General features: G+C 66.7%; 53 protein-coding genes (1 of these 53 cut by a window edge). 14 read left to right on the top strand and 39 right to left on the bottom strand.

All coding sequences use genetic code 11. The features are described 5' to 3' along the window. The 9 genes from leuS to RM531_RS03965 form a co-directional block, all read right to left on the bottom strand. Positions 1-1,962, bottom strand: partial view of a leucine--tRNA ligase gene (gene leuS / locus RM531_RS04005; protein WP_311657490.1) — the 5' portion only. The gene continues 489 nt to the left of window position 1, outside the view; 1,962 of the gene's 2,451 nt are visible here — the first part of the coding sequence; it begins with the start codon at positions 1,960-1,962; its stop codon lies beyond the left edge, outside the window. Positions 1,963-2,068: 106 nt separating this feature from the next. Continuing rightward, complete coding sequence (gene lnt, locus RM531_RS04000) at positions 2,069-3,541, bottom strand: apolipoprotein N-acyltransferase (RefSeq protein ID WP_311657489.1); 1,473 nt, start codon at positions 3,539-3,541, stop codon at positions 2,069-2,071. 38 nt (positions 3,542-3,579) lie between these two features. Then, entirely contained in the window at positions 3,580-4,434 is an 855-nt protein-coding gene (locus RM531_RS03995) for a CorC family transporter (protein ID WP_311653975.1), read from the bottom strand. Next, positions 4,431-4,904 carry an rRNA maturation RNase YbeY gene (gene ybeY / locus RM531_RS03990; protein WP_311657488.1) on the bottom strand — a complete coding sequence of 158 codons (474 nt, stop codon included), beginning with the start codon at positions 4,902-4,904 and terminating at the stop codon, positions 4,431-4,433. The genes RM531_RS03995 and ybeY overlap by 4 nt, the downstream gene beginning before the upstream one ends. Continuing rightward, positions 4,901-5,881, bottom strand: coding sequence for a PhoH family protein (locus RM531_RS03985; RefSeq protein WP_311653973.1), 981 nt, complete (start codon positions 5,879-5,881; stop codon positions 4,901-4,903). Before RM531_RS03985 ends, ybeY begins: the two co-directional genes overlap by 4 nt. A 21-nt stretch (positions 5,882-5,902) precedes the next feature. Further along, entirely contained in the window at positions 5,903-7,270 is a 1,368-nt protein-coding gene (gene miaB, locus RM531_RS03980) for a tRNA (N6-isopentenyl adenosine(37)-C2)-methylthiotransferase MiaB (RefSeq protein WP_311657487.1), read from the bottom strand. 174 nt (positions 7,271-7,444) lie between these two features. After that, positions 7,445-8,425, bottom strand: coding sequence for an NADPH:quinone oxidoreductase family protein (locus RM531_RS03975; protein ID WP_311657485.1), 981 nt, complete (start codon positions 8,423-8,425; stop codon positions 7,445-7,447). Between the two features lie 102 nt (positions 8,426-8,527). Beyond that, complete coding sequence (gene ssb / locus RM531_RS03970) at positions 8,528-9,016, bottom strand: single-stranded DNA-binding protein (protein WP_311657484.1); 489 nt, start codon at positions 9,014-9,016, stop codon at positions 8,528-8,530. A gap of 54 nt (positions 9,017-9,070) precedes the next feature. Continuing rightward, complete coding sequence (locus tag RM531_RS03965) at positions 9,071-10,258, bottom strand: MFS transporter (protein ID WP_311657483.1); 1,188 nt, start codon at positions 10,256-10,258, stop codon at positions 9,071-9,073. Between the two features lie 176 nt (positions 10,259-10,434). On the opposite strand from RM531_RS03965, the gene uvrA reads away from it, so the two are divergent. Genes uvrA through RM531_RS03950 form a run of 3 tightly spaced genes read left to right on the top strand, consistent with a single transcriptional unit; the run spans position 10,435 to position 13,905 of the window. Continuing rightward, positions 10,435-13,278 carry an excinuclease ABC subunit UvrA gene (gene uvrA / locus RM531_RS03960; RefSeq protein ID WP_311657481.1) on the top strand — a complete coding sequence of 948 codons (2,844 nt, stop codon included), beginning with the start codon at positions 10,435-10,437 and terminating at the stop codon, positions 13,276-13,278. 52 nt (positions 13,279-13,330) lie between these two features. After that, positions 13,331-13,567, top strand: coding sequence for a DUF433 domain-containing protein (locus tag RM531_RS03955; protein WP_311657480.1), 237 nt, complete (start codon positions 13,331-13,333; stop codon positions 13,565-13,567). Beyond that, complete coding sequence (locus RM531_RS03950; RefSeq protein ID WP_311657479.1) at positions 13,564-13,905, top strand: DUF5615 family PIN-like protein; 342 nt, start codon at positions 13,564-13,566, stop codon at positions 13,903-13,905. The genes RM531_RS03955 and RM531_RS03950 overlap by 4 nt, the downstream gene beginning before the upstream one ends. 2 nt (positions 13,906-13,907) lie before the next feature. On the opposite strand, the gene pgeF is transcribed toward RM531_RS03950, so the two are convergent. Further along, positions 13,908-14,645: a peptidoglycan editing factor PgeF gene (gene pgeF / locus RM531_RS03945; protein WP_311657478.1), complete on the bottom strand. Its 738-nt coding sequence runs from the start codon at positions 14,643-14,645 to the stop codon at positions 13,908-13,910. Next, entirely contained in the window at positions 14,642-15,622 is a 981-nt protein-coding gene (gene rluD, locus RM531_RS03940; RefSeq protein WP_311657477.1) for a 23S rRNA pseudouridine(1911/1915/1917) synthase RluD, read from the bottom strand. Before rluD ends, pgeF begins: the two co-directional genes overlap by 4 nt. A gap of 63 nt (positions 15,623-15,685) precedes the next feature. Between rluD and RM531_RS03935 the strand changes: the two genes are divergently transcribed. After that, positions 15,686-16,633, top strand: coding sequence for an outer membrane protein assembly factor BamD (locus tag RM531_RS03935; protein WP_311657476.1), 948 nt, complete (start codon positions 15,686-15,688; stop codon positions 16,631-16,633). Here RM531_RS03935 and RM531_RS03930 read toward each other — a convergent pair. The 4 genes from RM531_RS03930 to bamJ all read right to left on the bottom strand — a co-directional run bounded on the left by RM531_RS03930 (position 16,618) and on the right by bamJ (position 21,363). Next, positions 16,618-18,234 carry an NAD+ synthase gene (locus RM531_RS03930; protein ID WP_311657474.1) on the bottom strand — a complete coding sequence of 539 codons (1,617 nt, stop codon included), beginning with the start codon at positions 18,232-18,234 and terminating at the stop codon, positions 16,618-16,620. The two genes, RM531_RS03935 and RM531_RS03930, sit on opposite strands and share 16 nt — an antisense overlap. 61 nt (positions 18,235-18,295) lie before the next feature. After that, positions 18,296-19,165: a succinate--CoA ligase subunit alpha gene (sucD, locus tag RM531_RS03925; protein ID WP_311657472.1), complete on the bottom strand. Its 870-nt coding sequence runs from the start codon at positions 19,163-19,165 to the stop codon at positions 18,296-18,298. Between the two features lie 86 nt (positions 19,166-19,251). Continuing rightward, positions 19,252-20,418 (bottom strand): ADP-forming succinate--CoA ligase subunit beta, encoded by a 1,167-nt coding sequence (gene sucC / locus RM531_RS03920; RefSeq protein ID WP_311657470.1) that lies wholly within the window; start codon positions 20,416-20,418, stop codon positions 19,252-19,254. Positions 20,419-20,589: 171 nt separating this feature from the next. Continuing rightward, complete coding sequence (bamJ, locus tag RM531_RS03915) at positions 20,590-21,363, bottom strand: BamJ family beta-barrel-assembly machinery protein (protein ID WP_311657469.1); 774 nt, start codon at positions 21,361-21,363, stop codon at positions 20,590-20,592. A gap of 115 nt (positions 21,364-21,478) precedes the next feature. Here bamJ and RM531_RS03910 point away from each other — a divergent pair, with 115 nt between their 5' ends. Further along, positions 21,479-21,940, top strand: a complete 462-nt coding sequence (locus tag RM531_RS03910) for a DUF4864 domain-containing protein (RefSeq protein WP_311657467.1) — start codon at positions 21,479-21,481, stop codon at positions 21,938-21,940. Here RM531_RS03910 and RM531_RS03905 read toward each other — a convergent pair. Together RM531_RS03905 and RM531_RS03900 are read right to left on the bottom strand one after the other, a co-directional pair. Continuing rightward, the gene (locus RM531_RS03905) at positions 21,937-23,211 is read right to left on the bottom strand and encodes an MFS transporter (RefSeq protein WP_311657465.1); all 1,275 of its coding nucleotides are present in this window, start codon (positions 23,209-23,211) and stop codon (positions 21,937-21,939) included. The genes RM531_RS03910 and RM531_RS03905 overlap by 4 nt on opposite strands. Before the next feature lie 53 nt (positions 23,212-23,264). Continuing rightward, positions 23,265-24,473 carry an argininosuccinate synthase gene (locus RM531_RS03900; protein WP_311657464.1) on the bottom strand — a complete coding sequence of 403 codons (1,209 nt, stop codon included), beginning with the start codon at positions 24,471-24,473 and terminating at the stop codon, positions 23,265-23,267. Positions 24,474-24,534: 61 nt separating this feature from the next. On the opposite strand from RM531_RS03900, the gene rnt reads away from it, so the two are divergent. The 4 genes from rnt to RM531_RS03880 all read left to right on the top strand — a co-directional run bounded on the left by rnt (position 24,535) and on the right by RM531_RS03880 (position 27,716). Further along, the gene (gene rnt / locus RM531_RS03895; RefSeq protein ID WP_311657463.1) at positions 24,535-25,191 is read left to right on the top strand and encodes a ribonuclease T; all 657 of its coding nucleotides are present in this window, start codon (positions 24,535-24,537) and stop codon (positions 25,189-25,191) included. A gap of 17 nt (positions 25,192-25,208) precedes the next feature. Then, a complete protein-coding gene (locus RM531_RS03890) occupies positions 25,209-26,048 on the top strand; it encodes a mechanosensitive ion channel family protein (protein WP_311657462.1) in 840 nt (279 codons plus the stop codon). Positions 26,049-26,203: 155 nt separating this feature from the next. Then, positions 26,204-26,992 carry a GNAT family N-acetyltransferase gene (locus RM531_RS03885; protein ID WP_311657460.1) on the top strand — a complete coding sequence of 263 codons (789 nt, stop codon included), beginning with the start codon at positions 26,204-26,206 and terminating at the stop codon, positions 26,990-26,992. Further along, positions 26,931-27,716, top strand: coding sequence for a lysophospholipid acyltransferase family protein (locus RM531_RS03880; protein WP_311657458.1), 786 nt, complete (start codon positions 26,931-26,933; stop codon positions 27,714-27,716). The genes RM531_RS03885 and RM531_RS03880 overlap by 62 nt, the downstream gene beginning before the upstream one ends. Before the next feature lie 6 nt (positions 27,717-27,722). Here the strand turns inward: RM531_RS03880 and RM531_RS03875 are convergent, their stop codons facing one another. From RM531_RS03875 to RM531_RS03860, 4 genes are all read right to left on the bottom strand, one after another. Next, complete coding sequence (locus tag RM531_RS03875) at positions 27,723-28,667, bottom strand: OmpA family protein (protein ID WP_311657456.1); 945 nt, start codon at positions 28,665-28,667, stop codon at positions 27,723-27,725. Then, positions 28,664-29,083 carry a DUF4398 domain-containing protein gene (locus RM531_RS03870; protein WP_311657455.1) on the bottom strand — a complete coding sequence of 140 codons (420 nt, stop codon included), beginning with the start codon at positions 29,081-29,083 and terminating at the stop codon, positions 28,664-28,666. The genes RM531_RS03875 and RM531_RS03870 overlap by 4 nt, the downstream gene beginning before the upstream one ends. Positions 29,084-29,170: 87 nt before the next feature. Continuing rightward, positions 29,171-29,875, bottom strand: coding sequence for an N-acetylmuramate alpha-1-phosphate uridylyltransferase MurU (gene murU / locus RM531_RS03865; protein WP_311657823.1), 705 nt, complete (start codon positions 29,873-29,875; stop codon positions 29,171-29,173). Then, positions 29,865-30,869 (bottom strand): aminoglycoside phosphotransferase family protein, encoded by a 1,005-nt coding sequence (locus RM531_RS03860; RefSeq protein ID WP_311657454.1) that lies wholly within the window; start codon positions 30,867-30,869, stop codon positions 29,865-29,867. Before RM531_RS03860 ends, murU begins: the two co-directional genes overlap by 11 nt. 116 nt (positions 30,870-30,985) lie before the next feature. Between RM531_RS03860 and RM531_RS03855 the strand changes: the two genes are divergently transcribed. The 4 genes from RM531_RS03855 to rsmA are packed head-to-tail and all read left to right on the top strand — an operon-like array spanning position 30,986 to position 36,306. Continuing rightward, a complete protein-coding gene (locus RM531_RS03855) occupies positions 30,986-33,193 on the top strand; it encodes an LPS-assembly protein LptD (RefSeq protein ID WP_311657452.1) in 2,208 nt (735 codons plus the stop codon). Beyond that, entirely contained in the window at positions 33,190-34,515 is a 1,326-nt protein-coding gene (locus RM531_RS03850; protein WP_311657450.1) for a peptidylprolyl isomerase, read from the top strand. Before RM531_RS03855 ends, RM531_RS03850 begins: the two co-directional genes overlap by 4 nt. 35 nt (positions 34,516-34,550) lie before the next feature. After that, entirely contained in the window at positions 34,551-35,543 is a 993-nt protein-coding gene (gene pdxA, locus RM531_RS03845; protein ID WP_311657449.1) for a 4-hydroxythreonine-4-phosphate dehydrogenase PdxA, read from the top strand. Continuing rightward, positions 35,530-36,306, top strand: coding sequence for a 16S rRNA (adenine(1518)-N(6)/adenine(1519)-N(6))-dimethyltransferase RsmA (gene rsmA / locus RM531_RS03840; RefSeq protein WP_311657447.1), 777 nt, complete (start codon positions 35,530-35,532; stop codon positions 36,304-36,306). The genes pdxA and rsmA overlap by 14 nt, the downstream gene beginning before the upstream one ends. Before the next feature lies 1 nt (position 36,307). On the opposite strand, the gene RM531_RS03835 is transcribed toward rsmA, so the two are convergent. From RM531_RS03835 to RM531_RS03780, 12 genes are read right to left on the bottom strand one after another with little or no spacing between them, the layout of a single operon-like run. Further along, a complete protein-coding gene (locus tag RM531_RS03835) occupies positions 36,308-38,821 on the bottom strand; it encodes a diguanylate cyclase domain-containing protein (RefSeq protein ID WP_311657445.1) in 2,514 nt (837 codons plus the stop codon). 46 nt (positions 38,822-38,867) lie between these two features. Continuing rightward, on the bottom strand, positions 38,868-39,113 hold the full coding sequence (locus tag RM531_RS03830) for a DUF3613 domain-containing protein (protein WP_311657444.1): 246 nt from the start codon (positions 39,111-39,113) through the stop codon (positions 38,868-38,870). Between the two features lie 55 nt (positions 39,114-39,168). Then, complete coding sequence (locus tag RM531_RS03825; protein WP_311657443.1) at positions 39,169-39,969, bottom strand: tetratricopeptide repeat protein; 801 nt, start codon at positions 39,967-39,969, stop codon at positions 39,169-39,171. Next, positions 39,969-40,904, bottom strand: coding sequence for a type II secretion system F family protein (locus RM531_RS03820; RefSeq protein WP_311657442.1), 936 nt, complete (start codon positions 40,902-40,904; stop codon positions 39,969-39,971). Before RM531_RS03820 ends, RM531_RS03825 begins: the two co-directional genes overlap by 1 nt. Then, positions 40,901-41,833 carry a type II secretion system F family protein gene (locus tag RM531_RS03815; RefSeq protein WP_311657440.1) on the bottom strand — a complete coding sequence of 311 codons (933 nt, stop codon included), beginning with the start codon at positions 41,831-41,833 and terminating at the stop codon, positions 40,901-40,903. Before RM531_RS03815 ends, RM531_RS03820 begins: the two co-directional genes overlap by 4 nt. Continuing rightward, a complete protein-coding gene (locus RM531_RS03810; RefSeq protein ID WP_311657438.1) occupies positions 41,830-43,035 on the bottom strand; it encodes a TadA family conjugal transfer-associated ATPase in 1,206 nt (401 codons plus the stop codon). Before RM531_RS03810 ends, RM531_RS03815 begins: the two co-directional genes overlap by 4 nt. A 12-nt stretch (positions 43,036-43,047) precedes the next feature. Continuing rightward, complete coding sequence (locus tag RM531_RS03805) at positions 43,048-44,229, bottom strand: CpaE/TadZ family protein (protein ID WP_311657436.1); 1,182 nt, start codon at positions 44,227-44,229, stop codon at positions 43,048-43,050. Between the two features lie 14 nt (positions 44,230-44,243). Continuing rightward, positions 44,244-45,419 carry a type II and III secretion system protein family protein gene (locus tag RM531_RS03800; RefSeq protein WP_311657435.1) on the bottom strand — a complete coding sequence of 392 codons (1,176 nt, stop codon included), beginning with the start codon at positions 45,417-45,419 and terminating at the stop codon, positions 44,244-44,246. A gap of 55 nt (positions 45,420-45,474) precedes the next feature. After that, on the bottom strand, positions 45,475-46,476 hold the full coding sequence (gene cpaB / locus RM531_RS03795) for a Flp pilus assembly protein CpaB (RefSeq protein WP_311657434.1): 1,002 nt from the start codon (positions 46,474-46,476) through the stop codon (positions 45,475-45,477). Positions 46,477-46,531: 55 nt separating this feature from the next. After that, positions 46,532-47,086: a TadE/TadG family type IV pilus assembly protein gene (locus RM531_RS03790; RefSeq protein WP_311657821.1), complete on the bottom strand. Its 555-nt coding sequence runs from the start codon at positions 47,084-47,086 to the stop codon at positions 46,532-46,534. Further along, the gene (locus RM531_RS03785) at positions 47,058-47,483 is read right to left on the bottom strand and encodes a TadE/TadG family type IV pilus assembly protein (protein ID WP_311657433.1); all 426 of its coding nucleotides are present in this window, start codon (positions 47,481-47,483) and stop codon (positions 47,058-47,060) included. Before RM531_RS03785 ends, RM531_RS03790 begins: the two co-directional genes overlap by 29 nt. 60 nt (positions 47,484-47,543) lie before the next feature. Beyond that, positions 47,544-47,753: a Flp family type IVb pilin gene (locus tag RM531_RS03780; protein WP_311657431.1), complete on the bottom strand. Its 210-nt coding sequence runs from the start codon at positions 47,751-47,753 to the stop codon at positions 47,544-47,546. Positions 47,754-48,060: 307 nt separating this feature from the next. On the opposite strand from RM531_RS03780, the gene RM531_RS03775 reads away from it, so the two are divergent. After that, a complete protein-coding gene (locus tag RM531_RS03775; RefSeq protein WP_311657429.1) occupies positions 48,061-48,900 on the top strand; it encodes a symmetrical bis(5'-nucleosyl)-tetraphosphatase in 840 nt (279 codons plus the stop codon). A gap of 146 nt (positions 48,901-49,046) precedes the next feature. Here RM531_RS03775 and mazF read toward each other — a convergent pair whose 3' ends face one another. The 6 genes from mazF to RM531_RS03745 form a co-directional block, all read right to left on the bottom strand. Then, complete coding sequence (gene mazF, locus RM531_RS03770; protein ID WP_311657427.1) at positions 49,047-49,382, bottom strand: endoribonuclease MazF; 336 nt, start codon at positions 49,380-49,382, stop codon at positions 49,047-49,049. A gap of 2 nt (positions 49,383-49,384) precedes the next feature. After that, positions 49,385-49,627, bottom strand: a complete 243-nt coding sequence (locus tag RM531_RS03765; protein ID WP_311657425.1) for an AbrB/MazE/SpoVT family DNA-binding domain-containing protein — start codon at positions 49,625-49,627, stop codon at positions 49,385-49,387. Between the two features lie 312 nt (positions 49,628-49,939). Continuing rightward, positions 49,940-52,333 carry an efflux RND transporter permease subunit gene (locus RM531_RS03760; protein ID WP_311657423.1) on the bottom strand — a complete coding sequence of 798 codons (2,394 nt, stop codon included), beginning with the start codon at positions 52,331-52,333 and terminating at the stop codon, positions 49,940-49,942. Positions 52,334-52,365: 32 nt separating this feature from the next. After that, positions 52,366-53,532 (bottom strand): WD40/YVTN/BNR-like repeat-containing protein, encoded by a 1,167-nt coding sequence (locus RM531_RS03755; protein WP_311657421.1) that lies wholly within the window; start codon positions 53,530-53,532, stop codon positions 52,366-52,368. Positions 53,533-53,587: 55 nt separating this feature from the next. Beyond that, positions 53,588-56,293 (bottom strand): DUF1302 domain-containing protein, encoded by a 2,706-nt coding sequence (locus RM531_RS03750; protein ID WP_311657420.1) that lies wholly within the window; start codon positions 56,291-56,293, stop codon positions 53,588-53,590. A gap of 351 nt (positions 56,294-56,644) precedes the next feature. Further along, a partial coding sequence (locus RM531_RS03745; protein ID WP_311657418.1) for a DUF1329 domain-containing protein occupies positions 56,645-57,061 on the bottom strand: 417 nt, incomplete at its 5' end.

Genomic DNA, 57,061 nt, shown 5'->3' with positions numbered 1-57,061 from the left:
ACCCTCGTCCAGAGCATCCGGATCCGCCAGCGGCGCCGGGCCGGTGGCGGCATGGTCGGCCACCAGCCGCCACAACCGCTTGAGGAAACGGAACGCGCCCTCGACGCCCGCATCCGACCATTCCAGCGACTGCTCCGGCGGCGCCGCGAACATCATGAACAGGCGCACGGTATCGGCGCCGTAGTGATCGATCATCGCCTGGGGGTCGACCGTGTTGCCCTTGGACTTGGACATCTTGGCCCCGTCCTTGAGCACCATGCCCTGGGTCAGCAGCCGGGCGAAGGGCTCGTCCGGGGCCGACAGACCCTCGTCACGCAGCAGCTTCTGGAAGAAGCGGGCGTAGAGCAGATGCAGGATGGCGTGCTCCACCCCGCCGATGTACTGATCCACCGGCAGCCAGTAGTTGGCCCGCTGGTCCAGCATGGACTGATCATTGTCCGGGCCGGTGTAGCGAGCGAAGTACCAGGAGGATTCGACGAAGGTATCGAAGGTATCGGTTTCGCGCCGCGCCGGGTTGCCGCATTGCGGACAGGCGACCTCGACGAAATCGGCCCGTCCGGGCAGCGGTGAACCGGCACCCTCGCGGGTGACATCCTCCGGCAGGCGCACGGGCAGATCGGCTTCGGGCACCGGCACCGCGCCGCAGGCCTCGCAGTGAATCACCGGAATCGGGCAGCCCCAGTAGCGCTGGCGGGAGATACCCCAGTCACGCAGGCGGTACTGAATACGGCGCCGGCCGCGGCCGTCCGCCGCCAGCCGGTCGGCGATCGCGGCGAAGGCCTCGTCGAAGCCCAGGCCGGTGAACTCGCCCGAATCGACCAGGCTGCCGTGTTCGGTAAAGGCTTCCTCGCTGACATCCGGCGCCACGCCTTCGGCGGTGGCAATCACCGGCTTGATCGGCAGGCCGTAGGCACGGGCGAAATCCCAGTCGCGCTGATCGTGCGCCGGCACCGACATGATCGCACCGGTGCCGTATCCCATCAGCACGAAGTTGGCGACATAGACCGGTAGTGCCTCGCCCGACAGCGGGTGCATTGCCTCCAGGTCGAGCCGGAAACCGCGCTTGTCACGGGTTTCCAGGTCGGCCGCGGCCGTCCCACCGCTGCGGCATTCGCGGCAGAATGCCGCCAGTTCGGGATCGGCGGCCTCGCGTGCGGTCACCAGCGGATGGTCGGCGGCCAGCGCCATGTAGGTGGCGCCCATCAGGGTGTCCGGGCGCGTGGTGAACACCGTGACCGGCGCCTCCTGTCCACGGATGGCGAAGTCGATCTCCACGCCTTCCGAGCGGCCGATCCAGTTGGCCTGCATGGTGCGCACGGCATCCGGCCAGCCGTCCAGACGATCCAGGTCGGCCAGCAGTTCGTCGGCGTAATCGGTGATCCGCAGGAACCACTGCGGGATCTCGCGCTGCTCGACCACCGCACCCGACCGCCAGCCGCGGCCTTCCACCACCTGTTCGTTCGCCAGCACGGTCTGGTCAACCGGATCCCAGTTGACCACCGATTTGGCGCGGTAGACCAGACCCTTCTTCAGCAGGCGGATGAACAGCCATTGCTCCCAGCGGTAGTAGTCCGGGTCGCAGGTGGCGAGTTCGCGATTCCAGTCGTAGGCGAAGCCCAGCCGCTGAAGCTGGCCGCGCATGGTGTCGATATTGGCGCGCGTCCATTCGGCCGGCGGCACACCGTTGGCGATGGCCGCGTTCTCGGCCGGCAGCCCGAACGCATCCCAGCCCATGGGCTGCAACACGTTGCGGCCGCACATGCGCTGATAGCGGCTGATGACGTCGCCGATGGTGTAGTTGCGCACATGCCCCATGTGGAGCTTGCCGCTGGGGTAGGGAAACATCGACAGGCAGTAGAATTTTTCGCGGCTGTCGTCCTCGACGGCGGCGAAACTCTGCTCACGCGTCCAGCGTTCCTGGACAACGGGCTCGATCTCCCGTGGCTTGTATTCGGATTCCATCCGGTGCTGCTGGCTTTCTGGTTGGGGGGACAAGGCGCGCAAGGATATCGCAGGGGCCGACGGACGGCCTAACCGGCACCAGGCGCGACCACGACGACGTGCGGAATCAGACTGCCTTCCCGCGCCAGCGGGAGGCCCCGACCCCGGCCACCACCAGCACCACCGCAAGCGACCAGGCGGGGGCGTTGCCATAGGTGACGATCGGCGTTGCGCCCTGACGGGGCGTCACCTCGGCCTCGAGCGTGGCCACCTCGAACTGCGGCGTGCGCTGACGCACCCGGCCGGTGGGGCCGATCACCGCGCTGATGCCGGTATTGGCCGCGCGCAACAGCGGGCGCCCGGCCTCCAGCGCGCGCATGCGCGCGATTTCCAGATGCTGATGCGGGGCGCTGGTATCGGCGAACCACGCATCGTTGGTGACATTCACGAGGATGCCCGCGGCCGGCAGGGCCCGGCGGATTTCCCGCGGAAAGGCATCCTCGAAACAGATGGAAATGCCCAGGCCGATGCCGTCCACCTCGATCAGCGGCTGGTCGATCGGCCCGCGGGTGAAGCTGTAGCGCATGTTCACTCCGTCGACCAGAGGCTTGATGAAGTCGGGTACCGGAAAATATTCGCCGAACGGCACCAGATGGCGCTTGCGGTAGCGGCCCTGATCGATGCCCATGGCCTCCACGACATTGAAGAACTGCTCCGCCACCCGGTCGTAGACCAGAAAACCGATCAGCTCGGTGCGACCGGTCTGTGCCGCCCGCTGATCGATATTGTCCAGATAATCCTCCTGCAGAACCCGCAGGGAGGGGATCGCGGCCTCCGGCCAGATCACCAGCCGGGCATCGACCTCGTCCGACAACTGCCGGTAGAGCCGCTTGGTGGGTTCCAGATTCTCCGGCCGCCATTTCTCGGCCTGATCGACATTACCCTGCAGAATGGCCACCGACAGCGGTGTTCCAGCCGGCGTGGTCCAGGACAACGGGGCGGGCAGCGCCCAGAGCCCGATCGGAAGCATCACCACCAGCGCCGCGGCCAGCACCCGGTCGAACAACCCACCGGCGAACAGCAGCCAGAGGGTGCCAGCCGCCGCCACCAGCAACGCGCCGAGGCCGTAGACGCCGACGATCGGCGCCAGCCCGCGCACCGGGGCGTCGATCAGCGTGTAGCCCAGCGACAGCCAGGGAAAGCCGGTGCCGACGGTGGCACGGGCCAGTTCCAGCAACAGCCAGGCGGCCGGCAAGGCCAACAGCGCCCAAACCGACCGTGGAAGACCGCGCATCGCCACGGCCAGCCCGCCGATCACCGCGGGAAACAGCGCCAGCACCGCCACCAGCAGGGCCACCAGGAACACGCCCAGGGCCAGCGGGGCGCCACCATAAACATGCGTACTGACAATCACCCAGTAGATGCCGGTGGCGAAATACCCCACGCCGAACCACCAGCCGCGCCAGGCCCCGCGCCGGGGCGTCGGCGCCTGCCACCAGAGAGCGAGCAGGCCGATCAGCCCGAGAAGGGTGAGCCCGTAATAACCGTAAGGCGCGAATCCGACGGTTACCAGCACCCCCAGCAACGGGGGCAGCAGCACATCCTGACACCAGGTCGCGAGCCGGAACCCGCCTCGCGTCACGCGTCGGCCTCGGGCAACACGGTCAGTGAAAACAGGTGGATGCGGCGCGAGTCGGCCCGCTGCACGTTAAACTGGAAGCGATCGATGACGACGGTCTCCCCGCGCCGCGGCATGTGGCCGAACTCGTGCATCACCAGGCCACCGATGGTGTCGAACTCCTCGTCCGAAAACTCGGTGCCGAAGTAGTCGTTGAACACCTCCACCGGTGTGAGGCTGCGGACCAGGTAGCGATTGGCCTCCTGGCGCAGGATCGAGGCGCCCTCGGTCTGGTCGTACTCGTCGTCGATGTCGCCGACGATCTGTTCCAGCGCGTCTTCGATGGTGACCAGCCCCGCCACGCCGCCGTACTCGTCCACCACCACCGCCATGTGGTTGCGCGAGGCACGGAATTCCTTGAGCAGCACGTTGACTCGCTTGGCCTCGGGCACGAATACCGCCGGCCGCAGCACGTCGTCCAGGTCGAAGCCGCGCTCGGAACCATCCATGGCCACCCGCAGCATATCCTTGGCCAGCAGAATGCCCACCACTTCGTCGCGGGATTCGCCGATCACCGGGAACCGCGAATGGCCCGACTCCAGCACCACCGGCAGGATGTGGGCCACTTCGGCATCGCGCTCGACCACCACCATCTGGGACCGCGGGATCATGATGTCGCGGACCTGGATCTCGGACACGCTGAGAACCCCCTGCATCATCCACAGGGCATCGCTGTCGAGCAGGTCGTTGGCCTGAGCCTCGCGCAGGACCTCGATCAGCTCCTCGCGGTCGCGCGGTGGTCCGGCCAGGCTCTGGCCCAGCTGGCGCAGCCAGCCGTTGCCGCGTTGATCGGGGGCGTCGGATTCCTGATTCATTGGCTCATCGTGTCGGTGTCGGCGGGTAGCGCGTAGGGATCGGCAATGCCCAGCCCTGCCAGCACCGCGCGTTCTTCGTTTTCCATGATGTCGGCGTCGGCATCCTCGACGTGATCGTACCCCAGAAGATGGAGCACGCCGTGGATGGTCAGATGCGCCCAGTGGTCGGCCACGGCCTTGTCCTGCGCCCTGGCCTCGCGCGCCACCAGCGGCGCACAGATGACCAGATCGCCCAGCAGATGACAATCGGGCAGGCCCGCGTCACAGGGGAAGGAAAGCACGTTGGTGGGCCCGCTGCGACCGCGGTAGCGATGATTGAGCGCCGCGCTTTCCGCCTCGTCCACCAGGCGCAGGCACAGCTCGGCCTGATCCCGCCGCCCGGCCAGCGCGGCCGCGACGGCGCGGGATAAGTCCTCGTCGTCGGGCGCGGGCTCGGCGGATTCGCGCTGGATGTCCACCACCAAGGTCACGATTCGGCCGCGTCCTCGTGGCGCTGATAGGCCTCCACGATGCGCTGGACCAGCGGGTGGCGGATCACGTCCTGACTGGTGAAACGGGTGATGCTGATGTCGCCGACGCCATCCAGCACCTCCAGCGCGTGGCGAAGACCCGATTTCTGGTGCCGCGGCAGATCGATCTGACTGGTGTCACCGTTGACCACTACCGTGGAGCCGTACCCGAAGCGGGTCAGGAACATCTTCATCTGCTCCACGGTGGTGTTCTGTGCTTCGTCGAGAATGATGAACGACTCGTTGAGCGTGCGCCCGCGCATGTAGGCCAACGGCGCGATCTCGATCACGTTGCGCTCGATCAGCCGCGCCACCCGCTCGAAGCCGAGCATTTCATAGAGCGCATCGTAGAGCGGGCGCAGATAGGGGTCGATCTTCTGCGCCAGATCGCCGGGCAGAAAACCCAGCCGTTCGCCCGCTTCGACTGCCGGCCGCACCAGCAGCAGTCGGCGCACACGGTCGGCCTCCAGCGCTGCCACCGCGCTGGCCACGGCCAGATAGGTCTTGCCGGTGCCGGCCGGGCCGACGCCGAAGTTCAGATCGAACTCGGCCAGGCTCTTGAGATAGCGCCGCTGGTTGGGACCACGGCCGCGGATCAGGCCGCGGCGCGTCTTTATCACGGGCTCATCGGCGGACGGGGCATCGGGATCGTCGTCGTCCACGCTCACGTCGCGGGCCGCCGAGCGCACCCCGATATGCACCCGTTCCGGGGTGACCGGCCCGCTGCGGGAGGCGTCGTACAGTTCACGCAGCACCGTGAAGGCGGCCGATACGGCCGCGTCCGGGCCATGCAGCTGGAAGCGGTTGCCCCGATTGTGAATTGCCACGCCGAGCCCCTGCTCGATCTGACGGAGGTTGGCATCCTCCGGACCGCACAGGTGGGCGAGCCGTTCCGGCTCGGCCGGCTCGAGTAGAAGTGATTGGCTGGCGACGGCCAAGATTGCACCACGACTCCGCCGTCAGGCGGAAATCGCCAGGGCCTCCTCGTGGTCCGCGAGACGGCCGCGCAGGGAATTGTTCAGAGCCTCAGTGACCACCACGTCGACCATGCGCCCGATCAGACCGGGATGGCCGTCGAAGTTGATCCAGCGGTTGGAGTCGGTGCGCCCGGCCAGCTGATTGCCGCCGCGCCGGGAGGCCCGTTCCACCAGCACCCGCTGCCGGGTGCCCACCATCGCCCCCATGTAATCGGCATTGAAGGCGTCGATGCGCCGCTGCAGGCGCTGCAGGCGTTCGCGCTTGACCTCGCGCGGGGTGTCGTCCTCCAGGTCCGCGGCCGGCGTGCCCGGGCGTTTGCTGTAGATGAAGGAAAAGGCCTGGTCGAAACCGATTTCCTCCACCAGCGCCATGGTGGCCTCGAAGTCCTCGTCGGTCTCGCCGGGGTAGCCCACGATGATGTCGGTGGACAGGCTGATATCCGGCCGCAACGTGCGCAGGCGGTCGATCTTGTCGCGGAAATCCGCCACCGTGTAGCCGCGCTTCATCGACTGCAGGATGCGATCGGACCCGGCCTGCACCGGCAGATGCAGATAGTTGGCCAGCTTGGGCACTTCGCCGTAGGCGGCGATCAGGGAATCCGAGAATTCCAGCGGGTGCGAGGTGGTGTAGCGGATCCGCTCGATGCCGTCGATGTCGGCCACGTAGTTGACCAGCAGCGCCAGGTCGCAGATGCCGGCATCGCGCCCCTGGTCGTCGACCATGGGTCCGCGATAGCCGTTGACGTTCTGACCCAGCAGGGTGATCTCGCGCACGCCCTGGGCGGCGAGCTCGGCCACTTCGAGAATGACATCGTCGAACGGACGGCTGATCTCCTCGCCCCGGGTGTAGGGCACCACGCAGAAACTGCAGTACTTGGAGCAGCCTTCCATGATCGACACGAACGCCGCCGGGCCCTCGGCGCGCGGCTCCGGTAGCCGGTCGAACTTCTCGATCTCGGGAAACGCGATGTCGATCACCGACGCGCGGTTGTCGATTACGTTGTCGACCATCTCCGGCAGCCGATGCAGCGTCTGCGGCCCGAACACCAGATCCACATACGGCGCCCGCTCGCGGATGGCATGGCCCTCCTGCGAGGCCACACAGCCACCCACGCCGATCACCAGCGAGGGATTGGCATCCTTGAGCGGCCGCCAGCGGCCGAGCTGGGAGAACACCTTCTCCTGCGCCTTCTCGCGCACCGAGCAGGTGTTCAGCAGAATGATATCGGCGGCCTCGGGCGTGTCCACGCGCTCGGCGCCGCCGTATTCACGCAGCACGTCCACCATCTTGATGGAGTCGTACTCGTTCATCTGGCAGCCCCAGGTCTGGACGTAAACTTTGCGGGTCATCGGTTCCGCTGACTCGGTAAACGGGCGCTCATTCTATTCCCTGACTGACCCGGGACGCTAACGGCGGGCCAGGTAAAACGCGCCCGGCTGGCTCACTGGTACTCACGAAAGCCTTCGCGCGCTTTGCGATTGGAACCCCGGTCGGGCACACCTGCAGCCGGCGCATCCCGGCCATCATTCGATCTCGAGCACCAGCTTGCCGGTGGCCTTGCGCGCCAGCATGTCATTGAGGGCATCGGCCGCCCGCGCCAGCGGATAGGTGCGGCTGACCACCGGCCGGAAGCGGCCCTGGTTGTACCACTGGATCAGCTGCATGAAGTTGGCCATGTTGGTCCGGGCGTCCACCTGCACGAACTTGCCCCAGAACACGCCGATCACCGAGCAGCCCTTCAGCAGCAGGCGATTGGCCGCGGCCTCCGGAATCCGGCCGGAGGCGAACCCCACCACCAGCAACCGGCCATCCCAGTTGATGCAGGACAGGCACTGGTCGAAGGCATCGCCCCCGACCGGGTCGAAGATCACGTCCGCGCCCTTGCCGTCGGTCAGGGCCTTGACCTGCTCCTTGAGCGGCTCGCCTTCCGCGTAGTTGATCAGATCGTCCGCGCCGTGCTCCGCACACAGGTCCAACTTGGCCTGGCTGCTGGCCGCCGCGATCACCCGCGCGCCCATCAGCTTGCCCAGTTGCACCGCGGCCAGCCCCACCCCGCCGGCGGCGCCCAGCACCAGCAGGGTCTCGCCCTCGGCCAGCCGTCCGCGCTGCTTCAGCGCGTGGATCACCGTGCCGTACACCAGCGGGAAACCGGCGGCCTCGCCGAACGGCATGTCCGGCGGCATCGGCACCACGCCCATGCCCGGCACCACCGCCTTTTCGGCATAGCCGCCCCAGGTCATCAGGGCCATGGCCCGGTCACCGGGCTTGACGTGGGACACGCCCTCGCCCACTTCCAGCACCTCGCCGGCCACCTCGCCCCCGGGGGAGAACGGCATGTCCGGCTTGAACTGGTACTTGCCCTGGATGATGAGCGTATCCGGGAAATTCACCCCGGCCGCCTTCACTCCGATAAGGACCTCGCCCTTGCCCGGAATCGGATCATCGGCATCGGCGTATTCCAGCGACTCCGGCGGACCGTGCTGGGTACAGAGAATGGCTTTCATGAGCACACCGGCATGACTATCGAAAATGGATTGGCGGGCGAACGCCGGGGCGACCGCGCCGGAGAGCGGCGGACACACCCGCGGTCACGGCGCACGGGCCTTTTAGAACGGAATATCGTCGTCCAGGTCCTCGTCGAACCCCTGCTCGGCGGGGGCCGGCTGGGGTTTTGACTGCGGCTGGCGCTGCTGCCCGCCGCCCTGGTACTGACCACCACCCTGGCCGCCGCCGTCGTAGCTGGCACTGCCGCCGCCACCGCGCCCGTCGAGCATCTGCATGTCGTTGGCCACGATCTCGGTGGTGAACCGGTCCTGGCCGTCCTGCCCCTGCCACTTGCGGGTCTGGATGCGGCCCTCGACGTAGATCTTGCTGCCCTTCTTCAGATATTCGCCGGCGATTTCCGCCATGCGTCCGAAGAACACCAGACGATGCCATTCGGTGCGATCCTGCATCTCGCCGGACTGCTTGTCCTTCCACTGGTCGGACGTGGCCAGATTCACGTTGGCCACCGCCGTGCCGCCGGCGGTATAGCGAACCTCCGGGTCGGCGCCGAGATTGCCGATCAGAATCGCCTTGTTGATACCGCGTGCCATGCCTTGTCTCCTGCTGTCTGTTTCGAGGAACGCTAGAGCGTCCGAATCTGCCGGCTAGTCTGCCCCTGCCGGCAGTTGCTGCGCAACGGGCGGCCGCAGGCCCCAGGCCACGATCAGCCAGATCACGGCCAGCAGGGCGCTGCCGCCGAACACGCCGGTGGCGCCGAGGTGCTGGAAGGTCAGGCCACCCGCGGCCCCGCCGACGAAGGCCCCGAAGAACTGGCTGGCGGAATACACCCCCAGCCCGGCGCCACGCACGCTGGTATCGCAGACCCGGGACACCAGCGACGGCAGCGTGGCTTCCAGCAGGTTGAACGCCCCGAAGAACGCCAGCAGTGCGGCCACCATCCCCGCCACACTGCCCTGCCCCCAGATCAGCGCCGCGGCCGCCATGGCCAGCAACGCGACCGCCCCCAGGAACACCGCCCGGGTGTGACCGCGACCTTCGGCCAGCCGCATCAGCGGCATGGTCAGCGCCAGCGAGCCCAGCATCACGGGGAGGTAGATCATCCAGTGATGGCCCTTGGCCACGCCGAGATCATCGGCCAGGGTCACCGGCACCACCACGAACAGCGCGGTGAGAATGGCATGCAGAATGAAGATGCCGGCATCCAGCCGCAGCAGCTGGCCGTCCGCCACCACCCGGCGGATGTCCCGCAGGATGCCGGCGTGGGCCGCCCGCTTGGCGGGTGCCGGCGGCACCACCCAGATCACCAGCGGGATGCAGGCCAGCGCCAGTACCACCGTCAGGCCGAAGATGCCCGGCACGCCGATCCAGCGATCGAGCACCGGCCCCAGCATCAGCGCCAGGGTGAACGAGGCCCCGATGCCGATGCCCAGCACCAGCATGGCGGTGGTGCGCTGGCGTTCGCGGGTGAGGTCGGCCAGCAACGCATTGGTGACCGCCGCAATTGCCCCGGCGCCCTGCAGCGCCCGCCCGGCGATGATCCAGTGGATATTGTCGGCCACCGCCGCCAGCGCGCTGCCGGCCGCGAATACCAGCAATCCGAACACGATCATGGGCTTGCGCCCGACGCGGTCCGAGGCCATGCCGAAGGGAATCTGCAGCAGCGCCTGAGTCAGCCCGTAGATGCCCAGCGCCAGCCCCACCTGGAACGGGGTGGCCGTGGGCAGATCCTGGGCGTAGAGGGCGAAAACCGGCAGGATCATGAACAGACCCAGCATGCGCGCGGCGTAGATCGCCGCCAGCCCGCCGGTGGCTCGCCATTCCAGGGCGTTCACGGGTGAATCCGGGACCGGCAGTCGGGTTGTTCGAACAGCGGGAAAATGATCGTCGATCCTCTGGAAACGATTGACGGGATGCCGTGAAAACCGCCTCGCGGCAGTGTTTTTGCGCGCATTTTGCGCGGCGCAGTATAGTACACGGTTGATCCGTTCCCCGACCCGCTGCTTCCCCGATGGATTCAATCACCATACGTGGCGCCCGCACCCACAACCTCAAGAACGTGGATGTGGTTCTGCCGCGCGACAAGCTGATCGTGATCACCGGGCTTTCGGGCTCCGGCAAGTCCAGCCTGGCCTTCGACACCATCTATGCCGAGGGCCAGCGGCGCTATGTGGAATCGCTGTCCGCCTACGCCCGCCAGTTCCTGTCGATGATGGAAAAGCCGGACATCGACAGCATCGAGGGGCTGTCGCCGGCGATTTCCATCGAGCAGAAATCCACCTCCCACAATCCGCGCTCCACGGTGGGCACGGTCACCGAAATCCACGACTACCTGCGCCTGCTGTTCGCGCGCACCGGCATTCCCTACTGCCCGGATCACGACGAACCGCTGACCATCCAGACGGTGTCGCAGATGGTGGACACCACGCTGACCCAGGAGACGGATTCCGCGTGGATGCTGCTGGCCCCGGTGATCCGCTCGCGCAAGGGCGAGCACCGTGACGTGTTCGAACAGATGCGGGGGGCCGGCTTCATCCGCGCGCGGGTGGACGGCGAGGTGATCGAGATCGACGAGGTCCCCGAGCTCGACCCCAAGAAGAAGCACGACATTGAGATCGTGGTGGACCGCTTCAAGGTCCGCGACGGCATTCAGCAGCGCCTGGCCGAGTCGTTCGAAACCGCCCTGCGGCTGGCAGAGGGCATTGCCTGGATCCTGCCCTGGCGCGGCGACGGCGAACCCGAAGTGTTCTCGGCGCGCTTTGCCTGCCCCACCTGCGGTTATTCCATCAACGACATGGAACCGCGGCTGTTTTCCTTCAACAGCCCGCACGGGGCCTGTTCCTCCTGTGATGGCCTGGGTTCGATGTCGGTGTTCGATCCCGATCGGGTGATCACCGACCCGGCGCTGTCGCTGGCCGGCGGCGCGGTACGCGGCTGGGACCGCCGCAACCCGTACTTCTTCGGCATCATCGAATCCCTGGCCGAGCGCTACGGCTTCGACCTGGAGTCACCCTGGGCGGACCTGCCCGAACAGGCCCGCGACGTGATCCTGAACGGGTCGGGCGGCGCGAAGATCGAGTTCCGTTATGTCAGCGCCCGCGGCCGGCGCAAGGTCCGCCGCCACGCCTTCGAGGGCGTGATCCGCAACATGGAGCGGCGCTACGCCGAAACCGACTCCATGGCGGTGCGTGAAGAACTGGCCAAGTATCTGTCCAACAAGCCCTGCCCGGTGTGCCGTGGGGCGCGGCTCAACCGGGCGGCGCGGCACGTGAGGGTGGCCGACGCCACTCTGCCGATGCTGGCGAGCATGAGCATCGGCAACGCGTTCGAAGCGGTTGGCGCGTTGCAGATCGGGGGCCACCGCGCGGACATCGCGGCCCCCATTATCAAGGAAATCCGCCAGCGGCTGGAATTCCTGGTCAACGTGGGGCTGGACTATCTGACGCTGTCGCGCAGCGCCGAAACCCTGTCCGGCGGCGAGGCCCAGCGCATTCGCCTTGCCAGCCAGATCGGCGCCGGCCTGGTGGGGGTGATGTACGTGCTCGACGAGCCCTCCATCGGCCTGCACCAGCGCGATAACCGACGGCTGCTCAATACGCTGGAACGGCTGCGCGATCTAGGCAACACCGTGATCGTGGTGGAACACGACGAGGAGGCCATCCGCGAGGCCGACTTCGTGCTCGACATGGGCCCGGGCGCCGGTGACCACGGCGGCCACGTGGTGGCCAGCGGCACGGCCGAGCAGATTGCCGCGGAACCGCAATCGCTGACCGGCCAGTACCTGGCCGGCACCCGGCAGATCGACATCCCTGCCGAACGCCTGCCCTTCGACCGCAAACGCATGCTGTCGGTGCGGGGCGCCCGCGGCAACAATCTCAAGAACGTGGATGTGGACATCAGCCTGGGGCAGTTGACCTGCATCACCGGCGTATCCGGGTCGGGCAAGTCCACCCTGATCAACGAAACCCTGCTGCCGGCGGTGGCCCGCCAGGTCAACCGGACCGTGGCCCGCTCCGCACCAGTCACCAGCATCGAGGGCCTGCATCACCTGGACAAGGTGATCGACATCGACCAGTCTCCGATCGGCCGCACGCCGCGCTCCAATCCCGCCACCTATACCGGCCTGTTCAGCCCTATCCGCGATCTGTTCGCGGCCACCCCCGAGGCGCGGGCCCGCGGCTACAAGGCCGGCCGGTTCTCGTTCAACGTCAAGGGCGGACGCTGCGAGGCCTGCCAGGGCGACGGCGTGATCAAGGTGGAGATGCATTTCCTGCCGGACGTCTACGTCACCTGCGATGTCTGCCAGGGGGCCCGCTACAACCGCGAAACCCTGGAAGTGCACTACAAGGGCAAGACCATCCACGAGGTGCTGGAAATGACGGTGGAGGCGGCCCTGGATTTCTTCCAGCCGGTGCCGGCGCTGCGGCGCAAGCTGGAAACGCTGATGGATGTGGGGCTGTCCTACGTCAAGCTGGGGCAGAACGCCACCACGCTATCCGGCGGCGAGGCCCAGCGCATCAAGCTGGCCCGCGAACTGTCCAAGCGGGATACCGGCAAGACGCTCTACATCCTGGATGAACCGACTACCGGGCTGCACTTCCACGACATCGCCCAGCTTTTGCGGGTCCTCGGCCGGCTGCGCGACCACGGCAACGCGGTGGTGGTGATCGAGCACAACCTGGACGTGATCAAGACCGCCGACTGGATCATCGATCTCGGCCCGGAGGGCGGCGACGGCGGCGGCACGGTGATCGCTACCGGCACGCCGGAGGACGTGGCCGCGGTCGAAGCCTCGCACACCGGCCGCTTCCTGGCCGACATCCTGCCGGGAGCCAAGCGGCGCAAGGCGGGGTGAGGCCGGACACTCCACATGGCGTAACAGTTGGCGGATTGCTAATCTGCCGCACATGACGGACGAAACCACTGACATCCGCGACCGCATCACGGTCAATCCGCGTCAGTGCGGCGGTCGGCCCTGCGTGCGCGGCATGCGGATCCGAGTCATCGACGTACTCGATCTGCTGGCCAGCGGCCTGAGTTCGGCGGAAGTTCTGGCCGAATTGCCGGATCTGGAAGCGGCCGATATCCAGGCCTGCCTGCGTTACGCCCGTGACCGGCTGGATCATCCGGTGATTGCGGCTTGACGCTGTGGCTTGACGCACAGCTCTCACCCCATCTCGCCGCCTGGCTGGCCCGCCAATTCGATATTGAAGCCGTTTCCGCTGCGCGGCTGGGGCTTCATGATGCGGACGACGAATCCATTTTCCACGCTGCGCGGGCGGCGAATGCGGTTGTCATGACCAAGGACCATGACTTCGTGCGACTGGTGGAACGGTTCGGACCGCCACCCGCCGTGATCTGGCTGACCTGCGGCAATACATCCAATCGCCATCTGCAGACGCTACTCGCGAACAGTCTGGCGCAGGTCCTCGCACTGCTTGATGCCGGCGAATCCCTGGTGGAGATCAGCGACCGGAAGTAGCCCTATTCCAGCCAGATCACGCTCGCCATCCGCCCGGTCACCCCGTCCCGTCGGTAGGAATAGAAGCGCGCCGGATCGGAGACGGTGCACAGCCCGCCCCCGAACACCGCCGTCACCCCGGCGGCGGCCAGTTCACCCCGGGCCAGTGCGTACAGATCTCCCAGGTACTTGCCGGCCGTCGCGCCGGGACGGAACGCCAGCTCGTGGGTCGGCTCGCGTTGCAGGAAAGCGTCGCGCACTTCGGGCCCCACTTCGAAGGCACCCGGGCCGATGGCCGGCCCCAGCCAGGCCATGAGCGATGCCGGGTCCACATCCAGCGCCGCCACCGTCGCCGCCAGTACCCCGTCGGCCAGCCCCCGCCAGCCGGCGTGGGCCGCCGCGACCCGCTCGCCATCTCGATCGCAGAACAGCACCGGCAGGCAGTCGGCGGTGAGCACCACACAGACCGCGCCCGGGCCCCGAGCCACCGCGGCATCCGCCGTCTGACCCGGACCCGCCGCGGCATCAGCCACGTCGATACCGTGCACCTGCTGCAGCCAGGCCGGTTCGGCGGGCAATTCCAGACAGCCCCGGAGCCGGGTCCGGTTTTCCGCCACCGCTGCGGGATCGTCGTTGGTATGCCCCCCGAGATTGAGGCTGCGCCAGGGGCCCTGACTGACCCCGCCGCTACGCAGGCTGGTGCCGGCACGCACACGGGCAGGGGCCGGCCAGTCGGCCGGCAGGAAGTCGTCCCGGGTCATGCCGCCTCGCGCGCCAGCCGGTCGGCCTCGAGCTCGGCCAGCAGGCGGCGCAGGTCATCCGGGGGATCGGCCCGCCAGGTCAGAAACTCGCCACTCGACGGATGCGTCAGCCCCAGACGACGGGCATGCAGGGCCTGTCGACGAAAGCCGGTCAATACCTCGCGCAGGCCCGCGGTAGCTCCGGCGGGCGGCGCCGGGCGGCCGCCGTAGACCGGATCGCCCACAATCGGGTGTCGCAGATGCTGCATGTGCACGCGAATCTGATGCGTGCGCCCGGATTCGAGCTGCAGCCGCAGGTGGGTATGGGCGTGAAAACGCTGCAGCAACCGGTAGTGGGTCACCGACGGCCGCGCCCCCGGGCGCACGTCCATGCGCTTGCGGTCCACCGGATGCCGGCCGATCGGCGCATCCACCAAGCCTCCCGCCGTCAGCACGCCCTGCACCAAGGCCTCGTATTCGCGCTTGATCTCGCGCGCCCCCAGGGCGTCCACCAGATACTTGTGGGCCGGCAGGGTCCGGGCCACCACCATCAACCCACTGGTGTCCTTGTCCAGGCGATGGACGATGCCGGCCCGGGGCAGTTCGGCCAGACGCGGATCATGATGTAGCAGTGCATTCTGCAGGGTGCCGTCGTGATTGCCGGCACCGGGATGCACCACCAGGCCGGCGGGCTTGTTGACCACCAGCAGGCTGTCGTCCTCGTGCCGGATGTCGAGGGGTATCGCTTCCGGTGCGACCGCCGTGTCGTGCTCGCCCGGTTCCAGCCGGGCCTGGATGCGCTCGCCGCCCTGCACTGCCGAACGCGGTACCGCGGTTTCCCCGTTCACGCGGATGGCGCCAGTCCGCAGCCAGGCCTGCAGGCGGCTGCGCGAGTAGTCGTTCAGAAGCTGCGCCAGTACCTTGTCGAGGCGCTGACCGGCCAGCTCCACCGGAATGGTGAACTCGCGGCACTCGCTATTACTCGCGTCGGACATCATTCGGTATACTCGGACGGTTATTTCCCAGCGCGGTCGCCGGCCTGCGATCGAAGTCAGATTAGCATGCGAACCTCCATCGTCCTCGTTCTGTTGACCGCCGTCATGGCAACCCTCGGCGGCTGCGCCAGCTCCGACCGGGCTGATGAATTGCAGGTGGCGCGCGACATCGTCGGCGGCGGCGAGGGTCGGGCGGTCGCCCGGGCCGATGCGGAAACGCTGTACAACACGGCCCGCGGATTCCTGGACTCCAACGATCCGCAAAAGGCGCTGGAGCTCTACGAGGAAATCCAGGCCCGCTTCCCGTTCACCGAATTCGCGATCCAGGCGCAGCTGGAGACCATCTACGCGAACAAGGCCGCCAAGCAGCCGGACGCCGCCCTGGCCGCCGCTGACCGCTTCATCAAGCAGCATCCGCGGCATCCGGCCATCGACTATGTCTACTACCTGCGCGGTGCGACCAACTACGATCGCGTGGAGGCGGAAACCGTTCTCGGCGCGGACCCGGACAAGCGCGACCCGACCCAGCTCCGGCAGGCGTTCACCGATTTCAACCTGCTGATCCGCAACTATCCCGACAGCGTCTATCGCAAGGATGCCCAGCTGCGGATGATCAACATCCGTCACCGGCTGGCCGCGCACAGCCTGTCGATTGCGGAGTACTACCTGAAGCGGCGGGCCTATGTCGCCGCCAGCCGCCGGGCCGAGTTCGTGGTGGAGCGCTATCAGGGCACCGATTCCATCCCGCGGGCGCTCGAAATCATGGAACACGCCTACCGCAAGGCGGGGCTGGAGGAACTGGCACTCAACGCCCAGGCGGTGCTGACCGCGTCCTACCCCGGCTTCCTGGTGCATCGCCGGGAGTTCTACCGGCAGCAGGAGGGCCTGGAGCCCCGTTACGACCTGCCGCCGCTGGATCAGCCGCCGACGACTGCCGGCGACCAGCCGGACACCCCGTCGTCAGTGGCCGCGCCGCCGCCCGCCGGCGGCCGTACCGCCTACAAGTCCCCGTAGACCGCGGTAATCGGATAGCGCCGATCGCGCCCGAATGCGCGGTCGGTCACTTTCGGACCCGGTGCTGCCTGACGGCGCTTGTACTCCGCACGTCGCACCAGTTGTGCCACCCGCCGCACATCGGTCTCGTCGTAACCCTGGGCGACGATATCGGCCACCGACCGCCCCCGTTCGACGTACGCCTCGATGATCGGGTCCAGCAGATCGTAGGGCGGCAGTGAATCGGTATCCGCCTGGTCGGGGCGCAGTTCGGCCGAGGGCGGCCGGTCGATCACCTCGGTCGGGATGATCTCGCCGCGGGCGTTGCGCAGACGGGACATGCGGTAGACGTCGGTCTTGTAGACGTCCTTGAGCGGTGCGAACCCCCCGCACATGTCACCGTAGAGCGTGGCATAGCCCACTGCCATTTCGCTCTTGTTGCCGGTGGCCAGAACCAGATAGTTGAACTTGTTGGATAGCGCCATCAGCAGCCCGCCGCGAATGCGCGACTGCAGATTCTCCTCGGTGGTGTCCGGGTCGCGGTCGGCAAACAGCGGCGTGAGGGTTTCCAGGTAGCGGGCGAAGATCGGCTCGATCGGTACTTCTTCGTAGCGGGCGCCCTGCCGCTCGGCCTGACGGGCGGCATAGGTGTTGCTAACCTCTGCGGTATAGCGCGAGGGCATGCCCACCGCCCACACCCGGTCGCCGCCAATGGCGTCGCCCGCCACCGCCAGGGTCAGCGCCGAATCGATGCCGCCGGACAGGCCCACCAGCACGCCAGCGAACCCGTTTCGCTCGACGTAGTCGCGGGTGGCCTGAACCACTGCGTCGTAAGCCACCGATACTTCATCGGAATCCGCCGGCGCGATCTCGCCCCGGGGTTCGTCGCCGTCGACCTCCAGCGCGAACACGCCCTCGATGAAGGCCGGGGCGCTTGCCCGCAGCCGGCCGGTAGCATCCAGCGCCATCGAGCGCCCGTCGAACACCAGCTCGTCCTGGCCACCGACACAGTTGACATAGACGATGGGCAGGGCGTTATCGCGGGCACGACGAGCCACCACCCGTTCCCGCTCGGCCTGCTTGCCCATGGAAAACGGCGACGCGTTCAGATTGACCAGCACGCGGGCCCCCGCCGCCTGGGCCGCGGCCGCCGGTTCGGGCTGCCAGATGTCCTCGCAGATGGTCACGCCCACCGGTATCCCGGCCACCTCGACCACACAGGGGGCGTCGCCGGGCTGGTAATGGCGGCGCTCGTCGAACACGCCATAGTTGGGCAGGCACTGCTTGCGATAGTTGGCGCGGCGAACCCCGTCGGTGATCACCAGCGCGGCGTTGTAGATGGCATCGCCGGTGAACTCGGGATATCCCACCACCGCGGTAATGCCCTGCACCTCCCGGGTAATCCGGTCCACCCCGCGGGCCACGGCATCGGGCAGTCCCTGGCGCAGCAGCAGGTCATCCGGCGGGTAGCCCAGTACCGCCATTTCCGGAAACACCACCAGATCGGCGCGGTGGTGATCCCGGGCTTCGGCCACCGCCGCCACCATCTTGTCCACGTTGCCTTCGATGTCCCCAACCCACAGGTTGAGCTGGGCCATGGCAATCCGGCAGGGCTGGGTCATGGGCGGGAGCGACCGGGGGACAACGCGCGATTCGCGCTGGATAGACGTGGCGGCAGCCGGCTCAGTCCAGCAGTTCCGCCATGCGCTCGCCGATCTCCGCCGGCGACCGCACGGTGGCCACGCCAGCCGCGTCCAGTGCCGCGAACTTGTCGTCGGCGGTGCCCTTGCCGCCGCTGATGATGGCGCCGGCATGGCCCATGCGCTTGCCGGGCGGAGCGGTCACGCCCGCGATGTAGGCCACCACCGGCTTGGTGACATGGGCCTTGATGAACTCGGCGGCCTCCTCCTCGGCGGTGCCGCCGATCTCGCCCACCATCACCATGCCGTGGGTGTCCGGGTCGGCCTCGAAGCGTTCCAGGCAGTCGATGAACCCGAGACCCTGGATCGGATCGCCGCCAATGCCCACGCACGTGGACTGCCCCAGTCCGGCCAGCGTGGTCTGGTGCACGGCCTCGTAGGTCAGCGTGCCCGACCGGGACACGATGCCGATGCGGCCCTTCTGGTGAATCTGGCCTGGCATGATGCCGATCTTGCATTCGCCCGGCGTGATCACGCCCGGGCAGTTGGGGCCGATCAGCACGGCATCGCTGTCGGCCAGTGCGGCGCGTACCCGCAGCATGTCGAGTACCGGAATGTGTTCGGTAATGCACACGATCACCTTCACCCCGGCATCCGCGGCTTCCAGCACCGCGTCGGCGGCAAAGGCGGCCGGCACGTAGATCATGGTGGCCTCGGCGCCGGTTTCGGCCACCGCGTCATGGCAGGTGTTGAACACCGGCAGCCCGAGATGGCTTTCGCCGCCCCGTCCGGGGGTGACACCGCCCACCAGCCGGGTGCCGTAGGCCAGGCACTGCTCGGAGTGGAAACTGCCCTGCTTGCCGGTGAAGCCCTGGCAGATCACACGGGTTTGCTTGTCGACGAGGATGCTCATGGATGTTGTCCGAAAAGTAGGTGGCGTGGAGGACGACTCAGCCCGCGGGCGGCCGTCCGGTGGCGAGGCGCATGCGGCGGGCCGTATCAGGCGGCCCGGGCGGCGCCGACCACTTTCTGGGCCGCGTCGGTGAGATTGTCCGCGGCGGTCAGGTCCATGTCGGCGTCCTGGAGCATCCGGCGGCCCTCCTCCGCGTTGGTGCCCTCCAGCCGGACCACCACCGGCACCGAAACGCCGACTTCGTTGACCGCCTTGATGATGCCCTCGGCGATCAGGTCGCAACGCACGATGCCGCCGAAGATGTTGACCAGGATCGCGCGGACGCTGTCACCGGACAGGATCAGCTTGAACGCCTCGGTCACCCGCTCGGCGGTGGCGGCGCCGCCCACGTCCAGGAAGTTGGCGGGGTCACCGCCGTGCAGCTTGACCAGGTCCATGGTGCCCATGGCCAGACCGGCGCCGTTGACCATGCAGCCGATGTCACCATCCAGCGTGATGTAGGACAGATCATGCTCGGCGGCTTCGGCCTCGCGCGCATCTTCCTGGCTGACGTCGCGCATCTCGGCCAGTTCCGGATGGCGGTAGAGCGCGTTGTCGTCCAGGTTCAGCTTGGCATCCAGCGCCACCAGATTACCGTCGCGGGTGACGATCAGGGGGTTGATCTCGACCAGACTGGCATCGAGGTCCACGAACAACCGGTAGAGGCGATCCAGCAGCTTGCAGAATTCGCCCACCTGTTTCTTGTCCAGCCCCAGGAAGAATCCCAGCCGCCGACCCTGGTAGGCCTGCAGGCCGGCGGCCGGATCCACCGCCACATGCATGATCTGCTCGGGCGTGGCCTCGGCCACTTCCTCGATGTCCATGCCGCCCGCGGCCGAGCCCATGAACACCACCCGGCGGCTGGCGCGATCGACCAGCACCGACAGGTACAGCTCCCGTTCGATGGCCGCCGGGGCCTCGATGTAGACCGAATTGATCGGCAATCCGTCGCCGCCGGTCTGCTTGGTGACAAGCGTCTCGCCCAGCATGCCCTCGACGGCTGCACGCAGTTCATCCATGCCGTCGCAGATCTTCACGCCGCCGGCCTTGCCGCGGCCGCCGGCGTGGACCTGGGCCTTCACCACCCAGCGGTCGCCGCCGAGTTCGCGGGCGACCCGCTCGGCGTCGCCGACGCTGCGGGCCACACTGCCCTGGCCGGCGGGAATGTCGAAGCGCTGGAACAGCGCCTTCGCCTGGTATTCATGCAGATTCATGACTGGTTTCCGATTGCTGCTGATCCGTCACCCCGGCCGACCAGGCGGGCATTGTCGCCAATGGCCCCGGCCCGGTAAAGGCGATCGACCGAACACGGGATGCGGATACAAAAAAGCCCGCCAGCAGCGTCGGGGCTGTTGGCGGGCTCGAGAAGACGCATCGAAGCGCGGTTACTCGTCGCTTTCGGCCGGCTGCACTTCCAGCAGCTCGACGTCGAAGATCAGCGCCTCGTTGGGCCCGATGTTGGCGCCGGCTCCCTGCTGGCCATAGGCCAGGTCGGCCGGGATGAACAGACGGTAACGTGCACCCTCGCTCATCAGCTGCAGCGCCTCGGTCCAGCCCGGAATGACCGCGTTCACCGGGAAGGTGACCGGTTCGCCGCGCTCGCGCGAGCTGTCGAAGACGGTACCGTCGATCAGCGTGCCTTCGTAGTGGACGCGCACGCTGTCCTCCGGCCCGGGCGACGGGCCGTCGCCGGCCTCGATCACCTCGTACTGCAGGCCACTGTCGGTGACCGTGACCCCGTCCTTGTCCTTGTTCTCGGCCAGGAAGGCTTCGCCCGCGGCCTGGTTATCCTCGGCCTCGGCGGCCTTTTCCTGCTGCTGGGCGGCCTGCAGTTCCTGCATGAAGGTCTGCAGCGTTTCGCGCGATTCCTGCTCGGTCAGCTGCGTCTCGCCGTCCTGCAACCGATCGCGCAGACCGGCCGTCAGATAATCCAGCTCGAGCTCGGCCGGCATATCGGACAGCGACTTGCCGATATCCATGCCCAGGGCATAGCTGCGCTTCTGCTGATCAGTATCCAGCGACAGCGTGTCAGACTCACCGGTGGCGCTTTCGGCAGCCTGCGGTTCGGCGTCGCCGGCCGGGGCCGCGTCGTCACCCGAATCCTGGCCACAGGCGGTCAGCACCAGGCCAAAAACAATCAGCGTCAAGAATCTGGTCATCCGGATATCCTGTTTTGCGTAAACATACGGGCGGCAAGCCTACGCCAATGCGGCGTCGCAAAAAAGGCCCGGCGCGTATCACGGACAGGAAGCCATCACCGTTACGGGGAAACGTATGCACGTTCGACAACTCATCGGAATCGTCCTGTTCGCCGCCAGCGCCGGCGCGATCGCCACCCCGGCCGGAAAACCGGCACCCAATCTGACACCCACCGAGGTGGTGGAAGGCCAGCTCGCCGCACTACGGGACAACGGTGATGACGACAGCGGCATCGCGCGGGCCTACCGCTTCGCCTCCCCGGATAACCGGGCCAGCATCGGCGGCCTGAGCGCCTTCACGCGCATGATCCATGAGGGTTACCAGGACATGCTGCGTCACCGGAAGGCCCGCATTCTGGATGCCGAGACCGACGGCGACGAGGCATTGGTCCGGGTAGTGCTCGACCTGCCCGGCGGGGGTCGGTCGGCGTATGTATTCGTGCTCGTCCGCAGCTCGACCGCCGATTGCGAGCAATGCTGGATGACCGGCGGCGTGATGCCGGTGGCACCGCCGGCGGATCAGGGGCAGATGATCTAGGGCCCCTGGTAGGTTCCGGCGGTCTCGCTGTTGTCGCGGAAATCATCGGTCCGCGGGTCCAGTTCGAGTATGGGCGGCGCCGTCTGGGACGCCACGACGTTGACGAAGCGGCCCTGCTGCGCCATCGGCAGCGCCGGCGTGTAACGCATGCGCACCACCACGAATCCGGCCAGCAGCAGCAGGCCGGCGGCCAGGAATGCGAACAGCCCGGCCGGCCCCAGCACTTCCATCAAGCCGGCCCCCAGCAGGGGCCCGAGACAGGTGCCCAACCCGAACGTGAACAGCAACCCGGCGCTGGCAGCCACCGGATTGCCCTCGGTCATGTTGTCGGTAATCATCGCCAGGCTGATCGGGTACAGACAGCCGGCCACGCCGAACACGATGGCGGTGGTGGTGTAGAGCGCCCAGCCGTAGTCCTGCCCGAACAGCATGCCGGCCACCGCCGCGATGCCCGCGGCCGCGGCCAGAAACCCGAGCACGAAGCGGCGGTCCATCAGATCGGACAGATGCCCCAGCGGCCACTGCAACAGCATGGTAGCCACCACCGCGAACATCATGTAACGGGCCACGCCGGCTACGTCCATGCCGATGGCCGAGGCATACAGCGGCCCCAGGGTCAGGAACGCGCTGGACAGCAACCCGGCCACCACCGCCCCCAGCCAGCCGCTCGGCGATAGCTGCCAGAGTTCGACGAAGCCCAGGCGGTCGACCGAGCCCATCACCGGCGCCTCGGAACGGGTCAGGGCCAGCGGCACCAGCGACAGCACCATCAGAATGGCCACGAAGCTGAACATGGGATAGACCTCGTCCGGGGTGAACCCCACCAGATACTGCCCCCCGGCGGCCGCCGAGAAGAAGACGATCTGGTAGATGCCCAGCAGGGCCCCGCGGGTGGCGGCGCTGGCGCGACCGGAAATCCAGCTCTCCAGCACCATGATCAGCCCGGCGTGGCAGAACCCCACGAACAGCCGCAGCAAGGCCCAGAGCCAGCCGCTAACGTACAGCGGATGGATCAGCGCTGCCGCGCAGCCGATCGCGGCGAAGGCGGCAAACGAGCGGATCTGGCCCACGCGCCGGATCAACCGGGTGGCCACCCGCGTACCCAGCACGAAGCCCACCGAGTGGAAGACCAGCACCAGGCCGATCGCCATCGGGGAAAAGCCGGTCTCGGCCAGCTGCACCGACAGCAGTGTGCCCAGCAGCGAACTCCCGGCGATTAGCAGCGCCAGGCTGGCAAACATCGCCGTGAGGGAAATGATGATCTGGCGCATGGTCAGCCCGGATCAGGGCCTGTTAACACTACCGAGATCGCCGCGAACAAGGGTCAGCGGCGCCGGCGTCCCAGCCTGAGCCGCAACGCATTCAGGCGAATGAAGCCTTCCGCGTCCTTCTGGTCATAGGCCCCGGCGTCGTCCTCGAAGGTGGCAACGGCGGCATCGAACAGACTGTCGTTGGCCGAGTCCCGGCCCACCACCGATACCGACCCCTTGTACAGCCGCAGGCGCACCACGCCATTGACATGAGTCTGCGAGGCGTCGATCGCGGCCTGGAGCATCTCGCGCTCCGGCGCGAACCAGTAGCCGTTGTAGATCAGCTTGGCGTAGCGAGGCATCAGCTCGTCCTTGAGATGACAGGCCTCGCGGTCGAGCGTAATGGATTCGATCGCCCGATGCGCCTTGAGCATCAGCGTGCCGCCCGGGGTTTCGTAGCAGCCGCGTGACTTCATCCCCACATAGCGGTTCTCGACGATATCGATGCGGCCGATGCCGTGGGCCCCGGCAATACGATTCAGCCGCGCGAGCACCTCGTATGGCGTCAGGCGCTCACCGTCGACGGCAACGATGTCGCCCCGCTCGAAGGTGAGATCGACTTCCTGCGCCTGATCCGGCGCGGCTTCGGGCGGCACGGTCCACCGCCACATGTCGTCCTCGGCCGGGGTCCAGGGGTCCTCCAGCACGCCGCCTTCATAGGAGATGTGCAACGCATTGGCGTCCATCGAATAGGGCGAGCCGCCGCCCTTCTTCTTCTCGATCTCGATGCCGTGCTGCTCGGCATAGGCCAGCAGCTTCTCGCGCGAGTTGAGATCCCATTCGCGCCAGGGCGCAATCACGCGGATGTCCGGATTCAGCGCGTAGGCCGACAGCTCGAAGCGCACCTGGTCGTTGCCCTTGCCGGTGGCCCCGTGGGCGATGGCGTCGGCGCCCGTCTGGGCGGCGATCTCGACCTGGCGCTTGGCGATGAGCGGCCGCGCGATCGACGTACCCAGCAGGTACTCGCCTTCATAGATGGCATTGGCCCGGAACATCGGGTAGACGAAATCCCGCACGAACTCCTCGCGCAGATCGTCGACGAAAATTTCCTTGACCCCCAGGGCCTGGGCCTTGGGACGGACGCTGTCCAGTTCCTCGCCTTGGCCGATGTCGGCGGTGAAGGTCACCACCTCGCAGCCGTAGGTATCTCCCAGCCACTTGAGAATCACCGACGTATCGAGCCCGCCCGAATACGCCAGGACGGCCTTTTTCACCTCTGCCATGGAATCGTTTCCGCGGTTGCTGCGTCAGGGGGCGCGATTATACAGGTGCTACCATGCGCCAATGAGCGGTTCCGATGATGGTATGGCCGGGTACGGTCCCCCGATCCCGATGGTCAAGCGGTTTCGCGGCTTTCTGCCGGTGGTGGTGGATGTCGAAACCGGGGGTTTTCACGCCGCCACCGATGCCCTGCTGGAAATCGCCGCCGTGACCCTGCGCTTCGACGAGGACGGCTGGCTGGGCATCGACGAATCGCACGCGTTCCATGTCCAGCCCTTCGAGGGCGCCCGCATCGACCCGGCCTCGCTCGAGGTCAACGGCATCGACCCGCATCATCCCCTGCGCCCTGCCCTGCCCGAGCGCGAGGCGCTGGGCCGGATGTTCCGCGAGGTGCGCCGCGCGATCCGCGACGCCGAATGCAAGCGGGCGGTGCTGGTCGGGCATAACGCCCATTTCGATCTCGGCTTCGTCAACGCTGCGGTGGAACGCGCCGGGATCAAGCGCAACCCGTTCCACCCGTTTTCGGTATTCGATACCGCCACCCTGGCGGGGGTGGCCTACGGGCAGACCGTGCTGCGGCGAGCCGCCGAGGCCGCCGGCCTGGGCTGGGACAGCAGCGCGGCCCACTCGGCTCGTTATGATACGGAGCAGACGGCAGCGCTGTTCTGCGCCATCGTCAACCGCTTCCGCGACAATTTCGAGGCCGCCGTCGGCGCCTGAACACCGGGGGAACCAACGTGGAAACCACCATCGCGCAACTCGCCGACCCGGCCACGCTGCTGCAGCTGGCCCTGCCCTATCTGGTGCAGGTCGCCGGCGCCATCTTCATCTTCTTCATCGGTCGGCTGCTGGCGCGCCTGCTGGTGGCGGTTCTGCGGCGGTCGATGACCCGCGCCCAGGCCGATGAAACCATCGTCGAATTCGTCGGCACGGTGGCCAACGTCGTTCTGATGGTGTTCGTGGTAATCGCCGCGATGAGCCAGCTCGGTGTCAAGACCACGGCGGCCGCGGCGATTGTCGGCGGCGGCGCCCTGGCCGTGGGGCTGTCGCTGCAGGGTCAGCTCTCGGCGCTGGCGGCCGGGGTGATGCTGATTCTGTTCAAGCCCTTCCGCAGGGGCGATTTCGTGGAGGCCGCCGGCCAGTTCGGCACGGTGGAGGCGGTGCGCATCGTCAACACGCTGCTGGTGACCACCAACAACCAGGAAGTCACCATCCCCAACAACCAGGTCTGGGCCAGCCCGATCACCAACTACTCCGCCCGCGACACCCGCCGCATGGATCTGACCGTGTCGATCAGCCTGGACGGGGATGTCGACCGCGCCAAGACGGTGTTGCAGGAAATCGTGGACACCGACGCCCGGGTACTGGCCGACCCGCCACCGGCCATCCGCGTCAACGCGATCACCGAATCCTCGGTGGACATCCTGTTCCGGCCCTGGCTGCAACGGCCGGAATTCTGGGATGCCTACTGGGACACGGTGGAAGCGATCAAGAAACGCTTCGACGCCGAGGGCATTCCCTTCGCCCACCAGCGCCGCTTCGTCCACATGACAGCGCCGGATCGCGACACCGCCTGAGCGGCCACCGGTCACCAGCGCGGCCGGAACCATAGAATTTGCACACTTGGTGACGCGCGGCCGGCGCCTGTCATCTTGCCGTCACCGCCCTGTCATTGAAGTGGCATCGTCACTACCTAGCCTTGTGTCGCACGTTACGGCACGAGGACAATGCCATGGCAACCGCCGCCCGCGATGTCACCCGCCTGACCCGGACACCCCGACTGGTCACGGCACTTGCACAGCAGCCCGACGAAGTCACCGAGAGCCTGGCCCTGCGTCACCGCGTATTCGTGCGGGAAATGGGCGCCCGGGTGGAGAATGCCGACTCCGGCCTGGAGCGCGACGCGTTCGATACCCACTGCCGCCACCTGCTGGTGCGCGACACCTGGACCGGCGCGGTGGTGGCCTCCACTCGCATTCTTACCGATGACCGGATCGAGGCCACCGGCGGCTTCTATTCCGCCGGCGAATTCGATCTGGACGCCGTTCTGGGCCTGCCCGGCCGGTTCATGGAGATCGGCCGCACCTGCGTGCATCCCGACTACCGGCGCGGCGGCGTGATCGCGGTTCTCTGGTCGGGGGTATCCGACCTGATCCGGCGCGAGGGTTACCAGCACCTGATCGGCTGCGCCAGCATCGAACTGGACCAGGGCCTGGGCCGCGCCCACGCCATCTACCGCTACCTGGCGGATAACCACATGGGCCCGGGATCGCAGCGGGTGGTACCGCGTCTGGCGTTGCCGGCGGCGGATGCCGCTGCCTCGCCGGGGCGCCTGCCGCCGCTGCTGAAGGCCTACATCAGTCTGGGCGCCCGCGTCGGCGGCCCCCCGTGCTGGGACCCGGATTTCGGGGTGGCGGATTTGTTCATGCACCTGGATGTGGCTAATCTCTGCCCGCGTTATGCCCGCCACTTCCTGCACCGACAGCCCCAACCCGCCCGGCGCATGGCGGCTATCGCTTAAGAGTCTGCGGCTGGCCGGCCACATCCTCGCCGGCTTCGCCATCCTCGCGGCCATGCCGATGCGGCGCCGGCACGCAGGCCGCATGGCCGGCTGGTGGTACCGCCGCCTGCTGCGCATCATGGGCATTGCGGTCGAGGTGCGTGGCCGCACCCCGGCGCCGGGCACGCTGGTGGTGGCCAACCATGTGTCCTGGCTGGACATCATCGTCTTCGGCGGCCTGCTGGACGCAGCCTTCGTATCCAAATCGGAGGTCGGCGACTGGCCGGTGATCGGCCGCTTTGCCCGCCTTACCGGCACCATCTTCCTGCCGCGCGGGGCGGGAGAAACCCGCGAGGCCAGCAACCGTATCGGCGCCGCACTGGCCGCGGATCGCTGCGTGATGCTGTTTCCCGAAGCCACCACCCGGGCCGACCTGCTACCCAGCCGCTTTCACGCGCGGCTGTTCGCGGCTGCCATCGACGGCGGCCACACGCTTCAGCCCGCCGCCCTGCACTATCCGCGCGGCGACGCCCGTCCCGGCCACCACCCCGACGCACCCTGGGTCGGGGCCGCCAGCCTGGCGCCGCATTTCATGACGCTGTTCCGCAGGCACGGGATGCGCGCCCGGGTGACGTTCTGCCCGCCGGTCCCGGTCGCCGGCCGCGACCGGCGCGCGCTGGCCGAGCAGAGCCATGCCGCGATCGCGGCAGCGCTGGAAGCGTCGGCCGAACCCGACGCCGATTAGATCGCGTTAGCTGCCAGTATTCCGTGGCGGCAGTACCAGCGTTATTTCCACTCGCCGATTGGCGCGTCGGCCGCCGGCCGAGTCGTTGCTGGCGCGTGGGTCCGCCGCGCCCCGGCCCTCGGCATCGATGCGGCTGTCCGCGACGCCCTGTTCGAGTAGCGCCGCGCGCACGGCGTCGGCCCGGCGCTGCGATACCGCCCGATTGTAGGCGGCCGCCTGTTCGCCCCGGCCCGCATCCTGCAGGTCGGGGTTGTCGTCCAGAAACGCGGACAGATTGCCGGCCGAGGGCGGCGTGTTGTCGGTATGTCCCACCACCTGCACCCGGTAACGCGGATGCTCGTCCAGAAAGGTCGCGACCCGATCGACCACGGCCATGGAATCGCCGGTCAGGCGGTCGGTGCCGGTGGCGAATACCAGCTCGCCGAACTCGCCCGGGGCCACCATGGTGCCGGCCCAGCGCTGGTCGACCGCGTCCCGGGCATCCAGCTTGTTGCTGACAGTAGCGAGCTGGCGCAGCCCGGTCTCGCGCCGGGCATCGGCCCGGGCGATCTGCGCCCAGCGCCGGGCGGCGTGCGCCTGCCGGCCGACCTCGGCCAGGCCCGCCGGCGAGGACAGCGGGTCATCGGCGATGCCGGACCAGGTGGCCCGCGCGGCATCCAGCGTCTGCACCGCCTGCTGCAGCGCCTCCGGGGCATACTCGTCGACACCGGTCGTGCGCCGCGCGGCATTGACCGCCTGCTCGGCGGCATCCAGCGCGGCGAAGCCCACGGGCTCGCCCTGATCGTTGTGGCGCAGCTTGTCCTGCACGGTCTGCGGCACGTCGCCATCCCCGAGCTGTGCCGCCGCCGGCGGTGGCGGGGGTGGCGGCACCGGATCGGTCTGCCAGACGGCACAGCCGCCGAGCCATGCGGCACTGATCACGAGGCTGAGTACAAGATAGGTGCGGCTCATCGCGGCGCCTCCTCGGCCTGCGCGGCCGGCTGCGCATCGAGTTCCGCCTGCAGCTGGTCGAGCTTCGTCTGCACCGCCCGCGCCTGCGTCTGCGACAAGGCATAGCGCGCGTCGAGGGTGGCGGCCTGCACCAGACCCTCGATCCGGGTCCGCTGTTCGTCGCTCAGCGATTGCCCTTCGCCGGCGACCTGATACAGCAGGGCGCGGGCCGCGGTCAGGCGTTGGCGGGCATCGCGAAGCGGGCCCGGCGCCAGCCGCTCCGCGCCAGCGGCCGCTGCTTCCTCGATGGCAGCCCGGGCGGACGCCAGCCGGGACTCGTCAGGCGCCTGCGGCGCTACCATCGGTTCGGGGTTGCTGGCGCAGCCGGCCACCAGGCCGAGGCAGGTCAGCAGCAGGACGATCGGCATTCGCCGCATGGACGGTTCTCCTGATCGCGACTCGCGCGGACGTGGAATTGAAGGCAATAGTCTAACAGTGCGCCCGGCGCACCCGTTCCGGTCGACTCATTCGGCCGATGGCACCGGGGGACCACCAAGGGCCGCCAGCGTGGCCGGACGGCCGACGTCGTGCCAGCGCCCGTCGAAGGGCAGGCCTGCGACCCGGCCAGCCTCGATGGCCGGTTGCAGGGCCTCGCCCAGCCCAAAGCGGACCGGTCGCTCGCCACCGAACAGGCCCGGCCGGTAGACACCGATCCCCGCGAATGTCCGGCGCGAATCGCCCGACGCGCCCCGCCGCACCCGATCACCGACCAGCGCGAAATCCCCGTCGGGGTGATGCGCCGGATTGGGCACCAGCACCAGCCGCGCCAGATCATCCGCGCCCATCGGCGTCGTGAGCTGCCGGAAATCGAAATCCGTGAACACGTCGCCGTTGACCACCAGGAATGGCGCATCCGGGAGCAGCGGCAGGGCCTGCCGGATGCCGCCGCCGGTATCCAGCGCCCCCGGTGTTTCAACCGAGTAGAGAATGCGCAGCCCGAAGCGGTCGCCCTCGCCCAGCGCGGCCATGATGGCATCCGCCAGCCAGGCGACATTGATCACCACCTGGTCGAAGCCGGCCGCGGCCAGCGCGTGCAGATGGTGTTCGATCAGCGGCCGACCCGCCACCGGCACCAGCGGCTTGGGCAGACGGTCGGTAAGCGGGCGCAGGCGCTCGCCGCGCCCGGCGGCCAGGATCATGGCACCCCGGGTCGGCGCGTCAGCCGGCATTGTCACCGTCGAACACGTGGCGTTCGAGCAGTTCGCGCAGACCGGCCAACGCCGGGTAGGCCCGCACCACCGGCCGCAGATAGGCCAGGAAGCGCGGCGCATCCGCCAGATACGTCGGCTTGCCGTCGCGGTAATTGATACGCGCGAAGATGCCAAGCACCTTGAGGTGGCGCTGCAGCCCCATCCAGTCGCAATCACGCCGCAGATCGGCGAATTCCCCCGGCACCGCCAGGCCGGCGGCCCGGGCCCGGCGCCAGTAATCAGACAGCCAGATATCCACCCGCTCCTGCGGCCAGCTGATGAACGCATCCTTGAACAGGGAGATGAGATCGTAGCTGTAGGGACCGAAGCGCGCGTCCTGGAAGTCGATGACACCGGGATTGCGCTGGCAGACCATCAGGTTGCGGGGCATGTAGTCACGATGCACGAACACCCGGGGCTGGCCCCGGACCTGGTCGATGATGGTGTCGAACGCCTGATCCAGCGCGCGGGATTCCGCCTCATCCAGGGTGACGCCGAGATGGCGCTGCAGATACCACTCGGGGAACAGAGCCATTTCCCGGCGCAGCGTGTCGTCGTCGTACTCGGGCAGGACCCCGGGCCGGCTGGCGACCTGCCACTCGATCAATGCCTCCAGGGCGTCGGCAAACAGCACGTCCGCGCTGCGCGCATTCAGGGCGCCCAGGTAACCGGTATCCCCCAGATCCTCGAGCAGCATGAAACCTCGATCGAGATCCTGCTCATGGATGGTCGGCACATGCAGTCCGGCGGCGGCCATGAGCGCGGCCACGTCCGCGAACGCATGGCAGTCCTCCCGGTCGGGCGGGGCATCCATCGCGATCCAGCGACGGTCGCCCGCCGTCACGCGGAAGTAGCGGCGAAAGCTGGCATCGCTCGACGCCGGGGTCAGCGCCACGTCGCGCAGCCCGGCGGCATCCGCGAGCCAGCCACGCAACTCGGCCAGGCGGGCGTCCTCTGTCAGGGTCTGGGTCATGCGATAAGCTGCTGTTTGCGGGCCCTTCTGACGCCACGCATAATCGCCGGTCGGGGCGCGCGGCGTCTCGCCGGACCCGGGCCGGCCCGACTCATCGACCAAGGCGAAGCGTCCGCGTGACTGGAGTGGAAAACATACGTCGCTGGCGGCACTTTATCCTCATCGCCACGCTGCCCGCCAGCGCCGCGTCGGCCGGCATCTGCCCGCTGCCACCGGGCATCCCGGCCGCCGAACCGGGTGCCAATGCCGAAGTCACGGCCGATCAGGCCATTCTCGACGGCCCGCTGGCCACGGTGACCGGCAACGTCCGTCTGGAACAGGCAGGCCAGGCTCTGACCGCCCCGGCCCTGGAATACGACGGCAGCGCACAGCGCGTGATTGCCAACGACGGCCTGCGCTACCGCGGCCGCGGCATCCAGTTGTCGGCCGAACAGGCGGATGTGCGGCTGGACTCCGGCATGGGGGAATTCATCGGCACCGACTACGCCCTGACCACCAATGGCGGGCGCGGTCAGGCCGCCAGCGTGGCGGCGCTGGGCGGCGAGAACTATCGGCTGACAGATACCACCTACACCACCTGTGCCGGCGACGAACCCGCCTGGCAGCTGGCCGCCGACCGCATCGAGCTGGACCGCAACCGTGGCCGCGGTGAAGCCTTCGACACGGTTCTGCGGGTCGGCGGCATTCCGCTGTTCTACACCCCCTATCTGAATTTCCCGATCGACGACGAGCGCCACACCGGGCTGCTCACGCCGACCCTCGGCTACTCGTCGGATGACGGCGCGGAACTGGCGCTGCCCTACTACATCAATATCGCCCCCAACTACGACGCCACCATCACCCCGCGCCTGCTGTCCCGGCGTGGCCTGCAGCTGGGCGGGGAGTTCCGCTACCTGCACGCGCATCATCGGGGCGAGGTGGCCGGGGAGTATCTGCCCTCCGACCAGCGCTTCGGCGATGACCGCAGTTTGCTGCGCGCCAACCACGAAGGCCGCTTCGGGCGTTATGTCGGCCTGCAGGTGGACGCCACCCGGGTCAGTGACGAGGCCTATTTCGAGGACCTGGGCACCACGCTGTCGGGCACCAGCCAGTCCCAGCTCCAGCGGTTGATGCGCCTGACCCTGGCGGCGCCCGGCGTGCGGGCGGCGGTGCTGGCCCAGGATTATCAGCCGGTACTGGCGGACACCCTGAACAACCGGCCCGATCCGTTCGAGCGCCTGCCGGCGGCGCAGATCAGCCTGCTCACCCCCAACCGCGGACCACAGCTGGGACTGGACGCGGAGGTCGTGCGCTTCGATCGCGATAACGCCATTCCCACCCGCCGCACCGATCTGCGACCCCGGCTGCTCTGGCAGCACGACGCGCTGGGCTGGTTCGCGCGGGGCGAAGCGGCCTACCGGCATACCCGCTATCGCCCGGATACCGGGCCGACGCTGGAGCGCGATATCGGTTCCGGCTCGCTCGACGTCGGACTGCGGCTGCGGCGGCGGATGGATAACGGCTGGCTCCAGACCCTGGAACCGCGCCTGTTCTATCTCTACACCGGCTACGAGGACCAGAGCGCCCTGCCGCTGTTCGACACCGCCGTGGCCGATCTGCATTTTCACCGGCTGTTCGCCCGCAACCGGTTCGTCGGGGTCGATCGCGTCGGCGACGCCAACCAGCTCACGGCGGGCGTGACAACCCGCTTCATCGAGCCGGAAAGCGGCCGCGACGTCCTCAGCCTGGGGCTCGGGCGGGTGTTCGGGTTCCGCGATCTGGCGGTCAACGCCCCGGTGACCGGGGTCATCGGCTACGACGACCAGGATTCGGATGTGGTGGCCACCGCCGCGTACAAACCTACCCGCCACTGGGAGAGCCGGCTGGCCCTGCAGGCCAGCCCCGGCGACGACCGGATCAACCGGGCCAGCGTCCGGATCGGTTACGACGACGGGCCCGACCGGCATGCCAGCCTGGGCTATCGCTACTTCCGGGATCTGCGCCAGCTGCCGGGCGGCACGACCGAGACGCTGGAGCAGGTCGATCTGCGCCTGGCCTGGCGAATCGACGAGCAATGGCAGGTGATCAACCGCTGGAACTATTCGCTGGAAAGCCGTCAAAGCGTGGAAATGCTGGCCGGCATCGGTTATCGCCCCAGTTGCTGCTGGGCCACCCGCGTGGCATTCCGGCGTTTCGTGCGCGATGCGAGCGGGGAGCGCGGCTCCGCCCTGCTGTTACAGGTAGAGCTCACCGGGCTGGGACGCTTCGGCGACGAAATCTGGGGCCTGCTTGATCGTGATATCGTTCCCGCCGGCTCACAATTCACCAATCTGCGGTATCGATGAGACTGATTCGCCTTGCCCTGCTGATGGCCGCCACCGGCCTGTCCCTGTCACCCGCCGCGGGCGTGGCGCAGGATTCCGAGCTCGACGAGATCGTGGCTGTCGTCAACGACGGCCTGATCCTGGAAAGCGAGATGGAAGGCGCCGTCGCGCAGGTCCGGCAACGCGCCGGGGCCCAGATCAACAACGTGCCGGACGAGGTGGTGCAATCCCAGGTCCTGGAGCAGTTGATCCTGCGCGAGTTGCAGATGCAGCGCGCCAACCGCGCCGGACTCAGCGTGAGCGATTCCGAGCTCAACCAGGCCGTCGAGCGCATGGCCGCCCAGAACGGGATGACCGGCGATCAGTTCATGAGCTCGGTACGGGCCGAGGGGCTGTCGGTTTCCGCCATGCGGGAGCGGCTACGCGAACAGATCCTGATCGACAAGCTCAAGCAGCGTGAAATTGCCGGGCGCGTGGTGGTCACCGACGAGGACGTCGATCGCTATCTGGAAAGCGAGTCGCTTCGGGTGCAGGAAAACCGCGAGTACCGCATCCGTCATATCCTGGTCTCGGTCAGCGAAAATGCCAGCCAGAGCACCATCGATGCGGCACGCGACCGGGTCGAGGAGCTGCGCGAACGCGCACAGGAGAACGACAGTTTCAGCGAACTGGCGGTGGCCCATTCGGATGGCCAGAACGCCCTCGAGGGCGGTGATCTGGGCTGGCTGGCCGGCGGTTTCCTGCCCACGCTGTTCTCCGATGTGGTCCCGCGCCTGCAGCCGGGCGAAATCAGCGAGCCGTTCCGTGGACCCAGCGGATTCCATCTGATCCAGCTGGCCGACGTGCGGCGCACCGACGGCCAGCAGACCGCGTCGGAGGATTCCGTGGTCAAGGAATATCAGGCCCGCCATATCCTGCTCGAACTCAACGAGATCCGTAACAACGAGCGCGCCGAGGCCGAGGCCGAGCGGCTGCGCAAGCGGGTGCTGGCCGGCGACGACTTCACCCAGCTGGCGCGCGAGAATTCCGACGACACCAGCAGCGCCAACCAGGGCGGCGAACTCGGCTGGCTGCAGGCAGAGAGCATGTCGCCCCCGTTCGCCGAACAGCTCCGGTCGCTCAAACCCGGTGAAACCAGCAAGCCGTTCCGCACGGAAAGTGGCTGGCACGTGCTGCAGATGCAGGACACACGTCAGCGCGACCTGAGCCAGGAACGCCGGCGCCAGCGGGCGCGTCAGGCACTCGGACGCCAGAAAATGCAGGAGGAATCCGAAATCTGGCTGCGCAAGATCCGCGACGAGGCCTTCGTGGACATCCGGCTGGAAGGCTACCAGGACAGCTGACCCCGGACGCACCGCGCCACCACGAGACGACTCCGATGCCCATGAACCGACTGGTGCTCACGCCGGGCGAGCCGGCCGGCATCGGTCCCGATCTGGCCGTCCGGCTCGCTCAGCAACGCCATGACTGCGAGCTCATCGCCGTCTGCGACCCTGATCTATTGACCGACCGGGCGCGGATGCTCGGTCTGCCACTGACGGTGGACACCAAAACCGACACCACCGCACCGGCAGTCGCCACCCGACCGGGGCATATCCGGGTGCTGCCGGTTTCCCTGGCCGCCCCCTGCCGTCCCGGTGTCATCGATCCGGCCAACGCCGGCTACGTCCTGACCACGCTGGAACAGGCCGTCGATCTGTGCCGCAATCGGCAGGCCGACGCCATGGTGACCGGCCCGGCCCACAAGGCGGTGATCAACCGCGCCGGCCACGCCTTTTCCGGACACACCGACTTCATCGCCGAGCGCACCGGGGCGTCGCACGTGGTGATGATGCTGGCGACCCCGGGTCTGCGGGTGGCGCTGGCGACGGTGCACATTCCGCTTGCCGACGTGCCCGCGCAACTCACACGGTCTTCCCTGGCCCGCACGCTCCGGGTTCTGGATACCGATCTCCGCCGCCATTTCGGCCTCGCCCGGCCGCGCATCCTGGTGGCCGGCCTGAATCCCCACGCCGGTGAAAGCGGTTACCTGGGCCGGGAGGAAATCGACGTGATCGAGCCGGTGCTGGACGAGGCCCGTGAGGCGGGGCTGGACATCGAAGGCCCCCTGCCCGCGGATACCCTGTTCACGCCGGACAGGCTGGCGCGCGCGGATGCGGTGCTGGCCATGTACCACGACCAGGGTCTGCCGGTGATCAAGCATCTTGGCTTCGGCCGCACGGTCAATGTCACGCTGGGCCTGCCCATCATCCGCACCTCCGTCGACCACGGCACCGCGCTGGATCTGGCGGGCACCGACGCCGTGCATACCGGCAGCATGGACGCCGCCGTGGCGATGGCCGATGAACTGGCCAGCCATGCCCGCGCGTAAACGCTTCGGCCAGCACTTCCTGCACGACCCGGCCATCATCGGCCGCATAATCGATCACATCGCCCCGGCCGAAACCGATCATCTGGTGGAAATCGGCCCGGGACGCGGCGCACTCACCGAGCCGTTGCTGGACCGCTGCCCCCGTCTGGACGTGATCGAGATCGACCGGGACCTGGCGCCCGCGCTGCAACAGCGGTTCGGCGGCCAATCCGGTTTCACCCTGCACGAGGCCGACGCCCTGCGCTTCGACTACACCAGCCTCGGCGGTGATCCGCCCCTGCGGCTGGTCGGCAATCTGCCCTACAACATCTCGTCGCCACTGCTGTTTGCGCTGCTCGCCAGTCCCGCGCCGATTGGCGACATGCATTTCATGCTGCAGAAGGAAGTGGTCGACCGCATGGTCGCGGAGCCGGGCGAAGGCGATTACGGCCGGCTGTCGGTGGCAGTGGCATCCCGAGCGCGGGCGGAACGTCTGATGACCATCGGACCCGGGGCCTTCCAGCCGCCGCCGAAGGTGGAATCCGCCATTGTGCGCGTTCGTCCGCGGGTGCCCGACTTTGCCATTGACTGCCAGCGGGATTTCGACCGGGTTCTGCAGGCGGCGTTCTCGGCCCGCCGCAAGACCATCCGGAACGGCCTGAAGGGGCTGCTGGATCGGTCGGCGATCATCGATGCGGGCGTCGACCCGGGTCAGCGCCCGGAACAACTCACGCCTGCCGAATTCGCGGCTCTGGCCAACCGGTTCACGGGGGAGACCGCCTGACTCAGCCAGTGCCGGTGTCCTTGTCACGCATGAGCGGGGCCACGCGGTGCCGGGCCAGGAAACGCCCGAATGCCCGCGCCGACAGCGGAGGCGCCACCGCCGGCCCGAAACGCAAACCGCACCCCAGTGCCACCAGCAGGCCGGCAGTCTCCTCATCGGCCACCGGCCCCGCCACCAGCGGCTGCTGCTGGCGGCGCGCCCGGCCCGCGATCGCCTTGATTCCCGCCACTGCGGCCTGATCTTCCGCCAGCCCGGCGAGTAGGGTCTCCGGGACCAGACGCAACTGCGCCGAAGTTGCCTCGTCGTCGCCGTCCATCACGGCGCGGGACAGGGTCGTGGATGGCACGCCGACAACCATCAACGCACCCGGCGACAAGCGGTGCGAACCGGATTCACCCCGCCAGACCGCATCCACCGCTTCGCCGGTATCCTGAGCCGGCGCCCACAGCAGGAGCACCGGGGGCAGGCCGATATCCCGCCAGTTGCCGATCACGCGGCCGAGCCGGCGCAGAGTCCAGGCATCCAGCGCCGCGCCCATGCCCTGATCCCGCGCCAGTGCCCGCGCATCGTCAGCCGGCCCCGGTCCGATAACGTGCGCCGAGGCGGCCACCACCCCGCCCTGCTCGTCCAGCACCGGCCAGAATTGCAGATCGAGTTCATCGCCGGCCATGGCCGCGGCCAACCGCTGCCCGGCCTCATCCGACTGCTCGTCAACCAGCTGATCCAGGTGCGGTGCGTAGAGCATCGGTTGCGGGTCGTCGCCCATGCGAATGGCCTGTACCGCGATCAGCGCGCGGTCCAGAAGCTGCGCCGGCGTCGTGCCGTCGGTAGCGGCGGCGCCACCCCAACGCAGCGCCGGCCAGGGCGCCGAGGCCGGTGCGGACGATTGCCGTATTGCGGCCTCCAGCCGTCGGCTGGTTTCCGACAGGGCCTCGGCCGGCGGCGCGTCCGAGGTCCGGAACAGCGCGATTTCATCACCACCAATCCGGGCAATGCAGGCATCCGGCTTGTCAGATTGCCGTTGCCACTGCTCGACCAGCTGATCGAGCATCTGATCCACCGCCACCCGCCCATACCGGCGATTCAGTCGGCCGCAGTCAATCACATCAGCCACCACCAGCAACCCGCCCGTGGCCTCATGGTCGTCCGCATGCGCCTGTATTGCCGCCAGCAGGCCGGCCGTGCCGGATGTCGTGATCGGCGCCGAGGCACTTCGCGGCGTATCGGCCGGAGCAACGCTCACCAGATAGTCATCGGCGGTCAACCGAGACACGATCGCCGAGCCCGGCCCCGCTGCCAGATCCAGCGGCACGGTGCGGCCGATCAGATTGGCCGGCTCGTCGGGAAGAAGCGTGGTGACGGCACTGCCCGGCACCGCATCCTGTCCGAACAGCCCGTGCCAGCCCGTGCCGGTCCGGCGGATGCGGCCGGCCGAGTCCACCAACGCCAGCACGCCCGGCGCGGATTCGATCAGCAGCCCCGCGGGGTCATCAATGGCGGCTGGCGATGCCGGTTCGCGCGGCTCGAAGGTCGCGGTCAGCGCATGCGGCGAACCCACGGGTTCCGGCACGGCCCGCACCGACACCGACACCGGCGGCCGGCCCTGGCATTGCAGCAATACCGTCGTTTCCACGACCGATTCGGCCTGGCTATTCAACATCCCGGCGACCGGACCTTCGATCGGCTGGTTGTCGTCATCGAGAAAGATCAGCGTCTGATCATGGCGCGTGGCCTTCAACGCGCTGGCATCCCGGTGCAGTAGTGATTGCATGGCCTGATTGACCCGGGCGATCCGCTGCTGGTGGTCCAGCGCCACCCAGCCGATGCCCGCACGATCGAGGTAACGGGCAATGGCGTCGCTATCCGCATCCCGGGCCCGTGCCGGGGCGGCGGTGGGGGCGGGCGCCGGCGCGGCGGCCGGCGCCGGCCGCGATACCGCCGCCTGTTCGTCCGGCTCCCGCCACGCAGCAATCACGCCCGGCAGCCACCGCCATATCAGCACCAGGGCCATCAGCCAGGACACCAGCAGCACCGCGATCATCGGCAACGCCGCGACCAACGCGCTGCGCCAGGCGATGCCGGCATCCACGAATCCGATGCGGTTGCCGTCCCGGCTGAGACTCAGGCGGCGATCGCTGCTAGTCGCCCGATAGAGGAAACCGCGCAACTGGCGGGCCTGCGCCGCCGGCAGGGCACCACCCACCGATTCCAGCGCGCCGACGGAGGCCAGCACCACGCCATCGGCGTTGCGCAGAGTGAGGTAGTTGACCGCGTATCGCGGCTCGGCCAGCAGCGATTCGGCAGCGGCCACCAGGTCGGCGGGCACCCGGTCCTGGCGCAGCTTCGGCGCCAGTTCGGTCTGTGCCGCCGCCGCCAGCCGGTCGGCCAGGCGGTCGGCCTGGGTCGACAGGCTGTGGAACAGAAGAACAGGTGCCAGCAACGCCCACAACAGCGCCGCCGCAACGGCCAGTAGCTGCGTCAATCCCCGCAAACGCCCCCGAGATGATTCCGCCATGTCCGCGCCATCAGCCGGTCACGCGAGCCGGCCCAACGGCCGCCTTTCAGTCCCCGGCCGAAAAGCTGTCGGTCGACTCGAAGCGCTCGGGAATCGGGTAGGTAAAGCTTTCCAGATAGCGTTCGTAGGTGCGGTCGGCCACGTCCTTGAGCATGGGGCGGTTCTCCACCGCCCCGACACCGCGACGCTGCTTGTCCAGCGCGTTGCGTGTGGTATCGCCCACGTCGGTGACCTCACCCGCCCAAGCGTAAAGCGGTAGCAGCATCAGGCTGACAAAAATCATTTTTTTCATGACCCATCCTCGTTGAAATCGGGCCGGCGTCGAGTGGCGCCGACCGGCCGGGCATTCATCCGCCGCCGCCGCCGATGGTGGTCGCGGCGTTGCGGCGGTCGTCATTGGTGGCCCGGCCCGGCGTCGGTTCGGGCGCCGGCCGGGGCTCGGTTTCCGCGTCGGGCAGCGGCGATACGGACTGGCGAGCCAGCTGCTGCAGCGAGGCGGCGCGCTGGCGCAATCGCTTGATCTCGTCGCCGCCAACCTCGTGTTCCGCCGCAATGCGGGCGGCACGGCGTTCCTCGCCGTCGATCAGCAGGGCCACGATGTAATTGTTCCGCGGCAGGCGCTCACCCGGGCTCAACTGGTAGGCGGTGGCCAGCTCGCGGACCGCCTCATGGACCTGGCCCTGCCGCAGTAGCGCGTAACCCAGGTCGTTGCGAATCCGGGCGTCGGTGGGCAGCAGCGTCACCGCGGATTGCAGGTGCCGCACCGCCAGCGTGAGGTCCTGAGGGGCATAAACCAGACCCAGACCATGCCGGGCCTCACCGCGAAACCGGCCCTCGTCGAGCAACTGGCGGTAGATCTGTTCGGCCGCCACCGGCTCTTCCAGCTTGCGCAGCAGGTCGGCGCGCAACAACCGCAGTTCCGCCGTGTCGCCGAATTGCTTCTGCTGCGCCTCGAGATGGGCCATGGCGGCGTAGAGCCGGTCCTTGCCCATCAACTCGCGAATCAGGTCGGTATAAAGCCGGCGATTCTCGTCCTCGCCGCGGGCCTCCTGGAGCAACTGCGCCGGTTCCGCCAGGTCCGGGCGCGGCGGCGAGCTGGTGCAACCCGCTATCAGTATCATCAGCAGACAAGCACCGAGAAACCGCATCAGCTGCCTCCGATCGAGCCCAGGGCGTTGGAGATGGACACGAACGCCGGACCGACAATGAAGATGAGCAGGGCCGGAAAGAAGCAGGCCACCAGAACCACGGTCATCTTGCCCGCCATCACGTTGACCTGCTCGCGAATCTCCATGGTACGCCGCTCCTCGATGGTGTCGAGGGCGTCGCTCAGGGGCTCGCGGATCTCGCCACCATAGCGCTCCACCTGCCGCAGCACGCCGAGCACGCTTTCCAGTTCCGGCACGGCAAGAGTCTTGCTGGTTTCCATCAGCAGCTGGCTCATGTCCGCGCCCGCCTCGACCTGACGCAAGACCGGCGCCAGCTCGTCGATCATCTCCGGCAGCGTCCCCTCGCCATCCTGTACCAGGCTGGTCAGGGCCTGGCGCGTGCTCAGACCGGCCTCGTACAGCAGCATCATCAGATTGATGAACAGCGGCACTTCGGCGCGAATGCGCTCGCGCCGGTTCTTGGCCGAGGAGCGCAGCACCAGACGCGGCAGTGCCGCCGCCAGCAATACCAGGAATACCAGCAGGACGGCGACCACAAGCGCACCGAACTGCGGCACCAGGACAAACCACAGGGGCACCGCCGCCGCCAGCCCGATAATCGGCATCAGCACCTGCATGCCGTAGAAGGCTGCCCGTGCCCGTACGCCGCGCCAGCCGGCCTGGGCCAGCAGTACGGTGGTTTCCTCGGGATCGTCCAGAATCCGGTCCAGGCTCTGACCGCGGTCGGCCACTCGTGCCAGCCACTCGGAGGTACCCCTGGGCCCGCCCTTCGCCTGTCGCTGGCGGGCACCGGCCAGTCGCCGCGCCATACGCTTGCGCCGGCCTTCCTGGATGCCGGCGGCCGTGAACAGCCCGACGCCCAGCACCACCAGCAGGGTGGCCGCGGCAATCAGCAGGGGCAGATTCGCGATCACAGGCCACCGTCCCGCAGCGAGGCCATCATGCGCCAGATGATCACCAGGCCGAGCACCTGCAGGGCAACGCCCACCCCCATGGCAATGCGGCCGCCGCCGCTGGCAATCATGGGTTCGTAGTAACCCGGATTGACCAGAAACATGATGCCGGAGATGAGAATCGGAATGGCCGCCACCACGTAGGCCGAGAACCGGGTCTCGCCGGTCATCGCCTTGAGTTCCCGGCTGGCCGCCTCCTGCCGGCGGATGGCGCCGATCAGACTCTTGATCACGCGCCTCATAGAACCGCCGAACCGACGATTGACCCGGGCCGCCAGGGCCAGGATGTGCAACGCGCGCAGCTGGTGCACCGCGGCCGCCTCCGACAGGGTTGCCTCCATCGATGCCCCCAGCCGCACCTGGCGCGACACGCTCAGGAACAGCGAACGGCAGGGCTCGACGCTTTCCAGCGCCGCGCTCTGCATAGCCTCGTCCAGCGTGTTGCCGGCGGTCAGTGAACGCAGTACGTATTCCAGGAAATCGGGCAGCTGGTCCGCGATCTGCCGCCGGCGCGCCTGCACCCGCTGGCGCAGGACCAGCACGCTGACGCCCAGCACCGCGATCCCCAGGGCCAGGCCCACCAGCAGATTGATCAGCGCCAGCAGCACCACCAGCACAATGAACCCGAGAATCATCAGGTTGGCCGTGCCCGGCTTCATGTCGATGCCGGCACCCCAGAACTGATGGCAGACCACCCGGGTCAGCGGATTGCGAATCCGCTGGAGATGCCGCATGCCGGCCAGTTCGTCGACGAAGTCGCCGGCACTGGTCTGGCCGATACGCTCTTCCAGCGCCTCGTCGCCGGCGCGGGTCTGGGCGCGGGCAAACAGCCACACCGCCGCCGCCACCAGCAGCAGGGACATGGCCCCGGCGAGGATCAGCGCCATCATGATGCGTTCTCGCGATCGGCGTCGGGATGGGTGAACAACACCTCCATCGGCAGGTGATCGCCATCCACCTCGCCCACGCGCTGGACCGACATCAGCCGGCGCTCGCCGGAACCCAGCCGGCTGACGTGGACGATCAGATCCAGCGCCGAGCTGATCTGGTGCAGCAGTGTGCGCTCATCCCCGTTGAAGCCGGCAAAGCCGGCGAGCAGCTGTAGCCGGTGCACGGCGTCCCGCGGACCGTTGGCGTGCAACGTGGTCATGGAGCCGTCGTGGCCGGTGTTCATCGCCTGGAGCATGTCCAGCACCTCGTCGCCGCGAACCTCGCCGACGATGATGCGGTCCGGCCGCATGCGCAGGGCGTTGCGAACCAGATCGCGCGCGGTGACCTGGCGCTCGCCCTCCAGATTGGGTGGCCGGGTCTCCAGCCGCACCACGTGCTCGTGGCGCAGGCGCAGTTCGGCCGCGTCCTCGATGGTGATGATGCGCTCGTCGGCCCCGACCCACTGGCTGATGACATTCAGAAACGTGGTCTTGCCGGAGCCGGTGCCGCCGATGACCAGGATATTGCGCCGCTTGCCGACCTCGGCCTCGAGAAACGCCAGGGTTTCGGCGTCGACCGTGCCGTAACTGATGAGCTCCTCCGCCGTCAGCGGCTGCTCGCGAAACTTGCGGATCGACACGCAGGGGCCGTCCAGGGCGATCGGCGGAATCACCGCGTTGACGCGACTGCCGTCCGGCAGACGGGCGTCAACCATCGGGGTGGACTCATCCACCCGTCGCCCCAGCGGGGCGAGGATGCGCTGGATCACGCGGATGATGTGGGCATTGTCGTTGAACCGCAGCGGCTCCACGCCCAGACGGCCGCCGCGCTCGGTAAAGATATGGTCAGGCCCGTTGACGACGATGTCGTCGACCTCGTCGTCATCCACCAGCGGCTGAATCGGGCCGAAACCGACCAGCTCGTTGAGCGTGTCCTCGGCCAGCGCGTCGGCCTCCGACTGATTCACCGGCAGGCGATTATCCCGCACATAGGCGCGCACCTGATTACGGATGAAATCCCGGGCCTTGGTGCGCGACCATTCCTCCAGCCGCACATCGCCGTCTTCCAGCAGCCGGATCATGTGCTGATGCAGCCGCGACTTCAGCGTCTGATACTGGTCGCTGAGCCGGAACCGTCGGGTGTCGGGCGTGGTGGCTGCCATCTAGGGCCTCCCTTAACCGAACAACCGCGACATGAACCCTGTCTTGGGCATCTGAACCGTCTGACCGGTGATCTGCTCCAGCAGCGCCAGCACGTCACGGTTGAAGGCATCACGCGGGGCGTGCTCGAACATCGGCTCGCCCGCATTCATCGACTCCAGTCGCGCCTGGGGCCGCCCGGACAACCCGGCCAGGTAGGGCAGATCCAGCAGCGCGGCAAGACGGTCCGGTTCCAGCCCGACCTTGGACTGCACCTGATCCAGGACCAGACCGACGTTGTCCAGCGGGCAGTCGGCCTGCCGCAGACCGTGCAGCATGTGCTTGTTCTGGCGGCTGGTCAGCACCGACTGGTCGGTCAGGAGAACCGCCCGGCGTGCCGGGCTGACCGCCGCTGCCAGCGGGGCCAGCGAAATGCCGGCATCCGCTGCCAACACAACATGCTCGAACAGCCCGCGCAGCGTTTCAAGAAGGCGCTGCAGCTGATCCGCATCAATGGCGGGGGGCCCGGCAACCTCCTCCGGGAGGCTGAGGAAATAGAGCCCGTTGTCGTAGCGCGGGAAGGCGGTGTCGATCAGTGTCTGATCGCAACGCTCGACATCGCGCAGGGCATCCAGGGCGCCGTAGGTCTGGTCGGTATCGAGAAATACCAGCGTGGCGCCACCCGGCAGCGACAGGTCGAGCAGGAGCACGCGCCCGTCCTCGCCCACCTGGGTCTGCAGCGCCAGCGCCATGTGCATGGCCAGAAACGGAATACGCGGATCGGGCGCGGCGGCAAACACCGTCAGCAGCTGGCCCTGGCCGGCGGTATTGGTGCCGGTGCGCGGGCTCCGCCGGAGTACCCGGCCGACCAGCTCGGTGAGATTGTCATCGTCGCGGTGGACAACGAGAAAATCCCGCGCGCCGGCACGCATCGCCGCCAGCACCGCCTCGGAATCCTCCTGCTGCCCCAGGGCCACGACCGGCAGTTCCCGGTGGCGCTCGGCCAGGTGTTCCACCAGCCGCGCCCGTTCCAGGGCATTGTCGGCATCGAACTGCACGAACACTAGGCCAACGCCGGGCGTGGATTCGATTTCGCCGGCCAGACCGGCGGGATCGTCGTGATCGGCGGGCAGCACGCCCACCTGACCGCCCAGATTCCTGGTCAGCCAGTCCCGGAGATCCGAATCATCCGCAACGATGAGTGCCTGGGTTTTCACGATCGTTGCCGTTCCTAGCGAGTGAAGCCCGTGTCCCGTTCCTCGAAGTCGCCTTTCTCCAGGAAGAACAGTTCGCCCGCGCTCGGGTTGTATTCGTCGTATTCCTCGCCCGGCATCTCCACGCGGGTCTCGGGGGCGAGCGGTGTGACCAGGTTGGGCGTGACGACCATGATCAGCTCGCGGTCCTGCCGCTCGTAACTGGTGGAGCGGAAGAACGTGCCGAGGATCGGGATATCGCCCAGCCAGGGCACCTTGTCGACGTTCGCCGACAGGCTCTGATCCACCAGGCCGCTGATGATGAAGCTTTCGCCATCACCCAGTTCCACCGCGGTATCCGTGCGGCGCACGCTGATGCCCGGCACCTGTACACCCTGCACCGTCACGCCGGAGGTAAAGTCCAGTTCGCTGACTTCCGGGGCCACCTTGAGCGCGATGCGATCGCTCTGCAGCACGGTGGGGGTCAGGCTCAAACGGATGCCGAACTCTTTGAATTCGATGGTCACGCTGCCGTTGCCGCCACCGGCCTGCACTACCGGAATCGGAAACTCGCCACCGGCCAGGAAAGTGGCGGTCTGGCCGCTCATCGCCACCAGCGACGGTTCCGCCAGGGTCCGCATCAAACCACGACGCTCGAGAACGCTGAGCACGCCGGCGAAGTCCTGGTCGGAATCGCTCAGCAGCAGATTGAAGGCGTCACCGATGGGCCGGAACGCGGTGTCGCTGAGCGGGTTGATGCCACCACCACCCCCGAATTCGAAGCCACCACCGGAGCCCGGCGAGCTCAGGCCGGCGACCTGCTCGCCGGGCATCGGGTTACTGATGATGTTGAAACCGATCTGCCGCAGCGCGCTGCGGCTGACCTCGGCGATGCGGATATCGGTCTGTACCTGGGTGCGAACCTGTTCGCGCTTGCCATCAAGCAGCACGTCTGGCAGGTCACCGGACCCGACCACCACCGAGTAGCGCATCGGTTCATCGCCACCCTTGGGCCATACCAGCAACGTGGTATCGCCCCGCTTTTTGCCGGTGAGCATCATTTCCCGCACGCCGAGCACATTGACGCCGGCGATCTCGGGATCGCCGAGCGCGACGCGATCGATGCGCTGATCGGTCTTGACGACCTCCTGGTTGCCGACGCCCACCTGGACGATCTCGGCATGGGCCAGACCCGTACCGAGCAGGGCGACCATTGCGACGACGAATCGTTGGATTGGCTTCATTATGGCTTCGTCCCTTGTCCGCCGCTTATCGAATGGGCTTGGTGATGCGCTTGGAGGTCGTGCCCTCGTAGACCTCGATCACGCTGTAGGCCGGTCGGCGCGGGGTCTGCGCGCCACCGCCACCTTTCTGACGGCGTTCGAGCGCGGCCAGCTCGGACAGCGTGATGACCTTGTCGTTGTCGTCATCGGCCGCAGCCTTGTCATCTTCCGCGCTGCTGTCGTTGGCAGCGACACGCGACGATCCCGGTGCCAGCGCCTCCGGCTTGTCGTCGTCAGTGGTGCCATCGCCAGCACCCTCGTCATCCGCTTCCTCGGCGGTCGAATCGGCCACGACCTCTTCGCCTCGCAGCGACAGTCGGAGCTCACCAAGGCTGGCACCAAGCATGACCCGAGTGGTCGCCTTTTCCGGCACCGCCACCACCGCGGTACGTTCCCGGCGCTGCTGACGGGCCTCGTCGCCGTCATCGCCTTCCGGATCGGCATTGATCAACCGCTCCTGATAGGCCAGAACCCGCACATCCTCCAGCAGCACGCGGGCCTGAGAGTCTTCCACCTCGCGACCGGACGAGCGGATGTAGAGCAGTACGTCCACCTTGTCGCCGGGTTTGACGAACCCGCCGACCGCAATCACGTCGGAAATTTCCAGCGACATGGCCTGGGAGCCCGCGGGAATTGCCTGCGCCAGGGTGTTGGCCGCCGAGAAACTGTCATCGGTAACCGGGGCTCCCATCGGCACCGGCCGGAGCGGCGAACGACCGACGACTTCATTGACATCGGTGTAGTACTGCGCCGGCTCCACGGAAATCGGCACCAGCGCCACGCTTTCGGCGGGAATCGGCTGATAGGGCGGGATTCGGCTGGTGGCCACCACCGCCAGCACCTGGTTTTCGCCCGGCTGCGGCGCCGTTTCCTCGGCAGCCTGCTCGGCCGGCGCGAAGCCGCCACCGAAGCGATAGGCCACGAACGCCAGGATCACGGCCGCGACGACCAGAAATCCGGCAAATGCCTTCAGCGCGGTACTACTCATGAATGTCTCCCCTTGACCGGGACAAGAATACGCCGCCGAGCCGGATAGTGAAAACCTAAAGTGTGACTTCGGCCGTTCCGGTCAGCACGCCGCCGCCCGGTACCGGGGGTATCGGCCCGAATGGCGGCAAGTTTATCTGCGGGAGAAGAGGAGACGAGTTGGCCGTCACATTAAGCGAAACCACGACGCGCAGGAGACCGGAGCCATCGATGGTCGTGCCGCAACCCAGCGAGGCCTCGCTGTCACCGTCATTGCAGACCAGGGAATCGCCGGTGGCCCCATCCAGGATGGAAGCCGGCAGCCAGTCCAGGTTGCTGGCAATGGTATCGACCACCGCCTGACCGACCACGGCCGGGTAAGAATCGGGCCCACTGCCGCTGCTGCTCCGGCCGACCGGATCAACTGCCACGGCAGCGCCAGCCGCCTGCTGGGCCGCATTGTTCACGGCTGACTGCAGCATGAACACGTAGCCGTAATAGATCATCCCCACTAGCAGAATGAGCAACATGGGCAGCACGATAGCGAACTCGATCAGCGCCGCCCCGCGCTGAGTGCGCCAAAGGCCTAGCGGCAACAAGCCGTCAAGAGGCCGGCACAAAGCCCACCCCACGAATGGTCTGCGGCAACGGCACCAGCGGAATGGCAATCGGGAAGTCCTTGGTCACGGTAACCGTGCAGCCCGGCTGCGGATCGTTCCGGCTGGTGACGTCGACATTGGGCTCGTTGAGCAGGCCCACGTTCGGCAACAGACGGTTCACTCGATTGGCCGCCAGGCTCGCCCCCGAGGCGCAGTAACCGGCGACATCAAGATTGCCATCGACGTCACGAAACCCTTCGTCATCGACCTGAACCATTGCATCGGCGCCCCGCTGGGCGCCGAATGCCATGGCTTGTTGCGTCACGAATACTAAGCCGTATAGCAGTATACCCGCGAGCAGCAGTAGCAGGGGCAGTAGGACGAAAGCGAACTCGACTAGCGTCGCGCCCCGCTGTCTCGAAACAACCATACTTGGCTAAATGCCCCGCAAACATAGGCCGAACATCTAATTAACCTGCAGTCAGGGTGATCAAGTGCCGCCTGTAGCGTCGAGTTCGCCACCAAGATTGTCGAAAAACGTTGTCAGGTTGCCGGTCACTGCGAGCGACCCCAGCAGGACAACGACCGCGATCGCGGAAATAATCAAGGCGTACTCAATCAACGTCGCGCCGCCCTGCAATCGGGCATTCCCGGCGCGCACCTCGAACAAGCCAATGAGCATGCGAAGATAAGTCATCATCGTCAGTCCTCCTGTTAACTGGACCGTGGGTCTTGTCCCACCCACTGAGTTTAACCAATCATTTCCGGCAGCGCCGACAAATGCGTGCAGTTGCCATCAAGCTCAATCATCGATGTTATCGACCATCCGAACAATGCCTTGAGAGGTTATGATGCGGTGCCGACCACAAAGGTAACGGCAAACGCCCGCAGAGCCCGACTGACAGTACCGAAAACTCCTATCCGGCTCAGGTCGCTTCTATTCATGGCAGCACGGCCGGGACCGCCATTCAGGAGCATCTCGACACCTCCATTGTTAGAGCGCGCCAATGTCCACTTACGCAATCGGTGACATCCACGGTGCCTATGCACCGTTGACTCGGCTTCTTGACCGACTCGCGTTCGAGCCCGGCCGAGATTCATTGTTGTTCGTAGGCGATCTGGTCAACCGGGGCCCGGAGTCCGTGGCAACCCTGCGGTTCGTGCGCAGCCTGGGCGAGTCGGCCATCACCGTGCTCGGCAATCACGATCTCAGCCTGCTGTCACAATGCCAGCAGCCGGATGCCGAAGAGCGCCTGAATCCCACATTGCAGCCGATTCTCGCCGCACCGGACCGGGAGCCGCTGCTGGAATGGTTGCGGAACCGGCCGCTTTTTCATCATGACGCTGGGTTGGGGTGGTCGATGGTGCACGCCGGGCTACTGCCCGCCTGGGATGTTGCCAGAGCGGCCGAGCTGGCGCGGGAGGTGGAATCCGCGCTGCAGGGGCCGGACTACAAGGCATTCCTGAACGATCTGTTCGGCAACCAGCCGGATGCCTGGTCGGAGAATCTGCGCGGTAACAACCGCCTGCGGGTGATCGTCAACGCCATGACGCGGATGCGTTTCTGTCACGACGACGGGCGCATGGACCTTGACTACAAGAAGACCATTGCCGAGGCGCCGGCGGGGTTGATGCCCTGGTTTCAATTACCCCGGCGGGCCAGCGCCGGCGAGCGCATCGTGTTCGGCCACTGGTCCGCGCTCGGGCAGGTGGCCTGGCCCGACTGCAACGTGTGGGGCATCGATACCGGCTGTGCCTGGGGCAACAAGCTGACAGCATTGCGGCTGGACACGCCGGCGCCGGAGATCATCCAGGTGGATTGCGGCTCGGAAAGCGTGACACGGTAGTCTTGCTGGCGGGTTGAAACCCGCCCTACCTCGGAATCAGGCCATGTGCGCGCCGCTTGCCAGGGCGTGATTCACCGCGCCTGCCGGGAATGAATGCCAGCCTCCCTGCGTCGGCACTGCCATCGCTCGATCATCCCGGCCGATCCTTATTCAGGCAGGATCAGCGTCCGGACCTTGGCCTGTACCTCGGCAAGCTCATGGTCGGTGATCCGACCCTTCGGCCGGGCGCGACGGGCACGCCAGTCCAGGCTCTTGAGTTGGTCGGCTAATACCACCCCGCCGCCATTGCCGGATAATCGGACTTCGAACGGGTAACCCTTGATGCGCGACGTCATGGGACAGCAAACCATCAAGCCGCTGGCGCGATTATAGTCGGCAGGACTGAGGCAAAGCGCCGATCGGTGGCCGGCCTGCTCGGTACCGGCTTGCGGGTTGAATCGCAGCCATACCACGTCCCCCACATCCGGCACACGGGCCGACATGGCTACAGTGCTTCGTCACCGACCGGCTCGCCGGTATCCATCGCGTCGTGCCGGTTTTCCTCGGTGATGCCGGCAATCAGATCGGCCAGCGAATAGACCGTCGGCCGCGCGGGCTCGATCACGATTCGCCCGTTCTCCACTCGCAGCTCAACCTGCGCATCGATGCACAGATGCGCCTGCTTCATGATCGCAACGGGCAACCGGACGGCAGCGCCATTCCCCCATTTCTTGATGCACTGTTCCATGACAAATCCGGATGTAGAAACAATGTTGATACGCTAAGTGGGGCAATGGTCAGTGTCAAATATCCGCGGCACACGCAGCTCGGCATGTCGCTGGCCCGGCAGGCGCGAAGGGTAGAGTTTCATGGCGGGTTGAAACCCGCCCTACCTCGGAATCAGGTCATGTTCGGGCCACTCGGTAGGGCGCAATTCATTGCGCCTGCCGGCGTTCGGTGCCGGCCGTTGCTGGCGGGTTGAAACCCGCCCTACACCGGAATTGAGCGGGGCCGACGATAACTCGCCGGCCCCTCGTCTCTCACACCATCCCGAACGCAATCAGTGCGCGGAGGACTGGCTCTCGTCGATATCCTCCAGCCGGGTGTAACCACCCTCGGGCTTGGGATAGTCCATGAAGAAGTAGGCCAGCGCCGGCAGCACCAGGATGGCGCCGATCATGTTGGCGGTGAAGATGAACAGCAGCAGGATGCCCATGTCGATCTGGAACTGCAGATCGGAGAACAGCCAGGTGGCCACACCCGCGCCCAGGGCAATGCCGGTGAACACCACTGCCTTGCCGGTCTTCTGCATGGTCCGGTAGTAGGCGTCCTGCAGACTCAAACCGAAGTCGCGCACGCCTTCCTGGAACACGCTGTAGACATAGACGCCGTAATCCACGCCGATGCCTACCGCCAAGGCCAGAATCGGCAGCGTTGCAACCTTCAGGCCGATGCCCGCGAGGGTCATCACGCCGTACCCCATCAGCGACACCAGCGACAGCGGCGCCACGATGCAGATCAGCGCGGCCAGACTGCGGAAGGCCAGCAGCATCAGGATCACGATGACCAGGTAGACCCAGAGCAGGACCTCGATTTCCTTGTCCTTGATCACCTCGTTGGTGGCCGCCATGACGCCGACGTTGCCGGAGGCCAGCGTGAATTTCACCCCAGTGTCGCGATTCTCGTCCTCGTCGCGGAATTTCTTCACCGCCGCGACGATGTTCTCGATCGTTTCCGCCTTGTGGTCGGCGGTGAAGATGATCACCGGCATCACGCTGCAGTCGGGCAGCAGCAGGCCGGTACTCGACGGAATGGGCGTGATCGCCTGCGACAGCACATAACGGTTGCGCGGCAGGATCTTGAACTTGAGCCAGCCCTCGTTGAAGCCCATGTTGACCTGCTTGGCAATCTGGCCGAGCGATACCGTGGACTGCACGCCGGCGGTGTTCTGCATGCGCCAGGCAAAGCGGTCGATTTCCTCCATCACGTCGTACTTGATGCAGGCTTCCGGGTCGGTCTCGGCCATCACCTTGAGCTGATCGGTACCGATCGAGAAGTTGTTGACGATGGCGGCGTTGTCCTGGTTGTAGCGCGAATCCGGCCGCAGTTCGGGTACCCCCTCGCTGAACGAGCCGATCTGCAGCTGGTCATGCTTCCACACCGACCAGCCCAGCAGCACGCCGCAGGCCAGCAGGATGGGTACCGCCACGCCCGGGCGGGTGGTGTAGGAGATGGTCCGCCACAGGCCGTCATACAGCCGGTCCCGGCGAATCTGCTTGTCCTTGAACGACTGCGGATTGCGGATGTTCACCCAGGTCAGCCAGATGGGCACCATCACCTTGTTGGTGATGATGATGGCGAACATGCCGAACGCGGCATTCAGGGCCATTTCCTGAATGATGTCGATCGGGATCAACAGGATGGTCAGGAAACCGGCCAGGTCCGTGATCAGAGCCGTGCTGCCGGGAATGAACAGCCGTCGGAACGTGATCAGCGAAGCATCGAAATTGGTTCGCCCGGCATCGGCCATCTCGTGGACCCAGGCGTTGACGTATTGCACGCCATGCGACACCGATACCGCCAGCACCAGGAACGGCACCAGGATGGCGAACGGGTCCAGCCCGTACCCGGCAAGCGTCAGCAGCCCGAACTCCCAGACCACACAGATGACCGAGGCCACCAGCACGATCGCCGCCAGTTTGGAAGAACCCAGATAGCCCCACAGGAGGAGCGCCGTCATCACCAGCGTCACGGCAAAGAAGATGAACACCTGTAACGAGGCGTCGACGATGTCGCCCACAACCTTGGCGAAGCCGATCACGTGGACCTTGATGCCCTCGGTTTCGTACTCCTGCCGTATCTGTTCCAGGCGATGCGCGACTTCGACGTAGTCGAGCTCCTCGCCGGTCTTGGGATCGATATCCAGCAACTGGGCCTGCACCAGGGCGCCGCGTTCATCCTCCGAGACCAGCCGGCCGATTACGTCGGCCTTGCCGACGTTGGTCTGCACCAGATCGAACATTTCGTCGGTGGGTTCGTAGCTCGCCGGCACCACATTGCCGCCGGACAGGCCACCCTCCACCACCTCGATATAACGCACGTTGGGCGTGAAGATGGATTGCACCCGGGCCCGGTTCACGCCCGGCAGGAAGAACACCTCGTCGGTGACCTTCTTGAGCTTGCCCAGAAAATCCTCGTTGTAGATGGTGCCCTCTTCCTGCATCAGGGCGACCAGGATGATATTGGCGCCGCCAAGATCCTCCCGATAGTCCATGAAGGCATCCATGTAGGGATGCTCGAGCGGAATCGATTTCAGATAGCCGGCATCGATGCGGGTCTGCGAGGCCAGCACGCCCAGCCCCACGGTCATCAGGAGCAGGACGATCATGCTGATCATCGGCTTGGCGTAGATCAGCGGTTCGATCAGACGCAGGATTCGCTTCTGGGAACTCATTGAAAACTCCGGTTGCGCCGCTCTGCCGCGGATCAGCGGTTGCGCTTGTAGAGGAAGGCGCCGTTCTCGCCGACGAAGAGAAGATCACCGTCGGCGGTCTCGACCACGTCGGTCAGACCGCCCTCGCGGGGATTGGGCAGCCGGCGGGCCTTGGGGCCACCGTCGTCGCTGACCCAGATACGGCCGTTCACGCCCACCAGGACGTACCCGCCGTCGGCGGTCTGCGTGCCGCCAAACAGGCTAAGGACCGACTTGTCGTTATCGACCACGTCCCACTCGGATTCGGCGGCCTTCTCCTCCGCCGCCTTGCGCTCGGCTTCGGCCAGCGCCTCTTCTTCGGCTTCGGCGCCTCCGGATTCCTTGGCCTCCTCGGCATCCTTTTCCATGCTGGGGGGCAGCTTGAACTGGTAGCCGAGGTCGGTATCCGGCGGCAGCACCGGCAGGCTCGCCACGTCATCCGTCACGAACGCATGGCCGCGCAGGCCGAACAGCAACAGGCCCTGCGGGCCGAGCTGGCGAATACCAAAGAAGGTGCCGCTGTAGGGCGCCTCGATCAGATCCCAGGTCTCACCACCGTCGGTGGACTTGGACAGCAGCCCGGTCTCCCCGGCAATCACCAGGGTGCCGTCATCAAGCGCCACCATGCTGTTGAGATGCCAGCCGCCCATGGACAGTTGCGGTTCGTACTCGGTCCAGGTCTCGCCGCCGTCCCGGGTCTTGTAGAAGAGGTCGTAGGCGCCGACCGCGAAACCCGTCTGGTCATCGGTGAACACCACATCCAGAAACGGCGTCTCCAGCGAGGGCTCGTAGTTCTGGATGGTCCAGGTCCTGCCGCCGTCGGTGGTCGCAAGAATGGTCGCGGCATGACCAACCGCCCAGCCCCGGTCTTCATCGACGAAATCCACCGCGGTCAGCGTGGCCCGGACCGGCACTTCGGCCTGGGTCCAGTTCAGCCCGTCCTCGGAGGTCAGGGCATGGCCGCGCACGCCGACGGCGGCAAAGCCGTCACCGCGGCGCTCCACATCCAGCAGCAACTCGAAGGGGGCACGTGGCGCCATCTCGGCCGGCTTCGGCGCCGGGGCTTCGGACGCATCCTCCTCCTGAGCCTGGGCGACTGGGCCGCCGGCCACGGTCAGCAGGAGGCCGCACATGGCCAGGGCCTGACGCCGCTTCGATACGCGGGAACCGGATCTGCTCATATCACAGGACTCTTGTTGTTCGAACGCAGGGTGCCGGCGCCGGGCCGGCACCCCCTCAGAAGCGGTAGCGAATACCCAGCTGGAAGAAATCGCGATCAGCCAGATAGTTGAACTTGTCGGCACCCTCGAAGAAGGTCACGCCCGCGGTGATGCTCCATTTCTGCTGAATGCGCATCTCCACGTTCAGCACGTACATCTTCCGGTTCTCGATGAAGTTCTCCCCGGGTCCGGGCGCGGTGCCGCTCACATCGTGCTTGATGATGAACACCGGTTCGAAGGAAATCCCCGGAAACACATTCTCGTAGCGGACGATACCGATGATGACATAGCCCCAGGCGAACTTGTCGGCGAAGCCATCACGCTGCTGCGTGGGGTTGAAGCGCAGCTGGAATGGCCCACAGAGACGGGTATTGCCCTGGCGCTCGGCCGAGGTGCCCTGCACCACGCCTTCCGGGCAGGCCGGCGCACCGGTGCCATCATTGCCCACGCTGGCATGGTTGAAGGTGCCCGGCCCCTCGATCTGCAACTCGTCCCGGCTCGGCAGGCCCGGCACGTGGGTGGCGCCGGTCTCGAACAGCAGGATGATCTGATTGGCCTTGATCCAGTTGCCCGGGCCGATGACATAGGTCGCGCCGAGGTTGTACTGCAGCACGTCCATGCGCTCATAGCCCTGGATGTACTGCCCCGGCTGCACCGTATCCATGCCGCGGTAGCGGGTCAGGTAATCGGGAAAGGCATTGCGGCGGCCGGGCGGATCGGACAACACGGTTTCGTCAGCGATACCGCTCAGGCCCGCCTCGAGATCGTTCAGATCGAGGCCTGCGTTGGCCAGGGATCCAGTCAGCTGATTGACGATGCCCTGCGCTGCATCAGCGTCCACGCCGAGCAGATTGCCGACGGCGCCGACGAGATCACCGCCATTGGCGAGCGTACCCGCGAGATCGCCAACCAACGGGACCCCGATTGTGTAGCGGTCGTCGAAGGTCGCAGGTTCGCATTCATCGGTGTTATCGGTAAACGCCCCCGCCGCACAACCCACAGGCGCGGAGGGTTGCAGCGCCGCAAATGCCACATCAATATCGTCAACCTGCAGCGGCAGATTCGGGCGATAGGCCACTTCACCCTGCACGGAGATATCGCCGAAGCTGGTGTTGAAGCTGATGCCGTACATGTCGATGTCTTCCGGATACTCCAGAAGAATCGAGAAGCTGTCCAGCGGATAGAACTCGGCGCAGGGACCGGAGCCGGGGGCGGCATCCGCGGGGCAGGGATCGCCGTTGGGCTGGGTAACACCCGGCAGCTGATCCGTGTTCAGGCCGTTCACAACCTCGCCCAGCACCGTGGTGGCAACCCCCCCCGCGCCACCGCCGGCCGAGTTGCCGATTGCCCCGAGAAAGTGCGCCAGATCCGCATTGGGACAATCTCCCAGCACATTGACCGTGTCGGTCAGGGTATCGCCCGTCGGTGGCGACTGTAGGCAGGTTTCATCGCCCGCGTAGGCCGAGGCATAGGGCAGCCGGCTGTGATAGTTGAGGTAGTAGAACCTCAGCTCGGTGCCGTTGTTGAAATCGGGCAGATAGGTGGTGAAGGCGGCACCATACTGTCCGCCGCTCGGCGCATCACGCTCATTCACCGGCACCTGGCCGCTGACATCGGCAACCGCCGTCAGCAGTTGCTGTTCCGCCCGAAGGTTGCCGTCGGGGTCATCCGGTGCCTGACCGAAGCCGGGATTGATGTTGTTGTCATTGGCGCCCAGCGTCACGTCGATGAATGACAGAAAGCCGCCGCGTGGCGGAATCTCGACTTTCTCCCAATCATACTGGTAGAAAACCTCGAAACTGGTGTTGAGCGTCAGAGGTCCCCCGATCTTGATCGCGCCAACCGGCTCGAACACCGTCGCCAGACTCAGGAATGCCGGCCGGAACAGCGCGTTCACGTTGGGCGGGTTGATGGTGTTCAGCGAATTGACCACCAGCAGAGTCGACTCACCCCAGTTGATGGTCTGTTCGCCCACGGTGACCTTGAGGTCGCCGATATTGGTGCCGAACAAGCCGGCGGTGGGCAGATAACCGCTCACATAGGCGTCCAGCAGATCGAAGTCCTGCCCGAGATATTCGTTGAACTTGTCGCCGGCCGGACGCAGCGTCGGCGTGCCCACGGAGGGGAAGCCGTATTCACCGCTGGCGCGCCGGGCATCATCACGCGCGCGATCCTCCGGTGTGTAGAAGTTGGGAAAATCCTGCTCGCGATCGTAGTTCACGAAATCATGGAAGGCGTTGTAGCGCGCAAACACGATGACATCGCTCAGCGGGCCGATGTTCTCGCGGAAACGCAGTTCGAAATCCTGATTGACCTGGAACGGGGCCTGGGTGATGTCGTACTGGTCGTAGTTCAGGGTGCCGTCGTCATGGTTGATGCTGGCCACACCGCGGGCATCCAGCCCCAGTTGGTTGACGAAGTTGCCCTCTGCTTCCAGACCAAGCTGGACCCGGCCGGGCACGTCACCGGGTGCAGTCGACAGGTGCGGCTGGCACAGCGAGCGACAGACGCTGGGGTTGTAGTTGGCCACGCCAACCACGTCCGAACTGGGCTTGGTCAGGCGCACCTGGGCGCCGAGCGAGAAGCTGGTGTTGATGGAGGCGTCGATACCCCCGAAATAATCCCAGTCATACGTAGCCGCATAGCTGCCCGGCGCATACAGACCGGCCCCCAACGCGGCGGCCAGCAGTACGCCAGCGGCGCCGAATCCCTTACCCTGCATGAGGTCTCCTCCCTAAATACCCCGGGCCCAGCCGGGCTTAATATCCTTGTTCGTGAACCGGCCATGTCGGGCCCGGTTGACGATTGTGCAGGCGTCCCCCGCCGTGCCGCTCAGGCGCCGCAGACGGTGTTAGCCCTTGCATCGCGCGGCATCGTGATGCGCCCTTTACGTGCTTGATAGCAAACCCTACCCGCCAAGACAAGACGACTATCCGGAAACCCGGCGTACCCAACCTTCCGGCGGGGCCTGCCGGCGGCCACATGAACTGGCCATGACAGGGTTTGAGCGCCGGATGCCACCGCCCGTCGCGGCGGCATCCGGCACATAGTCAGACACGCTTTCACCGTCGACCTAGCGCGTTGTCCGCCGCTTGAGGGTCTGCGGCGAGAAGTGGCGGTCTTCGTAGGTCACCGAGAAGTCGTTGGGCTGACCTTCGTTGGTCATCGCGGTGGAGAAGTACAACCCGGACTGCAGGTCGTAGATCAGTTCCGGCGCCCCACCCACGAATTGACCCGTGGGCAGATGCACGTTGGCCGCTTCCTGGAACTTCCACAGTTCGTCGCGGTTGTCGTAGGCGTCCACGGCGACGATGTTCCAGCCGTCTTCGTCGATGTAGAAGGTCCGACGCTTGAACTGGTGGCTGGTGCCGTCACGCAGGGTGGCGTCGACCACCCACACGCGGTGCAGTTCGTAGCGCATCAGGTCCTGGTTGATGTATTTGTCACCCAGCAGGTCGTCGGCGTAGGTGAGGTCGGGCTGGTTGATGGC

Origin of the sequence: Spectribacter acetivorans (assembly GCF_031846305.1) — a bacterium.
Classification (GTDB): Bacteria; Pseudomonadota; Gammaproteobacteria; order Nevskiales; family Salinisphaeraceae; genus Spectribacter; species Spectribacter acetivorans.
Note: the sequence above shows the minus strand (reverse complement) of the source record. Positions and strands in the feature narration are given on the sequence as shown.

Bases quoted from the DNA above. Each gene is read 5' to 3' on its own strand.
- RM531_RS03760 (WP_311657423.1), bottom strand. From the start codon at position 52,333: ATGAGTTCCCAGAAGCGAATCCTGCGTCTGATCGAACCGCTGATCTAC.
- RM531_RS03955 (WP_311657480.1), top strand. From the start codon at position 13,331: ATGACGGACGAAACCACTGACATCCGCGACCGCATCACGGTCAATCCG.
- RM531_RS03755 (WP_311657421.1), bottom strand. From the start codon at position 53,532: ATGAGCAGATCCGGTTCCCGCGTATCGAAGCGGCGTCAGGCCCTGGCC.
- cpaB (WP_311657434.1), bottom strand. From the start codon at position 46,476: ATGAGTAGTACCGCGCTGAAGGCATTTGCCGGATTTCTGGTCGTCGCG.
- RM531_RS03875 (WP_311657456.1), bottom strand. From the start codon at position 28,667: ATGAGCCGCACCTATCTTGTACTCAGCCTCGTGATCAGTGCCGCATGG.
- RM531_RS03880 (WP_311657458.1), top strand. From the start codon at position 26,931: ATGCCCGCCACTTCCTGCACCGACAGCCCCAACCCGCCCGGCGCATGG.
- RM531_RS03905 (WP_311657465.1), bottom strand. From the start codon at position 23,211: ATGCGCCAGATCATCATTTCCCTCACGGCGATGTTTGCCAGCCTGGCG.
- murU (WP_311657823.1), bottom strand. From the start codon at position 29,875: ATGCCGGCTGACGCGCCGACCCGGGGTGCCATGATCCTGGCCGCCGGG.
- RM531_RS03975 (WP_311657485.1), bottom strand. From the start codon at position 8,425: ATGAAAGCCATTCTCTGTACCCAGCACGGTCCGCCGGAGTCGCTGGAA.
- RM531_RS03785 (WP_311657433.1), bottom strand. From the start codon at position 47,483: ATGGTTGTTTCGAGACAGCGGGGCGCGACGCTAGTCGAGTTCGCTTTC.
- RM531_RS03825 (WP_311657443.1), bottom strand. From the start codon at position 39,969: ATGCGGTTTCTCGGTGCTTGTCTGCTGATGATACTGATAGCGGGTTGC.
- RM531_RS03780 (WP_311657431.1), bottom strand. From the start codon at position 47,753: ATGATGACTTATCTTCGCATGCTCATTGGCTTGTTCGAGGTGCGCGCC.
- miaB (WP_311657487.1), bottom strand. From the start codon at position 7,270: ATGACCCGCAAAGTTTACGTCCAGACCTGGGGCTGCCAGATGAACGAG.
- RM531_RS03830 (WP_311657444.1), bottom strand. From the start codon at position 39,113: ATGAAAAAAATGATTTTTGTCAGCCTGATGCTGCTACCGCTTTACGCT.
- rsmA (WP_311657447.1), top strand. From the start codon at position 35,530: ATGCCCGCGCGTAAACGCTTCGGCCAGCACTTCCTGCACGACCCGGCC.
- bamJ (WP_311657469.1), bottom strand. From the start codon at position 21,363: ATGACCAGATTCTTGACGCTGATTGTTTTTGGCCTGGTGCTGACCGCC.
- rluD (WP_311657477.1), bottom strand. From the start codon at position 15,622: ATGATGTCCGACGCGAGTAATAGCGAGTGCCGCGAGTTCACCATTCCG.
- RM531_RS03860 (WP_311657454.1), bottom strand. From the start codon at position 30,869: ATGACCCAGACCCTGACAGAGGACGCCCGCCTGGCCGAGTTGCGTGGC.
- sucD (WP_311657472.1), bottom strand. From the start codon at position 19,165: ATGAGCATCCTCGTCGACAAGCAAACCCGTGTGATCTGCCAGGGCTTC.
- pdxA (WP_311657449.1), top strand. From the start codon at position 34,551: ATGCCCATGAACCGACTGGTGCTCACGCCGGGCGAGCCGGCCGGCATC.
- uvrA (WP_311657481.1), top strand. From the start codon at position 10,435: ATGGATTCAATCACCATACGTGGCGCCCGCACCCACAACCTCAAGAAC.
- rnt (WP_311657463.1), top strand. From the start codon at position 24,535: ATGAGCGGTTCCGATGATGGTATGGCCGGGTACGGTCCCCCGATCCCG.
- RM531_RS03750 (WP_311657420.1), bottom strand. From the start codon at position 56,293: ATGCAGGGTAAGGGATTCGGCGCCGCTGGCGTACTGCTGGCCGCCGCG.
- RM531_RS03775 (WP_311657429.1), top strand. From the start codon at position 48,061: ATGTCCACTTACGCAATCGGTGACATCCACGGTGCCTATGCACCGTTG.
- RM531_RS03935 (WP_311657476.1), top strand. From the start codon at position 15,686: ATGCGAACCTCCATCGTCCTCGTTCTGTTGACCGCCGTCATGGCAACC.
- RM531_RS03800 (WP_311657435.1), bottom strand. From the start codon at position 45,419: ATGGTCGCCCTGCTCGGTACGGGTCTGGCCCATGCCGAGATCGTCCAG.
- RM531_RS03850 (WP_311657450.1), top strand. From the start codon at position 33,190: ATGAGACTGATTCGCCTTGCCCTGCTGATGGCCGCCACCGGCCTGTCC.
- RM531_RS03930 (WP_311657474.1), bottom strand. From the start codon at position 18,234: ATGACCCAGCCCTGCCGGATTGCCATGGCCCAGCTCAACCTGTGGGTT.
- mazF (WP_311657427.1), bottom strand. From the start codon at position 49,382: ATGTCGGCCCGTGTGCCGGATGTGGGGGACGTGGTATGGCTGCGATTC.
- RM531_RS03870 (WP_311657455.1), bottom strand. From the start codon at position 29,083: ATGCGGCGAATGCCGATCGTCCTGCTGCTGACCTGCCTCGGCCTGGTG.
- ssb (WP_311657484.1), bottom strand. From the start codon at position 9,016: ATGGCACGCGGTATCAACAAGGCGATTCTGATCGGCAATCTCGGCGCC.
- RM531_RS03765 (WP_311657425.1), bottom strand. From the start codon at position 49,627: ATGGAACAGTGCATCAAGAAATGGGGGAATGGCGCTGCCGTCCGGTTG.
- RM531_RS03835 (WP_311657445.1), bottom strand. From the start codon at position 38,821: ATGGCGGAATCATCTCGGGGGCGTTTGCGGGGATTGACGCAGCTACTG.
- RM531_RS03885 (WP_311657460.1), top strand. From the start codon at position 26,204: ATGGCAACCGCCGCCCGCGATGTCACCCGCCTGACCCGGACACCCCGA.
- RM531_RS03815 (WP_311657440.1), bottom strand. From the start codon at position 41,833: ATGATGGCGCTGATCCTCGCCGGGGCCATGTCCCTGCTGCTGGTGGCG.
- RM531_RS03810 (WP_311657438.1), bottom strand. From the start codon at position 43,035: ATGGCAGCCACCACGCCCGACACCCGACGGTTCCGGCTCAGCGACCAG.
- RM531_RS03900 (WP_311657464.1), bottom strand. From the start codon at position 24,473: ATGGCAGAGGTGAAAAAGGCCGTCCTGGCGTATTCGGGCGGGCTCGAT.
- pgeF (WP_311657478.1), bottom strand. From the start codon at position 14,645: ATGACCCGGGACGACTTCCTGCCGGCCGACTGGCCGGCCCCTGCCCGT.
- RM531_RS03910 (WP_311657467.1), top strand. From the start codon at position 21,479: ATGCACGTTCGACAACTCATCGGAATCGTCCTGTTCGCCGCCAGCGCC.
- RM531_RS03995 (WP_311653975.1), bottom strand. From the start codon at position 4,434: ATGAATCAGGAATCCGACGCCCCCGATCAACGCGGCAACGGCTGGCTG.
- sucC (WP_311657470.1), bottom strand. From the start codon at position 20,418: ATGAATCTGCATGAATACCAGGCGAAGGCGCTGTTCCAGCGCTTCGAC.